The sequence below is a fragment of the Thermococcus sp. genome, from assembly GCF_027052235.1.
Classification (GTDB): Archaea; Methanobacteriota_B; Thermococci; order Thermococcales; family Thermococcaceae; genus Thermococcus.
Map to the genome: position 1 here is coordinate 1 of NZ_JALUFF010000064.1, position 56,041 is coordinate 56,041.

The 56,041-nt window shown below is 51.4% G+C and carries 59 protein-coding genes and 1 tRNA gene (1 of these 60 cut by a window edge); 24 read left to right on the plus strand and 36 right to left on the minus strand.

Features of this window, described 5'->3' with window-relative positions:
- From MVC73_RS08420 to MVC73_RS08430, 3 genes are all read left to right on the plus strand, one after another.
- On the plus strand, positions 1-436 hold a 436-nt coding region (locus MVC73_RS08420), incomplete at its 5' end, for a DUF2202 domain-containing protein (protein ID WP_297509640.1).
- A 71-nt stretch (positions 437-507) separates the two neighbouring features.
- Entirely contained in the window at positions 508-798 is a 291-nt protein-coding gene (locus tag MVC73_RS08425) for a winged helix-turn-helix domain-containing protein (protein WP_297509860.1), read from the plus strand.
- Between the two features lie 23 nt (positions 799-821).
- Positions 822-1,010 (plus strand): hypothetical protein, encoded by a 189-nt coding sequence (locus MVC73_RS08430; protein ID WP_297509644.1) that lies wholly within the window; start codon positions 822-824, stop codon positions 1,008-1,010.
- 4 nt (positions 1,011-1,014) lie between these two features.
- Here the strand turns inward: MVC73_RS08430 and MVC73_RS08435 are convergent, their stop codons facing one another.
- Complete coding sequence (locus tag MVC73_RS08435; protein WP_297509646.1) at positions 1,015-1,515, minus strand: HIT domain-containing protein; 501 nt, start codon at positions 1,513-1,515, stop codon at positions 1,015-1,017.
- A 41-nt stretch (positions 1,516-1,556) separates the two neighbouring features.
- Positions 1,557-2,489, minus strand: a complete 933-nt coding sequence (locus MVC73_RS08440) for a calcium/sodium antiporter (protein WP_297509649.1) — start codon at positions 2,487-2,489, stop codon at positions 1,557-1,559.
- Positions 2,490-2,580: 91 nt separating this feature from the next.
- Here MVC73_RS08440 and MVC73_RS08445 point away from each other — a divergent pair, with 91 nt between their 5' ends.
- From MVC73_RS08445 to MVC73_RS08460, 4 genes are all read left to right on the plus strand, one after another.
- A complete protein-coding gene (locus MVC73_RS08445) occupies positions 2,581-3,816 on the plus strand; it encodes a 2,3-bisphosphoglycerate-independent phosphoglycerate mutase (protein ID WP_297509652.1) in 1,236 nt (411 codons plus the stop codon).
- 30 nt (positions 3,817-3,846) lie between these two features.
- Positions 3,847-4,863 carry a radical SAM protein gene (locus MVC73_RS08450; protein WP_297509655.1) on the plus strand — a complete coding sequence of 339 codons (1,017 nt, stop codon included), beginning with the start codon at positions 3,847-3,849 and terminating at the stop codon, positions 4,861-4,863.
- Between the two features lie 90 nt (positions 4,864-4,953).
- Positions 4,954-5,781: an aldo/keto reductase gene (locus MVC73_RS08455; protein WP_297509863.1), complete on the plus strand. Its 828-nt coding sequence runs from the start codon at positions 4,954-4,956 to the stop codon at positions 5,779-5,781.
- The gene (locus tag MVC73_RS08460; RefSeq protein ID WP_297509658.1) at positions 5,781-7,646 is read left to right on the plus strand and encodes an aldehyde ferredoxin oxidoreductase family protein; all 1,866 of its coding nucleotides are present in this window, start codon (positions 5,781-5,783) and stop codon (positions 7,644-7,646) included. The genes MVC73_RS08455 and MVC73_RS08460 overlap by 1 nt, the downstream gene beginning before the upstream one ends.
- Here MVC73_RS08460 and MVC73_RS08465 read toward each other — a convergent pair.
- The 11 genes from MVC73_RS08465 to MVC73_RS08515 all read right to left on the minus strand — a co-directional run bounded on the left by MVC73_RS08465 (position 7,633) and on the right by MVC73_RS08515 (position 14,541).
- Positions 7,633-8,013 carry a hypothetical protein gene (locus tag MVC73_RS08465; protein ID WP_297509661.1) on the minus strand — a complete coding sequence of 127 codons (381 nt, stop codon included), beginning with the start codon at positions 8,011-8,013 and terminating at the stop codon, positions 7,633-7,635. The genes MVC73_RS08460 and MVC73_RS08465 overlap by 14 nt on opposite strands.
- Before the next feature lie 12 nt (positions 8,014-8,025).
- Positions 8,026-8,889: a hypothetical protein gene (locus tag MVC73_RS08470; RefSeq protein WP_297509666.1), complete on the minus strand. Its 864-nt coding sequence runs from the start codon at positions 8,887-8,889 to the stop codon at positions 8,026-8,028.
- A 257-nt stretch (positions 8,890-9,146) separates the two neighbouring features.
- Positions 9,147-9,380, minus strand: a complete 234-nt coding sequence (locus MVC73_RS08475; RefSeq protein WP_297509669.1) for a hypothetical protein — start codon at positions 9,378-9,380, stop codon at positions 9,147-9,149.
- A 116-nt stretch (positions 9,381-9,496) separates the two neighbouring features.
- Positions 9,497-9,778: a hypothetical protein gene (locus tag MVC73_RS08480; RefSeq protein ID WP_297509672.1), complete on the minus strand. Its 282-nt coding sequence runs from the start codon at positions 9,776-9,778 to the stop codon at positions 9,497-9,499.
- Positions 9,759-10,541 (minus strand): hypothetical protein, encoded by a 783-nt coding sequence (locus MVC73_RS08485; protein WP_297509675.1) that lies wholly within the window; start codon positions 10,539-10,541, stop codon positions 9,759-9,761. Before MVC73_RS08485 ends, MVC73_RS08480 begins: the two co-directional genes overlap by 20 nt.
- A gap of 196 nt (positions 10,542-10,737) precedes the next feature.
- A complete protein-coding gene (locus MVC73_RS08490; protein ID WP_297509866.1) occupies positions 10,738-11,430 on the minus strand; it encodes a tRNA-binding protein in 693 nt (230 codons plus the stop codon).
- Positions 11,321-12,514 (minus strand): tetratricopeptide repeat protein, encoded by a 1,194-nt coding sequence (locus tag MVC73_RS08495; RefSeq protein ID WP_297509678.1) that lies wholly within the window; start codon positions 12,512-12,514, stop codon positions 11,321-11,323. Before MVC73_RS08495 ends, MVC73_RS08490 begins: the two co-directional genes overlap by 110 nt.
- 32 nt (positions 12,515-12,546) lie before the next feature.
- A complete protein-coding gene (locus tag MVC73_RS08500; RefSeq protein WP_297509681.1) occupies positions 12,547-12,873 on the minus strand; it encodes a hypothetical protein in 327 nt (108 codons plus the stop codon).
- The gene (locus tag MVC73_RS08505; RefSeq protein ID WP_297509683.1) at positions 12,873-13,856 is read right to left on the minus strand and encodes a bifunctional oligoribonuclease/PAP phosphatase NrnA; all 984 of its coding nucleotides are present in this window, start codon (positions 13,854-13,856) and stop codon (positions 12,873-12,875) included. The genes MVC73_RS08500 and MVC73_RS08505 overlap by 1 nt, the downstream gene beginning before the upstream one ends.
- Positions 13,822-14,160 carry a DUF3194 domain-containing protein gene (locus tag MVC73_RS08510; RefSeq protein WP_297509686.1) on the minus strand — a complete coding sequence of 113 codons (339 nt, stop codon included), beginning with the start codon at positions 14,158-14,160 and terminating at the stop codon, positions 13,822-13,824. The genes MVC73_RS08505 and MVC73_RS08510 overlap by 35 nt, the downstream gene beginning before the upstream one ends.
- A gap of 27 nt (positions 14,161-14,187) precedes the next feature.
- Positions 14,188-14,541: a prefoldin subunit beta gene (locus tag MVC73_RS08515; RefSeq protein WP_297509689.1), complete on the minus strand. Its 354-nt coding sequence runs from the start codon at positions 14,539-14,541 to the stop codon at positions 14,188-14,190.
- A gap of 168 nt (positions 14,542-14,709) precedes the next feature.
- Between MVC73_RS08515 and MVC73_RS08520 the strand changes: the two genes are divergently transcribed.
- Positions 14,710-15,471, plus strand: a complete 762-nt coding sequence (locus MVC73_RS08520) for a hypothetical protein (RefSeq protein ID WP_297509692.1) — start codon at positions 14,710-14,712, stop codon at positions 15,469-15,471.
- Complete coding sequence (locus MVC73_RS08525) at positions 15,449-16,849, plus strand: hypothetical protein (protein WP_297509695.1); 1,401 nt, start codon at positions 15,449-15,451, stop codon at positions 16,847-16,849. The genes MVC73_RS08520 and MVC73_RS08525 overlap by 23 nt, the downstream gene beginning before the upstream one ends.
- On the opposite strand, the gene MVC73_RS08530 is transcribed toward MVC73_RS08525, so the two are convergent.
- The 10 genes from MVC73_RS08530 to MVC73_RS08575 form a co-directional block, all read right to left on the minus strand.
- Positions 16,850-17,119 (minus strand): KEOPS complex subunit Pcc1, encoded by a 270-nt coding sequence (locus MVC73_RS08530; RefSeq protein WP_297509698.1) that lies wholly within the window; start codon positions 17,117-17,119, stop codon positions 16,850-16,852.
- Positions 17,071-17,703, minus strand: a complete 633-nt coding sequence (locus tag MVC73_RS08535; protein WP_297509868.1) for a ribosomal biogenesis protein — start codon at positions 17,701-17,703, stop codon at positions 17,071-17,073. Before MVC73_RS08535 ends, MVC73_RS08530 begins: the two co-directional genes overlap by 49 nt.
- 51 nt (positions 17,704-17,754) lie before the next feature.
- Positions 17,755-17,904 (minus strand): DNA-directed RNA polymerase subunit P, encoded by a 150-nt coding sequence (locus tag MVC73_RS08540; protein WP_297509701.1) that lies wholly within the window; start codon positions 17,902-17,904, stop codon positions 17,755-17,757.
- 25 nt (positions 17,905-17,929) lie between these two features.
- Positions 17,930-18,190 (minus strand): 50S ribosomal protein L37ae, encoded by a 261-nt coding sequence (locus MVC73_RS08545; protein WP_297500049.1) that lies wholly within the window; start codon positions 18,188-18,190, stop codon positions 17,930-17,932.
- A 119-nt stretch (positions 18,191-18,309) separates the two neighbouring features.
- Positions 18,310-18,386: transfer RNA gene (locus tag MVC73_RS08550), tRNA-Arg, on the minus strand.
- A 53-nt stretch (positions 18,387-18,439) separates the two neighbouring features.
- Positions 18,440-19,594: a thiamine ABC transporter substrate binding subunit gene (locus tag MVC73_RS08555; RefSeq protein ID WP_297509704.1), complete on the minus strand. Its 1,155-nt coding sequence runs from the start codon at positions 19,592-19,594 to the stop codon at positions 18,440-18,442.
- Between the two features lie 84 nt (positions 19,595-19,678).
- A complete protein-coding gene (locus tag MVC73_RS08560; protein ID WP_297509707.1) occupies positions 19,679-20,170 on the minus strand; it encodes a TIGR00288 family NYN domain-containing protein in 492 nt (163 codons plus the stop codon).
- On the minus strand, positions 20,167-20,679 hold the full coding sequence (locus MVC73_RS08565; protein ID WP_297509710.1) for a TIGR00288 family NYN domain-containing protein: 513 nt from the start codon (positions 20,677-20,679) through the stop codon (positions 20,167-20,169). The genes MVC73_RS08560 and MVC73_RS08565 overlap by 4 nt, the downstream gene beginning before the upstream one ends.
- Before the next feature lie 95 nt (positions 20,680-20,774).
- On the minus strand, positions 20,775-23,207 hold the full coding sequence (locus MVC73_RS08570; RefSeq protein ID WP_297509713.1) for a tRNA(Met) cytidine acetyltransferase TmcA: 2,433 nt from the start codon (positions 23,205-23,207) through the stop codon (positions 20,775-20,777).
- Positions 23,208-23,317: 110 nt separating this feature from the next.
- Positions 23,318-25,138: a DUF5591 domain-containing protein gene (locus MVC73_RS08575; RefSeq protein WP_297509717.1), complete on the minus strand. Its 1,821-nt coding sequence runs from the start codon at positions 25,136-25,138 to the stop codon at positions 23,318-23,320.
- Between the two features lie 80 nt (positions 25,139-25,218).
- On the opposite strand from MVC73_RS08575, the gene MVC73_RS08580 reads away from it, so the two are divergent.
- The 4 genes from MVC73_RS08580 to MVC73_RS08595 all read left to right on the plus strand — a co-directional run bounded on the left by MVC73_RS08580 (position 25,219) and on the right by MVC73_RS08595 (position 32,385).
- Complete coding sequence (locus MVC73_RS08580) at positions 25,219-29,796, plus strand: AAA domain-containing protein (protein ID WP_297509720.1); 4,578 nt, start codon at positions 25,219-25,221, stop codon at positions 29,794-29,796.
- A gap of 66 nt (positions 29,797-29,862) precedes the next feature.
- On the plus strand, positions 29,863-31,761 hold the full coding sequence (locus tag MVC73_RS08585; protein ID WP_297509723.1) for a S9 family peptidase: 1,899 nt from the start codon (positions 29,863-29,865) through the stop codon (positions 31,759-31,761).
- A gap of 58 nt (positions 31,762-31,819) precedes the next feature.
- Entirely contained in the window at positions 31,820-32,092 is a 273-nt protein-coding gene (locus tag MVC73_RS08590) for a hypothetical protein (protein ID WP_297509725.1), read from the plus strand.
- Positions 32,059-32,385, plus strand: a complete 327-nt coding sequence (locus MVC73_RS08595; RefSeq protein ID WP_297509728.1) for a PIN domain-containing protein — start codon at positions 32,059-32,061, stop codon at positions 32,383-32,385. The genes MVC73_RS08590 and MVC73_RS08595 overlap by 34 nt, the downstream gene beginning before the upstream one ends.
- Before the next feature lie 37 nt (positions 32,386-32,422).
- Here MVC73_RS08595 and MVC73_RS08600 read toward each other — a convergent pair whose 3' ends face one another.
- Together MVC73_RS08600 and MVC73_RS08605 are read right to left on the minus strand one after the other, a co-directional pair.
- Positions 32,423-33,577, minus strand: coding sequence for a hypothetical protein (locus MVC73_RS08600; RefSeq protein WP_297509731.1), 1,155 nt, complete (start codon positions 33,575-33,577; stop codon positions 32,423-32,425).
- Entirely contained in the window at positions 33,574-34,776 is a 1,203-nt protein-coding gene (locus MVC73_RS08605) for a hypothetical protein (protein ID WP_297509734.1), read from the minus strand. Before MVC73_RS08605 ends, MVC73_RS08600 begins: the two co-directional genes overlap by 4 nt.
- Before the next feature lie 60 nt (positions 34,777-34,836).
- Here MVC73_RS08605 and MVC73_RS08610 point away from each other — a divergent pair, with 60 nt between their 5' ends.
- Positions 34,837-35,994: a hypothetical protein gene (locus tag MVC73_RS08610; protein ID WP_297509737.1), complete on the plus strand. Its 1,158-nt coding sequence runs from the start codon at positions 34,837-34,839 to the stop codon at positions 35,992-35,994.
- Here MVC73_RS08610 and MVC73_RS08615 read toward each other — a convergent pair.
- Complete coding sequence (locus MVC73_RS08615) at positions 35,982-36,443, minus strand: DUF1931 family protein (RefSeq protein ID WP_297509870.1); 462 nt, start codon at positions 36,441-36,443, stop codon at positions 35,982-35,984. The genes MVC73_RS08610 and MVC73_RS08615 overlap by 13 nt on opposite strands.
- 94 nt (positions 36,444-36,537) lie before the next feature.
- Between MVC73_RS08615 and MVC73_RS08620 the strand changes: the two genes are divergently transcribed.
- Entirely contained in the window at positions 36,538-37,131 is a 594-nt protein-coding gene (locus MVC73_RS08620) for a molybdenum cofactor guanylyltransferase (RefSeq protein WP_297509740.1), read from the plus strand.
- On the opposite strand, the gene MVC73_RS08625 is transcribed toward MVC73_RS08620, so the two are convergent.
- On the minus strand, positions 37,112-37,753 hold the full coding sequence (locus MVC73_RS08625; RefSeq protein WP_297509743.1) for a hypothetical protein: 642 nt from the start codon (positions 37,751-37,753) through the stop codon (positions 37,112-37,114). The genes MVC73_RS08620 and MVC73_RS08625 overlap by 20 nt on opposite strands.
- A 38-nt stretch (positions 37,754-37,791) precedes the next feature.
- Positions 37,792-37,983 carry a hypothetical protein gene (locus tag MVC73_RS08630; RefSeq protein WP_297509745.1) on the minus strand — a complete coding sequence of 64 codons (192 nt, stop codon included), beginning with the start codon at positions 37,981-37,983 and terminating at the stop codon, positions 37,792-37,794.
- Between the two features lie 280 nt (positions 37,984-38,263).
- Between MVC73_RS08630 and MVC73_RS08635 the strand changes: the two genes are divergently transcribed.
- A complete protein-coding gene (locus MVC73_RS08635) occupies positions 38,264-39,058 on the plus strand; it encodes a DUF63 family protein (RefSeq protein WP_297509747.1) in 795 nt (264 codons plus the stop codon).
- On the opposite strand, the gene MVC73_RS08640 is transcribed toward MVC73_RS08635, so the two are convergent.
- The 4 genes from MVC73_RS08640 to MVC73_RS08655 all read right to left on the minus strand — a co-directional run bounded on the left by MVC73_RS08640 (position 39,055) and on the right by MVC73_RS08655 (position 44,016).
- The gene (locus MVC73_RS08640; RefSeq protein ID WP_297509750.1) at positions 39,055-39,738 is read right to left on the minus strand and encodes a DUF257 family protein; all 684 of its coding nucleotides are present in this window, start codon (positions 39,736-39,738) and stop codon (positions 39,055-39,057) included. The genes MVC73_RS08635 and MVC73_RS08640 overlap by 4 nt on opposite strands.
- A gap of 88 nt (positions 39,739-39,826) precedes the next feature.
- Positions 39,827-42,352 (minus strand): DEAD/DEAH box helicase, encoded by a 2,526-nt coding sequence (locus MVC73_RS08645; protein ID WP_297509873.1) that lies wholly within the window; start codon positions 42,350-42,352, stop codon positions 39,827-39,829.
- Positions 42,353-42,388: 36 nt separating this feature from the next.
- Positions 42,389-42,865 carry an Lrp/AsnC family transcriptional regulator gene (locus MVC73_RS08650; RefSeq protein WP_297509753.1) on the minus strand — a complete coding sequence of 159 codons (477 nt, stop codon included), beginning with the start codon at positions 42,863-42,865 and terminating at the stop codon, positions 42,389-42,391.
- A gap of 23 nt (positions 42,866-42,888) precedes the next feature.
- Positions 42,889-44,016, minus strand: coding sequence for a tyrosine--tRNA ligase (locus MVC73_RS08655; RefSeq protein WP_297509875.1), 1,128 nt, complete (start codon positions 44,014-44,016; stop codon positions 42,889-42,891).
- Between the two features lie 122 nt (positions 44,017-44,138).
- On the opposite strand from MVC73_RS08655, the gene MVC73_RS08660 reads away from it, so the two are divergent.
- From MVC73_RS08660 to MVC73_RS08690, 7 genes are all read left to right on the plus strand, one after another.
- Entirely contained in the window at positions 44,139-45,245 is a 1,107-nt protein-coding gene (locus MVC73_RS08660; protein ID WP_297509755.1) for a CGP-CTERM sorting domain-containing protein, read from the plus strand.
- A 70-nt stretch (positions 45,246-45,315) separates the two neighbouring features.
- A complete protein-coding gene (locus tag MVC73_RS08665; protein WP_297509758.1) occupies positions 45,316-46,785 on the plus strand; it encodes an ABC transporter substrate-binding protein in 1,470 nt (489 codons plus the stop codon).
- Between the two features lie 131 nt (positions 46,786-46,916).
- Positions 46,917-48,764, plus strand: coding sequence for an iron ABC transporter permease (locus tag MVC73_RS08670; protein ID WP_297509761.1), 1,848 nt, complete (start codon positions 46,917-46,919; stop codon positions 48,762-48,764).
- Positions 48,765-48,774: 10 nt separating this feature from the next.
- Positions 48,775-49,839 carry an ABC transporter ATP-binding protein gene (locus MVC73_RS08675; protein ID WP_297509877.1) on the plus strand — a complete coding sequence of 355 codons (1,065 nt, stop codon included), beginning with the start codon at positions 48,775-48,777 and terminating at the stop codon, positions 49,837-49,839.
- Between the two features lie 14 nt (positions 49,840-49,853).
- Positions 49,854-50,420: a DUF447 domain-containing protein gene (locus MVC73_RS08680; RefSeq protein ID WP_297509766.1), complete on the plus strand. Its 567-nt coding sequence runs from the start codon at positions 49,854-49,856 to the stop codon at positions 50,418-50,420.
- Positions 50,421-50,488: 68 nt separating this feature from the next.
- Complete coding sequence (locus MVC73_RS08685) at positions 50,489-52,525, plus strand: CGP-CTERM sorting domain-containing protein (RefSeq protein WP_297509769.1); 2,037 nt, start codon at positions 50,489-50,491, stop codon at positions 52,523-52,525.
- 69 nt (positions 52,526-52,594) lie between these two features.
- Positions 52,595-53,236, plus strand: coding sequence for an alanyl-tRNA editing protein (locus MVC73_RS08690; protein ID WP_297509882.1), 642 nt, complete (start codon positions 52,595-52,597; stop codon positions 53,234-53,236).
- 2 nt (positions 53,237-53,238) lie between these two features.
- On the opposite strand, the gene MVC73_RS08695 is transcribed toward MVC73_RS08690, so the two are convergent.
- The 3 genes from MVC73_RS08695 to MVC73_RS08705 all read right to left on the minus strand — a co-directional run bounded on the left by MVC73_RS08695 (position 53,239) and on the right by MVC73_RS08705 (position 55,487).
- Positions 53,239-53,895 (minus strand): DUF257 family protein, encoded by a 657-nt coding sequence (locus MVC73_RS08695; RefSeq protein WP_297509772.1) that lies wholly within the window; start codon positions 53,893-53,895, stop codon positions 53,239-53,241.
- A 64-nt stretch (positions 53,896-53,959) separates the two neighbouring features.
- Complete coding sequence (locus MVC73_RS08700) at positions 53,960-54,955, minus strand: TIGR01177 family methyltransferase (protein WP_297509777.1); 996 nt, start codon at positions 54,953-54,955, stop codon at positions 53,960-53,962.
- Complete coding sequence (locus tag MVC73_RS08705) at positions 54,942-55,487, minus strand: GNAT family N-acetyltransferase (protein ID WP_297509780.1); 546 nt, start codon at positions 55,485-55,487, stop codon at positions 54,942-54,944. The genes MVC73_RS08700 and MVC73_RS08705 overlap by 14 nt, the downstream gene beginning before the upstream one ends.
- A gap of 55 nt (positions 55,488-55,542) precedes the next feature.
- On the opposite strand from MVC73_RS08705, the gene MVC73_RS08710 reads away from it, so the two are divergent.
- On the plus strand, positions 55,543-56,019 hold the full coding sequence (locus tag MVC73_RS08710; protein WP_297509885.1) for a ferritin family protein: 477 nt from the start codon (positions 55,543-55,545) through the stop codon (positions 56,017-56,019).
- A 1-nt stretch (position 56,020) separates the two neighbouring features.
- Here MVC73_RS08710 and MVC73_RS08715 read toward each other — a convergent pair whose 3' ends face one another.
- Positions 56,021-56,041 carry the final stretch of a Fur family transcriptional regulator gene (locus MVC73_RS08715; RefSeq protein WP_297509783.1) on the minus strand. The gene runs 357 nt beyond the window's last position, so only the last 21 of its 378 coding nucleotides appear in the window; its start codon lies off the right edge, out of view — the gene reads right to left on this strand; the stop codon is at positions 56,021-56,023.

Here is a 56,041-nt window from a genome sequence, read left to right on the forward strand (position 1 = left end):
CTACTTGACGCTGTACAACGAGACTGGCCTTGAAGTTTTCGAGAAGATTGCACAAAGCGAGCAGAGGCACATGAATGCGGTACTAGGCCTTATCGAGAAGTACAACCTGACCGATCCGGCGGAGGATAAAGGAATAGGAGAATTCACAAACCCTGAGATACAAGCCCTCTACGACCAGCTCGTTTCCAGGGACGAGACGAGTGACATTGAGGCCCTCAAGGTTGGGGCACTAATAGAGGAGGTTGATATAAAAGACCTCGAGGAGTGGCTCTCAAGGACAGACAACGAAGACATAAAGCTCGTGTTCGAGAGCCTGATTGCTGGCAGCAAGAACCATCTGAAAGCATTCACGAGGGTGCTGGCTAACAGCTACGGTGTCGAGTACTCGCCCCGGGTGCTGAGTGAGGAGGAGTACCGCTCCATAGTCGGGAGCTGACGGAAAGCTTTTATTCTCCCTTACCTTTCTCATTTTAGAGCTTTGCTTAGGCGTGCATCAGCGTGGTGACAATGGTTACCTTGGAAGAGCTTGTGGCAATCGGGGAGGCCCTCTCAAACCCGATAAGGGTCAGGGTACTCAAGATGCTCTGCGAAAAAGAGTGGTACGTCTATGAGCTGGCAAAGGAGCTCGGCATATCGAGGCAGCTCCTCTACCTCCACCTCAAGAAACTTGAGAAGGCGGGGCTGGTTGAGAGTGAACTCCGACTTGAACCCGGCGACTCGAGGGCCAAGAAGTACTATAGAGCAAGGCAGTTCCGGATAATCATTGACAATGAGATGATAATGAGATTGGAGGGATGAAGATGCCTTGGGGAGGTGAACATATGCAAACTCCAAGCGGGTGGATAAGCATAATCCTCGGGTTGATAATCCTTGTGGTGCTTATCTTCGCTTTCTATCAGGTGAACAAGGCCTTAAACGACTTCAGGGTCGAGGTCGAGAGACTTAAGAGTGCCCTTGAGGAAACGCGGAGGAACACCGAGGAAATAAGGAAGAAGCTCGAAGAGGTTTGACCCTTCACTCTTTTTTCCTGTTATCAACCTCTTCTATCGCCCTCTTCAGCTCGTCGTAGGCTTCCTGAAGGGACTCGGGGATTACTTTGGTGTCGGCTATTACCGGCATGAAGTTCGTATCCCCGTTCCAGCGCGGGACAATGTGGAGGTGGACGTGGTCGTCTATTCCAGCCCCGGCAACCCTGCCAAGGTTAACTCCGAGGTTAAAGCCGTCCGGGTTCATGGCCTTCTTTATGGCCCTTATCATGAGCTGTGAGAGCTTCATTATCTCAAGGAGCTCCTCGTCTGTGAGGTCTTCCCACTTCCCCACGTGCCGGTAAGGGGCTATCATGACGTGGCCCGGGTTGTAGGGGTAGTTGTTCATTATCACGAAGCTGTATTTTCCGCGGTGGAGGATTAACCTCTCCCTGTCGCGGTTCTCCTTCGGAAAGTCGCAGAATATGCATCCGTCGTGCTTGGGTGAGCGTATGTACTCAATCCTCCACGGTGCCCAGAGGACTTTCAAGCTCTCACCTCCGGCGGGGGAAGGAAGAGGGGCTTAAAAACTTATAGCTTTGCCCCCGAGAAGAGCAGGTAGAGGTAGAGGGCATAGAGCAGGAGGAAGTAACCCCCGATATCCTTTCCAAGCCCCTGGCTCCTCTTGAGCGAGACTATCATCGGTATCATGGCAAGTAGAACCAAAAGCACGGTGAGTGTTGAGGCCTCGGTAGGGAGGGGCCTTATGAGGGAAGCTATCCCCAGAACGACGAGGGCGTTCATTATGTTGGCCCCTATTATGTTGCCGACGCTGATGCTCCCGCGCTCCCTCACGGCCCCGTAGAGGGCGTTCGTCATCTCTGGAAGGGAGGTTCCGATGGCAACTATCGTCGCCCCTATAACGTATTCCGGAACTCCAAGGACCTCGGCGATGTTCTTGCCCCCGAAAACTACCATCCTGGCCCCAACGACCATTAAACCGCCGTAGATCAACAACAGCGCGTAGTCCAGCGGGGTTGCCCTCTCCCTTCTCCTGGCCCTCTCCCTTCCGGGTCTGAAGTGTCTCCTGTAGAGCCACCTGAGGTAAACTCCGTAAGCTATCAGCAGGATTGCCCCGTCGAGGCGTGAGAGAACCCCGTCAACCGAGAGGAGCATCGCAAGTCCAAGGGAGAGGAGCATAACCAGGGAGTTCTCGTAGGCTCCTTCACCAGCTTTGAGGGGCCTTACGAGAGAGGCCAAGCCGAGAATGAGGGCGATGTTGGCGAAAATACTTCCAAGGGCGTTTCCAAGGGCTATTCCCTCGGCCCCCTCAAAACTCGCCAGGGCGCTCGTCGTTATCTCCGGCAAAGTTGTGGCGAAGCTTATTATGACGAGGCTTATAACCAATGGGGAAACGCCAGCTTTTCTGGCCACATCGATGATTTTATCCGACAGCTTGTCACCGAATATTACGAGGAGTATTATTCCAACCGCTATTGCAGAGCCCCAGATTATAATTCCCACTTCCCTCCCCACCCGAAGTTTGCCCGCCCATTGATAAGCTTTCCGCCGGCAAAGCTTTTAACCCGCTTAACTAACCACCCTCGGTGATATCATGAAGAAAAGGAAGGGACTGCTCATAATCCTCGACGGCCTCGGCGACAGGCCAATCAAGGAATTCGGCGGAAAGACCCCCCTTGAGCACGCTGAAACGCCGAACATGGACAGGCTCGCGAAAATCGGCATTCTCGGTCAGCAGGACCCGATAAAGCCCGGGCAACCGGCGGGAAGCGACACCGCTCATCTCAGCATATTCGGCTACGACCCCTACAAGGTCTACCGCGGGAGGGGCTTCCTTGAGGCCCTCGGCGTTGGTCTCGACCTCGAGGAGGACGACCTTGCCTTCCGCGTCAACTTCGCCACCATTGAGAACGGGATAATAGTTGACAGGAGAGCGGGGAGGATAAGCACGGAGGAGGCCCACGAACTGGCGAAGGCCATTCAGGAGAACGTTAAGCTCCCGGTTCCGTTCATCTTCGTTGGGGCAACCGGCCACAGGGCCGTTTTAGTCCTCAAGGGCATGGCCAAAGGCTACCGCGTTGGAGAGAACGACCCACACGAGGCTGGAAAGCCACCACATCCCTTTACCTGGGAGGACGAGGAGAGCAAGCGCGTTGCCGAAATCCTTGAGGAGTTTGTGAGGCAGGCTCATGAAATCCTTGAGAAGCACCCAATCAACGAGAAGCGCAGGAAAGAGGGCAAGCCGGTTGCCAACTACCTCCTCATCCGCGGTGCAGGAACATATCCCAACATCCCGATGAAGTTCACCGAGCAGTGGAAGGTGAAGGCCGGAGCGGTTATAGCGGTCTCGCTCGTCAAGGGCGTCGCGAGGGCGATAGGATTCGATGTCTACACCCCTGAAGGAGCCACCGGCGAATACAACACCGACGAGATGGCAAAGGCCAAAAAGACAGTTGAACTGCTCAAAGATTATGACTTCGTCTTCCTGCACTTCAAGCCGACAGATGCAGCTGGCCACGACAACAACCCCAAGCTCAAGGCGGAGATGATAGAGAAGGCCGACAGGATGATAGGCTACATACTCGACCACATCGACCTTGAAGAGACTGTCATAGCGATAACAGGCGACCACTCAACGCCATGCGAAGTGATGAACCACAGCGGCGACCCGGTTCCGCTCCTCATTGCCGGCGGTGGAGTTAGACCAGACCACACTGAGAGCTTCGGCGAGCGGGAGTGCATGAGGGGAGGCCTCGGCAGGATAAAGGGACACGACATCGTTCCGATAATGATGGATTTAATGAACAGGAGCGAGAAGTTCGGGGCTTAGGCTTTTAACTTTTCTTTCCAAATTCTAATGATGGAGGGCGCTAGGAGGGCACTCCCAAGGTACCTCTCGATTCTCGCCGGGGAAGAGGAGCCAGCCTTCCTGCAGGCCAGCAAAGTTCCCGTGAGCTTCCGCGGGGATGAGCCTCTAGAAGAGCTGTGGGAGCTCCACGATGAGGGCATGGAAAAGCTGAGGGAGAACGACCTCCGGGAAAAGCCCGGAAAGAGCCTCCTCGACCTTAAGGCCACCATAGCCGACAGAATACTCGACTCCTGCACCCTCTGCGAGGTTAGATGCCGTGTGAACAGGAAAGAAAGCGTGGGCTACTGCCGCGTAAGGGAAACCCTCGTTGCGAGCTACTTCCTCCACTACGGAGAGGAGCCGGAGCTCGTTCCTTCCTACACGGTCTTCTTCTCTGGATGCAACTTCCGCTGTGTGTTCTGCCAGAACTGGGACATAAGCCAGTTCCGCGTTGGGGTTGAGCTTTCTCCGGAGTTCATGGCCCTTAAGATGGAGAGGGCCTTCAGGATGGGGGCTAAAAACGTGAACTTCGTCGGGGGCGAGCCCACACCGAACCTGCCCTTCGTTCTCGAAACGCTGAGGCACGTTAAAGTCCCGATTCCTGTCGTGTGGAACTCCAACATGTACATGAGGGAAGATGCCATGGCGCTCCTCGACGGGGTTGTCGACCTTTACCTCGGCGACTTCAAGTGGGGCAACGACGCCTGTGCCAGAAAGTACTCCAAGGTTCCCCGCTACTGGGAGGTCGTCACCAGGAACTTTCTTCTGGCTAAAAACCACTACGGTGCGGAGTTCTTCATAAGGCATCTCGTCGTTCCGGGACACCTTGATTGTTGCACGGAGCCAATACTAAAGTGGATAGCCGAAAACCTTGGGAGGAATATCAGGCTCAACGTGATGTTCCAGTACCGGCCCGAGTACAGGGCGATGGAGTACCGGGAGATAGCCAGAACCCTCACGCTGGAGGAGATGGAGGAAGCGAGGAGACTTGTGAGGGATTTTGGTTTCAAAAACGCACTCGTCGGTTGAGCCATTCGTTACCCACATTTGCTCTTTTATCTTAGCGTTCAGACGGAAACCTTAATTAAGTTCGAATTCCTAATTCTACCGGTGGTGAAAATGGCAAGGGTTTTGGACCTTAAGCGGATAGGCGATGACAAAGTTACCGCCATAGGAATGGGCACGTGGGGGATAGGCGGGAAGGAGAGTCCCGACTACTCTAGGGATAGGGAGAGCGTTGAAGTTCTTAAATATGGTCTTGAGCTCGGAATAAACCTCATCGATACGGCCGAGTTCTACGGTGCCGGGCACAGTGAAGAGCTCGTTGGAGAGGCGATAAGGGACTTCGAGCGCGAGGAGATATTCATCATAAGCAAGGTCTGGCCGACTCACTTCGGCTACACCGAGGCCAAGAAAGCCGCAAGGGCGAGCGCTAAGAGGCTGGGAACCTACATAGACCTCTACCTCCTCCACTGGCCCGGGGACAGCTGGAAAAAGATAGAGGAGACGCTTCACGCACTGGAGGAACTCGTTGACGAGGGGCTGATAAGGTACATAGGCGTCAGCAACTTTGACCTTGAGCTTCTCAAGCGCTCGCAGGAAGCGATGAGGAAGTACGAGATTGTAGCGAACGAGGTCAAGTATTCCATCAAAGACCGCTGGCCCGAGACGAGTGGCCTCCTCGACTACATGAAGAGGGAGAAGATTGCCCTGATAGCCTACACGCCACTCGAAAAGGGGACGCTGGCGAGGAATGAATGCCTCGCCGGGATAGGGAAGAAGTACGGGAAGACCTCTGCTCAGGTCGCTTTGAACTACCTCATCTGGGAGGAGAACGTTATAGCCATTCCAAAGGCCGGCAGAAAGGAGCATGTGGAGGAGAACTTTGGAACCATGGGCTGGCGCCTGTCGAAGGAGGATAGGGAAAAAGCCAGGAGGTGCGTCTGATGTACGGCTACCACAACAGAATAGCCCGCGTCAACCTGACCGAGGGGAAGGTTACCTACGAAGAACTGCCGGACGATGTCATAAGGAGGTTCATAGGCGGAAAGGGCCTCGGCTACTACTTGATCTACCGCGAGGTTCCGCCGGGAACCGATCCGCTCAGCCCTGCCAACAAGTTCGTCTTTGCACCTGGTGGAATGACCGGCTTAGTTCCGGGTTCAAGCAAGGTAATAGCGGTAAGCAAGAGCCCGGAGACGAGGCTCATCAGTGACTCCAGCGGAGGAGACGCCTTCGGGCCGAAGCTGAAGGGGCACTTTGACGCGTTAATAATCGAGGGCAGGGCCGAGGAGCCTGTCTATCTATACATCCACGATGGAAGGGTTGAGATTCTCCCGGCTGGGCACCTATGGGGCAGGGGCAACTATGAGGTTGCCCGGGAGATATGGAAGGAGCACCCGAAGGCGAGCATCGCTTTAATCGGCCCGGCGGGAGAGAAGCTCAGCAGGATTGCCAACGTTGTTTATGACACCGAGAGGGCGAGCGGCAGAGGTGGGTTGGGAGCGGTCTTAGGGAGCAAGAGGGTTAAAGCCATCGTCGTCGAGCCCGGCCAGAGGCCAAAGGTTGCCAATCCAGAGGAGTTCCAGAGGCTGTGGCAGGAGTACTACAACGAGTTCGCGACCAACCCGAAGTACGAGCACACGAGGAACTACGGAACGAGCGACGCCCTGAGAAGTGCCGCTTCCCTCGGCATGAGTCCGGCCTACAACTTCTCAAGGCCCTACATTCCCGACGAGTTGGCTTCAAAGCTCGCCGGAGATGAGGTTAAGAAATACGAAGTAACTCCCGAGTGGTTCGTCCACGGCAAGAGCTGTCCCATAAAGTGCGCCCGCTATGTTGAGGTGGAATACAGGGGCAGGAAATTCCGCATAAAGCCCGAGTACGAGAGCATAGCGATGCTCGGCGCTGCCACCGGCGTTTTCAACTTCCCGGCGGTGGCCTACTTCAACTGGCTCGTCAACAACCTTGGATTGGACAGCATAGCGACTGGAAACACGATAGCCTGGCTCTTCGAGATGGTCGAGCGCGGTCTTATTGGTGAAGACGAGATAGGCTTCCCCGTTAAGGGCTTCGGCGACGAGGAAGCTGAAGAGAAGCTCATCAAGCTAATGGCCGAGAGGAAGGGCTTTGGGGCAATCTTAGCCGATGGCGTGAAGAGGGCCTGCGAGAGGCTCGGCAGGGGATGCCATTTAGCTGTCCACGTCAAGGGGATGGAGGCACCAGCATGGGATCCGCGCGGGAGGAGGACGTACGCGCTGAGCTACGCGACGGCCGACGTTGGCGCTTCCCACCTCCGCGGCTGGCCGAGACCGCACCAGCTGCCAAACCAGGGGCCAGCTAAAGAGCTGGTTCCCTCGATGATAGAGGGCAGGGACGAGAGCTACATCACGGATATGCTCGGGACGTGTAAGTTCGTGCCCTACAAGATGGAAGACCTTGCGAGGCTTTACTCCCTAGTTACGGGTGAGGAGTGGACGGTGGAGGAGTTGCGGAGAAGGGCCTGGGGCGTTGAGAGCATCGCGCGCATACATAACGCCCTCGACTGGGTTACGCCGCCGCTCGACGACACGATTCCGCCGCGCTGGTGGGAGCCAGAGCCGGATGGGCCGGCAAAGGGCAACGCGGCATTCATAGACTACAACGACTTCCTTGAGGCGAGAAGGGAGTTCTACCGGCTGAGGGGCTGGGACGAAGAGCTTGGCGTCCCACTGCCGGAGACGATGGAGAAGCTCGGCCTCCCTGAGTTCAGGGAAGACGCGGAGAGGGCTCTGGAGGTCGTTAGGAAGAGGATGGAGTTCAGGAGCCAATAGAGCCAAAGAGAAGCAGGACAACCAAGTCGAGGAAAAGGTAAGCTGCGAAAATCCCGGCAACTGGCCTCATTATTCCCCTTTTCTTCCTTATCAGTAGGAGCGGAATGGACGCTATGGCAGTGGCCATCGTTGACGCGAAGAGGAGTATCGCAAGCAGGTCTAGGGGCGCAGGGAGGTGTGCGTCGATTCCGAAGGTGTCGATCATCGCCGCACTTACGAAGGTGAAGTAGAAAGAAGACGGAAGCAGGACGATGGCGTACAGAATGGCCGCTATGAGGTCGGCCTTTTCGCGGGGCATCTCATCGTATACCGCCGGGAGCACGAAGAGCAGGGCGTAGGCCACAAGAGGGGTTAAGACGATTCCCATCATCCCCAACACTCACCCGTCAGAGTTCCGGTGAAACGTCAGCGTCCCGTTGCAGTAGGTAGCATAGCCGTCGTACAGCCCGAAGGTCGCGCAGCCGTTCCCGTCAATCCTGCCCCAGCCGGAAACCACGTAGCAGAGACAGCTTGGGTCGTTCATCTGGAAGAGTCTGCTCCAAACTACTTTTGTTCCGTTCAGAATCATGACGTAGCCGGATTGAGGCGAGCCATCGAGCTGGGGTTGCTCAAGTCCCATGAGGACGTAGCTACCGTTGGAAACCAAAAACGCGTTCCTGATGGGGACGTAACCCCCGCCAAGGTCAAACTTTCTAACCGTTCCGTTTTTGCCGAAAACGTAGAAGTAATCCTCCGGTGCATACCTCCTGAGGTCCGAGAACTGTCTTGGGGAGGTCTGATAAACGAGGACGTAGAGGTAGTCGCTCGTATTTGTTGCAAGGACTACTGGAGCCACTGTTCCGTTTGCTTCAATGCCGTATTCCCTATCATCGTAGGCCCAAGCGTAGCCGGAAAGGGTGAGGTTCCAGAGGGGCTTTCCATCGTAACTGCAGGCCATTAAAACCACGAGGGGGACGTTTGCCGTCACGTTGCCAGTGCTCACGTTCGTTTTGCCGTACTGGCCAACGCTGAACTTTACGAGGGGAACGGTACTAACTTTGCTCTCGTTTCTAAGGACAACGAAGCCCCAGCTGAGGGAGAATCTCTGTCCGCTGAAAGCTGTTGAAGGGCACTTCAGAGAACTGTCGTTTTGTGAGGGTGGTAAGTTTGGGCTGTTCTCCCCTCTAGAACCCGGATAATAGACCGCGAGCACTCCTATGATAACGGCGAGCAGGAAAACCAGAGCGACATGGGAGCGCCTCACTGGATCCCTCCTCCGGACACAGTTATCTTAGCTATCCTTAGTCTCAATTTAGTCTCAATAATGAAAATTATAAGGTTTCTGCTTTGCTTTATACTTACCAACTAGCTTGTATGTTACTGCCCCAACCAAAAAGCCCAAGCTGACCAGTGTCGTCGGGATGAACCATGCACTCTCATCGTCGCAGGTTGTGGGAGTGCAGTTTCTCATGATGATGGGGTATATAACAATAGACATTAACATCACAATGGCCGTGGAGACTACCCAAAAAACCCTGGAGACATTTTCTTTTTCCTTAAGAAGATGAATGAGGAGATTGCAGGCACGAAGATGCCGAGAGCAACCGGTAAAAGGTCGATGGTTAAGCTGGGTTCGTCACCTAAGATGGAAAGATGGGTAAGTGCAAATATAAGGGATAAGTACAGAGAATACATGGATAGAGCGAAGAAAGGAGTTGAAAAGAAAAATCTAAACCGCACTTCCATCACCTCCATATCACACTCGCATACCCTTTTTCATATTGAATTGTCTTAAGCATAATGCGATCTTTATAGTACGCCAAAGACAAAATCAGTCTTCAAAAAAGCACAGCAAAAAGTAAAAATGTTAACTATGGAATACCGTCATATACGGAAATCTCTATGTCCTTGGGTGGTTTTGTTACTGCTGGTACTACTCCTACTGGCATTTGGAAATAAAACTTGGCACTTGCTTTATATTTAAAGACACCGAAATAACAGGCATCTCCCGGTGATATAGATTTCATTGTTAGAGCAGTATTGAAGTAGAATGACCTGCCCCACGCAGGATAGTCCTTTAGCCAGGATTTTCTATTGAAGTCATAGGCATAAAAGTCAACGTACTTGTTTGGATTAAATGTGTGGGCGTCCATCCTGAAATAGAGTATTTGTGGTATATCCTGCGCTTGCACTTATCTGTGCAACTTTGTTGGAGTGGAGTTCTACCATGACCGACTGGGAGTAACTTGTAACGGGTCCAATGTGTCCGTCGGGAAGGAAATCATCTATCTTCTCGTAGTCTTTTGGTCCACTAACATGAAGGTGAATTTCTTTGAGTGCAGCTCTAGGAGAAACATCCCCGCGAACTTTTGTTTTTGCATAGTATTCGATGGTGTTCTCATTGATAATGCAATAGTAGTAAAACCCTTTGAGTTGGAGCATTCCTTTTTGGTCTAGGAACGATACAGCTGATGTTATATATTCAATACTCCCTGCATAGTTCCATTTTACACTAGGTTCAATGGATGAGGCTATTTTTATATTCGAGACCCTGGCCTTGAAATGGCTTTTTGCAACTTCAAGGAACTTCTCTTGAAGGGTGGGGTAGTCTTTTGGCTTTGCCCCTTGAACTATGTAATAGGCTGGGATGTAAACTCCGCTATCTGTGGGTCTTAGAGCTACTCCAAAGAAAGTTACATCGCTCAGTGAACTGAGGTTTAAAGTGAGCGTCACTGGAAGCTTTTTAAGAAAAGCTTGGGCTTGAACTAGTGCAGTGGATCCCGTAAAAACTTTTATCAATGTCTCGGGGGAGTGAATGGGAGAGCCAGGTTTTTGGGGTAACGCATAGGAATTTCCGGCCATCACTCCAACCATCAGCAGTCCTAAAAGGACTGCGAACAGTGGCTTCCATCTCAAGTTGTTCACCTCCCGAGAGTTTTCATAACGCTTATGAATGTTAGCATATAAATCTTTCCTTTTATTTTAAGTAAAAATTCCTCCCTTTTTTTCGAGTACGAATTTATTCAGAGGTGGGTTTTACGAGGGGAATGCGCTAAAAGAAAGAAGAGTAATCGAGTAAGCTAGCGGATACATTGAAACAAAAAGCGAAAAGTCAACTCTTCAGAAACGCCTCAACTAAATTCCTCGTCTCGTTGAGAGCCTCAAGGGGAATCCCCTTCGGAAGCCCTCCGATTTCTCCTTTAACGTCCTTTAGAATGCCTTCTCCAGCTCCAAGGAACATGCCCTCGCTGACTATTCCCCTGAAGTTTGCCGGCGGGAGAAGTGCAACGGCCACGCGGTTTCCTTCCTTAACGCTTAAATCGTTCGTCACGACGGTAACAGCTCTGTCGCCGATGTTGACGTTTGTAACCAAAAGCCTGTCGGCGTTTGGATGCTTAGCGACGCTCATAACCTCGCCGACCTTTATGTCCACCGCTATGACCGGGTCGTTTATCTTACCTAGGGCTAAGCGTTTGTCGAGACCGAGAATCGTGTTGAGGAAGAACTTTATCTTTGCAACCTGCTCCTCAACTTTCTCCCGCTCATCCTTTAAGGCGTTGCTGAGGAACTTGTGGTGCCAGTCTTCTCCGCCCAAGGCCTCAATTATGGCCAGGGCCTTCTCTTTTAGTGCTTTCATCTGGGGGGTCTCTATGAGCTCCTTTGGCTCTATGTAGCTGTAGCGCATCGCCTGTATCTCAGGGAGCATCTCCTTCGCCAGCTGAATCGCCCTCTTCTTGTCCCAGTGTCCCTTGAACTTCGCCCCTTCTATCGTCTTCAGGAAGAGCTCTATCGCCTTCTCCGCCACCAGTAAGCGGTAATCCTTGCTCGTGTCCCACACCTTTACCACCCTGAAGGGCTTTCAAAACGCGGTTCTTAATGCTTTCGTCACTTATCCCCTCCGCGATGGCCCGCGCCCTGTTCTCTTCACCGGCGCGTGCGTAGGCGACCGCTATCTCCCCCAGAAGTTCTGAGGCAAGCTTTCTATCCCTCACGAGGCCAGCCAGGACGAGGGGTTCCTCAAGACGGCCTATCCTGAGGAGGGAACGCGCTATTCCAGCAATCTCAACGTCTCTGGGTGTAAACTTCCCGACGAGTATGAGGTCGAGGGCGTCGCCGAGCACTTCCTTCGCGAGCCTCTCCCTCCCGTGGAGGAACAGCCAGTAGGCGAGCTTCAGCAGTTCCACAGCCCTCTCCTCCGGTTCGAGGAAGCGCATAAGCTCCACAGCCCTTGAGGCCTCTCCCTTCTCTATCAGCTCGTCTATCACCCGTCTGCCCCTCTTCCTGAGGTCTTCTATGAGGGCTATCTTCTCCTCAAGATACCTCGCCTGTAGCTGAAAGTGGGCGGACTCGTAAACATCCCGGGCGAGGCGGTAGAGGCTGAGGGCCATCTCGCTACCTGTCTCGTCGGCACTCTTCTCTATGAGCCTCGCGAGCTTGAGGAGGGAGGAGATGACGCCCGAAGAAAGGCCCCTCGATGAGTTCAGGGTCTCAACGGCCTCCCAGAAGAGGAGGTACGCGTCGGTGTACCTGTCGGAGCAGGCGAGGTTCCTCGCTATTCCTCCGAGAACTTCGCCTCTGAGCTTGGGGGAGCGTATCCTTCTCGCCAGCTGTATGGAGCGCTCAAAGTAGTTCTCGGCGTCTATTTCTCTGTCCATGATGTAGAGGGCCCTTCCGACTATCGAAAGTCCCAGGGCCTTTCCTGGGGTGTCCTCTACTTTCTCCAGGGTTTCGAGCATGTGGTAGAGAACTTCCTCCCTGGGGAACTCCTCCAGAACCCTTAGAAGGGCCACGAGTTTCCTTAGGGGGTCTTCAACGGTGAGGGCCTCCCTGAGGGAGCCCCTGTAATCGCCAACTCGGAGCCTTTCGGCTACCTTCTCCACGCCCTTCACCTGAGGGGTTTAGGGCGGGAACACTAAAAAGCCTACCCCTTCACCTTCCTGTCCCACTGTTCAAGCATCGTGTCCAGTGCCAGAAGACTGTTCAGCCTCAGGCGAACCTTCTTCCTCTCCCAATCTATCGAGCCTTTAAACTCGTTGAGGAGCTCAAAGACCTTCTCGACCTCCTCCCTCGGGAGGTATCTGCCATAGAACTCCTCACCGCAGTGAGGGCACTTGAAGACAAATTCCTCAAGGGTTTCGATGAAGAGCTCCCTGTCCTTCATAACCTCCCTCGCGTTTTCTAGGGCCAGCATCTGTTCCACCAGCTGCCCCCAGTCGAGGGGCTTACCACAAACCGGACAGCGCGCCATCACTCCACCTCCTTCAAAAACTTCTCAATCTCCTTAAGGATGAGCTTCACGGCCTCGTCGAGGTTCTTCCTGCCGTTGGCACCAGCGGCCCCGGCGTGACCACCTCCAGAGCCCTCTATAATCGGTCCGACCCTCTCCATTATCCTCCCGAGGTGGAGGCCTTTCTTGACGAGGCTCTCCCTGGCCCTCGCCGAAATCCTCACTCCCTTCTTTTCGCTCCCGACTATCGCTATATCCGCCCCGAGCTGGAGAAAGACCTTGCAGGCGTAGGACTCGTAGGCAGAAACCCTTGAGATGGCTATAACGTACCTCCTGAACTTCCTTATCTCAAGCCTCTGACAGGCCTTCAGGATTGCCATCCTCTTCGCTTGGTCGGTGTTCTCATCGCTAACGGGAGCCACCAGCTGGAAAATCTCGCCCATCTGAACTGGAAAGCGTCCCAACATCTCCGAGACTGCTTTGAACGTCCTCGCGTTGGCAAAGCGGAAATTCGCCGTGTCGGTGACTATTCCCGCTAGCAGGGCCTTCACGCTCTCCTCATCAGCGAAGCGGAAGTACTTGAAAAGCTCCCATACAATTTCAGCGGTCGAGGTCTTGGAGGAGTCAACAACAGCTATGTCCGCTTTAATCGGCTTCTCCTTCTCAACGTGGTGGTCTATAAGGACAACGAACCTCCCAGGGGGAATCTCGATCGGCTCAAGTTGCTCCAGCGACGAGGTGTCGAAGATTACAACAACGTTCTCACTCACCTTGGGGTTTTTCTCTACCGGAACGGGGGAGAGAGATAGGAGCTTTTTCGCGTAGGAGGAGACGCTCTGGGCGACGCCTATCTTAACCCTCTCGTAACCCCGGGACTTCAGAAACCTGGCGAAGGCTATGGCCGAGCCCAGAGAGTCCGGGTCAGCATTGTGGTGGCAGAGGAGGAGGAAGGACTTATCCCCCGGGCTCTCAAGGAGGCGTTTGAGTTTTATCTTTCCTTTCATTGGATATCTCCCTCAGCTTCCTCTCAACGGCCTCATAGGCCTTTTCTATTGCCTCCTCAACGAGGGCATCAACGTCAACCTTTACAAAGATTGGAACCTCCAGGTAGACCTCAATCTCAAGGTCGAGGGTTTCCCCCCTGTTTATCCTTGCCGTGACCTCTATGTCCTTGACCTCGCTCCTCGCTAGCTCGTCGAATACCCTCTTCAGGATGACCTTCTGGGCCAGCTCGCCGAGGGCTATGACCTCATCCTCGCTCAACTCAGGGAGGCCTATGTGGATTACCCTCGTGCTCCCCCCGCTCATCGGAAGGCCCTCCAAAGAAAGAAGAGGTCAGCCCGCCACGGGCGGTTTGAGGGAGGCCTGTATCTTGGCCGTCAGCTCCTTGAGCTTTTCGTTGAGCTTCTTCTCCTGCCTCTCAAGGGCGTTCAGGCGGACTTCGAGGGTTTCGACCTTCTCCCTGAGCTCCTCCAGGGCCTTCTCCTTCGTGGTCTTCACTATCAGCGTTCCGACTGTCTTGTAGATTACCGAATCTTCGGGGAGCTTCTCGATTTCCTCAAGGGCCTTCTTTGCCTCCGTCAGCTCTGCCTGAACCTTTCCCTTCTGCTGGATGACGAGCTGGAGCTGCTGCTGGTAGCTCTCAAGCTGGGCCAGCATGTTTTGAACCTGGGGCGGGATGTTCTGCATGTTCGCACCTCCGTAATCGTAATACCGGGTTAGAATAAGGGCCGAGCTTTAAATACTTTGGGATACACCCGGCCTTTGCCGGCCTCATACTCCGGTGTATAACCTGATGACCCCCAATGGAAAACACTTTAATACTTTGAGGGCTGAGAAAGGTGATGGGTGCACACCGTGGGGGAAGAGGACATTGAGTTTATTACAGGACAGCTTCAGACCACTGTTCTAAAACTGACCAAGATGCAGAGGAGCATCGAAGAGGTTCTCTCCGAGCTTAAGAACGTTGATGAGCACGTTAGGGCCCTTGAAGAGAACCAGAACGCAATACTAACTTCTATCTCCGCCCTCGGCAAGAGGATTGAGACCGGGAACTCTGAAATTTCCAAGGAGATTGGGGCCAACAGGAAGGCCATAGTGGCCATTGGGGAGGCCCTAAACTCCTCAGAAGGCAGAATCTCGGAGAACATCTCACGCCTCGGGGAGCGCATATCGATTTCCGAACAGGAACTCAGGAAAGCCATCAAGGAGGCCTCCGATACCCTCACCGGCCAGATAGTTGACCTTGAGTACAGGATAAGCGCTCTGGACGAGTCCATAGCTATGATAAAGACCCTGAACACCGAGCTGAAGGCCAACATCAGGGCGATGACATACGAGCTCAAGAAGCTCCTCTCAGAGCTCTCCTCGGCCGAGGAGGAACGCTACCAGAGTTTCATGGAAGAACTTAGGGACTTTGAGGAAGCACTCACCAAGCAGATAGAGCTCCAGGAGAGGCTTCTCGACATACAGGGTGAGAAGCTTGAGGCCCTTAGGGGCGAGCTGTTCGAGCTCAGGGAGTCCACCCTCGTCAACTTCGGGCTTCTCTCCTCAAAGTTTGACGCGGTTGAGGGCCTTAAGGCAATTGAAAGGGGTGTTGAGGATGTCCGAAAGCCTTGAGTTTAAGACTCTCGAAGGATATCGGAAGTACTCCCCGGATGCGGCCAAGATTCTCGCCAAGGTCGAGAGAGGCAAGGGTCTTTCGAAGGAGGAGCTTACCCTGGTTCTCGCGACGGTTCTCCTTGAGGAGCAGAGGGCCAGCCTCAAGGAATACGCCCGGCTAGTTGAGAAAATCGGGGAAGTGCTCTCGGAGCTCAGAGGGACAAACGAAACCGCCGGAAAAGTCTTTGATGACCTCAAATCCCTACTTGAAAGGCTGGAGGAAGAGGGGAAACGTTACGAAAAACTGCTTGAAGACCTGAAGCTCATCTCGGAGGAACTGCCAGACTCGATAAGAGGACTGGACGATGCAATCAAACTCCTCAGGAGTTCCTCCAGAAGCCTGGAAGAGGAGAGGGAGAAGCTTGAAGATGTCAGAAAGTACGTACTGGAGAGGATTTCACAGCTGGAGGATCTTGAAAGGAGGAAAACCCAGCTGGAGGAAGAACTCAGCGAACTCTCTGAGAAGGTCTCCTCCCTGAGGGTGGAGAAGGAGGCCCTCCTTGCCGAGCTGGGGGAACTTGAGAAGAGGAAGGAGGAAATAGCCTCCCGGGAAAAGCACGTCTCCGAAATTGAGAAATCCCTCGATGAAAAGCTAGCAAATGTTCTCTCAAAGATTGAGGAGCTCGAAAAGAGGGAATCCGAACTCCTTGAGAGGGAGAGGAGGCTCAAGGACATCGAGGCCGAGCTCAAGAGGAGGGAGGAGGAAGTCGCGTCGGCTGAGGAACTCAAAGCGGAGCTCGATGAGAAGCTTAAAGAGATTGCCGAGAGAGAAAAAACGCTCGATGAAAGCCTTCGGAGGATAACCGAGCTCATAGAACTGCTGAAAGAGAAGGAGAGCGAACTAAAGGAAAGGTCCGAGGAGCTCGATGAAAGGGAGCTCTCAATAAAGGAGGAGGAGAAGAAGCTGTCAGCGCTCAGGGAGGAGCTTGAGTCCTACGAGAGGGAGCTTAACTCCCGGGAGGAGAGGCTTGAGGCACTGGAAAAGGCCCTTGAGTCCCGGAGAAAGGAGCTTGAGGAGGAGAAGAGGAAGCTCTTCGAGGAGTACTCCAAGCTTGAGGGGGAGAGGGCAGAGGTATCCAAGAAGTTGCTTGACCTGACGAGCCAGGAGAGGGCGCTTTCAGCCCTTATGAGGGAGTATTCAGAGAAGATGGCGGAGCTGAAGGAGAAGGAGCTCTCGCTAAAGGAAAAAGAGTCCGAGCTCACCCGTCTGGAGGCCTTCGTTAAGAACAGGGAGAAGGAGCTTACGGAGGTCATCGAGAATCTCAGGAAAGAGAACGAGGCGTTGAGGAAGAGCCTTGAGGAGTGCAGGAACCGTTTGAAGGAGTTGAGCTCTTGATCAGACCTCAAGGGAATCAATGGCCACCTTAATCCATCTCAGGTAGGAGTTCAGAGTTCCCCGCAGGGCAGAGCTGTCACGGGCGAGAACTTTTATTATTATCCTGTTTTCCCTTCTCAAAAACTCAATCCTGCTCCTCCTGTAGGGCACGCTCTCGTGCTCGTATCGGACGCTCTCGTAAACAACCCTGGCGGTTTCCTCGTTTGGAAGGGCTATCTCTATCAGCCCCTCGATTGGCCACTCTTTGCTAGGGCCTCTTTGTAGTCCCATCTCCGGCCGTCCTCCATTATCCATATCTTGACGAGGATGAGCGGGCCAACGGCCCTGTCCTTCGTAACGTCGAGGCGGTAGAAGTTGACCGCCATTCCCCGCGGGTAGTTCTCTATGACCCCTATGACGTCTGTATTGTATCTGTCCGCTATTGCTGTCAGGCTCTTGTTGCCCCTCGGGACGAACTTTCCGCCGGTCAGCTCGGCGAAGGCCTGGGCAAAGGCCGTGTGGTCTATCCCGACGCGCTTGGCCGTTGTCACAATGAAGGGCATCTCCTCCCGGATGGGCCTCAGGTTCCTGAAACCTATCTCCCGCTGGAGCTTTATGCCGTGAAGGTAGAGGTATCCGAGGTAGCCCCAGTCGTTGGGGTCGACCTTGATAAAGGTCATCTTGAGGGGGTTTCCCTTCCAGACGTTGATTATCAAAAGCCTCTCGTAGTTTCTCTCGTAGGCCTCCATCAGCAAATCCTGGATGGTCTTCTTCCCCCTGGTTAAGTAGAGGGAGTTGGGGAAGACTCTCTCCAGGTCGTGGCCGAAGCTCCTCGTCCTCCTCGTCGGTCTGTGGGAAGTCGTTATCAGCATCATGGCTATCACTCAGAAGGAAGTTGAGGCTAAAAGGCTTTCGAAACGAAAGAATCAGATGGCCTTAACACGCCTTGCAACCCTAGGCCTGGGCTTGTAGAGAATTTTACTGCCACAGTAGGGACAACGAACCTCTCTCGTAGTCGCGAGGTCGAGCTCAACTTCTCTTCCGCACTTCGCACAGCGATAAAGAGCCTTTACCATGGTAACCACCTCAAATTAGAAAGGATCAGGCCTTGGAGGCCACAACGCGCTTGGCGACCTTCCCGGCCGGGGTGGTCGGGAGGTATGCTCCGCCGGCGAAGGTTGCACCGCACTTCTGGCACTGCCAGATACCGGTGCTTATTCTCCTGACGGCCCTCCTTCCGCAGACGGGACAGACGTGCTTCTGTCTCATCTTGGCCTCAACGGCGGCTACTCTTCTCCTAATCTTCAGACCGTACCTGGGCCCAAACCTTCCAGCTGAACCGACCTTAACAGTCCTTCCCATGAGCATCACCTCTTATTGACCTCATTTTCGCGACTGAAGGGGTTTCCCGGAGACGTTTTATAAACCTTTGCATGTTGGCCTTTCCATGGGATGTGTTGAGGCTTGGAAGAATAGTTGCATGGCGGGCCCGGCGGGATTCGAACCCGCGACCTCCGGCTTAGAAGGCCGGCGCCCTATCCTGCTAGGCTACGGGCCCTCGCCAGAAGGTTTTAAAGCGGTCTTATAAAATTTGTGGTAAAAAGGAAAGGTTCACTTTCTCTTCCTTAGGAGGAGTGGTAGGACTGCCAGTGCCACCACGAGGGCTGGCCCGCAGACCTTGTTGGTGGTGGAAGTTGAACTTGCCTTGGAGCTCTGTGAGGGAGTTGGCGATATCTCCTCGGGACTCTTACCCTCGACCATTACGGCCGTCCACTCCTTGAGCCACTTGTCAGTGTTCTTGGCGAGCTCCTCGCTCGGTATCGAGACGATCTTTGCCTTGCTGACATCGAGGGCATAGCCGAAGCAGGCCGGGGGCTTTACCTCCTCGTTCACGGGATACATCCACTGGTTCAGCGGGAGCTTCTCCTGGGCTTCCTTGCTTATGAGGAAGTTTATGAACTTCTTCGCCAGCTCGATGTGCTTGGAGCCTTTGACTATGCCTGCCCCTTCAATCTGGAGGTAGGCGGTGTTGTTGAGGAATATCGCCCCGATGTTGGTGCTGTTCTCCTCGCAAGCGGCGTACGCTGGGTCAGTGGCATAGCTCACGAATAGTGGGGCCTGTCCCTTGTCCCACATCTCCCAGCCAGCCGACCAGCCCTTGACTATTATAACACCATTGTCCCTGAGCTTGGCCCAGTAGTAGGGCCACCTGTCGCCGTAAACCGCTATCGTCCACAGGAGGAAGGCCATACCAGTCGAGCTCGTCCTCGGGTCTTCGACTATGAGCTTCCCCTTCCACTCGGGCTTGAGGAGCTCTTCAAAGGTCTTCGGCGGGTTCTTCAGCTCGTCCTTCTTGTAAACGATTGCTATGGCACCGTAGTCGTATGGGGTCAGGTAGAAGTTGGGGTCGAAGTTCTTGATTATCCAGTCCGGGATGTACTTGGCGTTTTCGGGCTTGTAGGGGACGAGAACGCCCTCGTTTATTGCCTTCTGAAGGTAGCTGTTGTCTATTCCGACGACGACGTCGGCCTGGGGGTTGTCCTTCTCCATTATGAGCCTGCTGAGAACCTGCCCCGCATCACCGAGGAGAACGAGCTTTACCTTAACACCGTACTCCTTCTCAAAGATAGGGACTATCTGCTTCATCCACGGCTCTATGCTGTCGTAGGAGTACACCGTCAGCGTCTCCTCGGCCTTGGCTGGAACGGCGCTCCAGCCGAGCGAGAGGAGGAGCACCGCGAGGAACAGCGCGAGTATTCTCTTCACGATACCACCTCCATTATCAGGTTGTTGTCTCCAATAACTCGATAATAGAAGGTGCTAAAAAGTTTGCGTCCCAGCTTTGGGAACTTACTCGGACTTCCGGCGCTCCATCTTTATAACGTAGTCAGCAGCGTTCTGGAGAGCCACCGAGAAACCGGGCTCGGTCCCTATGACTATGGTCTCCTTTCCGCGCCTTTTGGCCTCCTGTATTATGGGCAGGAAGTCGGCATCCCTCGTTGCGAGGGCTATGACATCGACGTCCGAGTTGTAAATCAGCTCCATCGCCTCTATCGCTATCCTGACGTCGGTGTCGCCGGCCACGATGACCGGTTCCAGTCCCTGGTTCACAACGGCCTCTATCAACCCCTGAGGCGCGTACTGGTTCAGAACGACCTTCGCGACCCTTATCTTGCCTATTCTTTCAAGGGCCTCCACTATGTCCTCAAGCTTTATCCCGAACTCCTTACGGAGTATGTTGGGCCCGTCTATTATCAAGCCTATGGTTCTCGTCTTTTCTTCTTTTTTCTCTTCCTTCTCGCCCCGTTCCCTCTTAAGAACCTTGTACAGGGTTTCCCTCACTCCTCCTCCCTCCTTGGGGTGAGGACTATGGTGTAGTCCGCCGCGTGCTTGAGCGCAACTGAAAAGCCGGGTTCAACGCCTATCACTATCGTCTCCTTCCCCTTCTCCTTGGCTTTCAGAATTACGGGCAGAAATTCCGCGTTCCTTGTTGCGAGGGCTATTATGTCTATGTTTGGATTGTAGATTTCCCTCATGGCCTCAACCGCGAGCTTCACGCCCGTCTCGCCCGATACTATTATGGCCTCAAACCCCTGGTTTGAGACCGCCTCTATCAATCCCTGGGGGGCGTACTGGTTGAGGATTACCTTCGCGACCCTTATGTCCCCGAAGCCTTCAAGGGCCTCCACTATATCCTCAAGCTTGACACCGAGGTCTTTGCGGAGCATGTTGGGACCGTCGATGAGAAGGGCTATCCTCTTCCCCCTCTTCACTTTCCTCTTCATCATCCCGATGCTTTTGATGCCGTCCTTTGTTATTGAGACTATCCTTTCCCAGCTACCCCCGGGCATGGATGTCACCGATGATATTTTGACATGAACTAAGCGGTACTATCGCCGTTTCTACGGCTAATCCCTATAAAAATGTGTTGTTCAGGGAGGAGACCTCAGAGAAGTCTCTTGTAGTAATACCAGAGTCCCCTGATGATGTCCCTGAGTTCTATCATCGTGAAGGTTTCCGTCCTGTCTATGAGCTTTGCGGTTTCTTCCCAGCTATGAGCTTGTAAAACGCGGTAGATGAGGAGCTTTATCTGCCTCTCGTCGAGGTAGGGCTTCATCCAGCCGTCGAGGAAGTAGAGCTTCACTATCGGCTTTACGGCATCAACCACCGTGTCGTAGGTTAAAACCTTGCCCGTGAAAGCATCCAACCTCTTCCTCTGTATCTCCGTGAGGTGAATCGGGTAATCAACGGCCTCGCCAAAGGGCGTCTCGAAGAGCCAGCGCGCTATCTCGGGTTCGAGCTCGCGGTGGGTATCGCCCAGCCACTCTGTGAACCTTATCCTGAACTCGTCGTTGGCTTTCTTGATGAGCTTTCTTGCCTTCTCGCTTATCGGTTTGAGGACTATCGTGGTGAACTCACCGCTGACCGGGTTTCTCGCTGGACTGAGATGCACAACGGCAAAGCCGTTCCTTATCCAGAAGCGGACGAGCTCTTCACTTGCCCCAAAGCCCGAGCCGATCCAATCGAGGCCCTTCTCTCTGGCCTCTTTCTCAAGAAGCTCTAAAGCTTTGCTTCCCAGTCCCATGTCCATGGCATCCGGGTGGGTCGCTATTCTAACTATGCGGTATCCCTTAAGCCTTGCGAACTCCTTCAAATAGTGGTGCTTGACCATCATATCCGGGATTATGTTTCCCCTCGGCTTGTAGCCCTTGGCCATCTTCTCTATGACGTTCTTCGGTATGTTGCCTTCTTTAGCTATCTGGATTGCCGTCACTATCTTGCCGTTCTTGAGCCTCAAAACTCTCGCCTCGTGGTGGGGGGCATCTGCCAGAAGAGCGACATCACTCGGCCTGTTGCGGTAGTGGGCTAAAATGTAGATTCCGACGAAGTGCCTCAGTTCTGGCCTGTCGTTCTCGAACCAGTCGTCGAGGTCAGGTTTTTCGAGGTAGACCTCCTTTCTCTTTATCAGCTCATAGTCTTCATCGGTGAGCTCGACGGGTTCCGCATCGAGGAGGAGGACGTCAAAGAGCCACTTCTCTATCGGGTCGCCGTAGGCGTATCTAATCGGCTCGTCCATGTGGAGCTCCTTAAACTCTCTCTTCTCCCTTGCCTTCTTGAGGAACTTGACGGAGAAGCCTCTGCCAGCACCTTCGTAGCCGTGGATTGTCGAGGAGTAAACGACGCGCTCCTTGTTGAGGTACTTGTGAAGTATTGGCACGTGGATTCCCGCCGCTTCATCGAGGATGTAGAGGTCTGCGCTCTTTCTGTAGCCCTCGGCTGGAGGGTAATACCTCAGACCTATCTTCCTTGCATAGAGCTCCTTTATGAGGCCCTTCTCCTCCACAACGTAGGGCTTGAAGCCGAGCTTTTCAAGGGCCCTCTTGGCGAAGCGGAAAAGCGATTGAACGTTTTCGGGCTCGGGAGCGGTCACCACTATTCTGGTGCGCTTTCCAAGGGCCAGTGCAAGGCCTATGGCGGCTATTCCAACGGAGACGCTCTTACCCCTTCCCCTGTCGGCCGTGAGAACGAGCATTCCCTCCCTTTCAGCCAACTCCTCAAAGGCCTTGAGAACTTCAACCTGCCCCTCTGTGAGGGCCATCTTATAGAGTTCTCTGGGAAAGAGAGTCTCCTCCGGAATGGGGACGCCTTTCCTTCCCTTTATCCTCGCCTGGCTTTTGCTCCTCTTCGGCTTCTTCTTTATCTTCCCGTTCTCGGTTATGATGTAGATCCCCTCGTGCTCCGTGAACTTCCTGATGAGCCTTCTGTTGAAGCGCTTCTTTACGTCGTCTATGGTGTAAGGTGGCGTAACCAGGCTCTTGTGGAAGCCCGTCCACATATCCTTCCACTTCTTGAAGGGGTGAGCGAGGATGAATATCAGCCCGCCGCCCCTCACCGTCTCGATGATCCTGCCGAGGTCGTTAGGTGAATAATCGTAGCTCATGTCCAGAATTAGAAGGTCATAAGTCCTCCCGAGTATGTCGCGGGTGTGCTTGAAGGTGACAGCCTGAACGTTAACCTCAGAACCCGCCAAAACGTCAAAGTGCTTTCTAAACGCTTCATAACGCTTCCTTCCGAAGGTCTCCTCGCCGAGGGCATCAGTTGCGTAAAGAACCTCGATTTTATCCTCGCTTTCATCGCGGAGGCGCTTCTTAATCAGCTCGTCAAGGATATCGCTTAAAACCCTCGCAGAAGCACCAGCTAGGATCCCCGCCACTTCGGCTTTCCTCTCGGTGTCCCCTTCGATGACTATCATTCTCCTGTGAAACTTCTCAAGGGCTTGAGCGAGGGCAGTCTCGGTGAGCTTCAAAACCTCGTCCTTGACCTTCTCACTTTTAGCGTAGTCTCTCACTTCCCTGTCAAAGCGAACCTTAACCGTCATCTCTCCTCCCCCGATAAAGGGGAGAGGGGGGATTTAAAAAGATGGTGATCAGTTTCTATAAATCCTTGATGTTACCACAATACTCTCTAGCGTCAACTTCTGTCTTTGTGTTACTCATCTAACAACTTCTTTAATGTCGCGGTGAGTGCTCTCAAATGAACTTTCTTCCTGATTTCTGAATTAACTCTCCTTCTTAACTGAGTTTCATCTGGAAGGAGGATTATGGAGACTTTTCCATTTAGCTCTCTTTGGACTCTTTTGACAATTTCCCTGTATGATTTACTACCAATATATGCAACAACCCACCTATTTTTTGCATAGGTTTCTAGAAACTCTTTAAGTCTGGTGGATACTAGGTTCACTTGTTTCTCAGGGGTACGAGAGGATAATATGAAGTCATATTCCAAGATTGGGGGCTCCGTTTCAAAATTCTGCGGAACTGGACCATACATGCCAGAGAGAGTGACTTTTTCGATCTTCCTTAAGTTAATGCCCTGCTCCTGAAGATATCTAAAAATAACTTTGTGGGTTGTAGATTTTGAGTAAGGTTTCTTAGGAGTACATGATAATAGTAGAATAACTTTCTTCTCGGGAGAGACATAATAAGAGGTTTTTGTTATGTCAAACTTGGTGGGGTCACGCTTTAAGGATATTTTTCTAGTGTAGAACTGCTCTCTAGAGATTTTTGGAAGTTTCAGCCCCAATTCATTGATAATCTCAATAAAATCATCATCAATTGTGGACAATTTGGCAATTATTTTTAAAAGCTTACTATCATTGCGAGAATAATTAACAAGCCACTCCTTAAATTCACGGGAATTTGGATAGTATGCAGTTATTTCATCAACAAGTTTTAGTTGCATAGAGAGGTTATGCAGGGCGATTATGCCATAAATGTCTGACTTGATTATTTTTTGACCATTAAGATGGTAATGAGAATAACTCTTGCTTCTTAAGATTTTTTTGACCATTCGAAGATTTTGACCTCCAATCCGAGCACAGAAAGGACATGAGTCTAGGTCTTTGTTTGTGATTTCATGAAATCTCTTTTTTCGGTTATACGAAACAAAAAACTGGAGATTCTGAGCTGCTTTGACATACGTATTACTGTCAAAACTATTCACACCAAGATAATACATAAAAGGCACAATCTTTCCTGAAATACCAAAAATATGTACAGGCACATCTTCCAAAGTATGGGACATCTCCCGCAATGTATCCCTAACGGCCTTTATTATCTCAACAATAAGCTCATAATGATTCTTTATTGGAACCATTGAACCTATCGCCAGTCCAAACGGGTAATTAGAATACCTGTTGAATCCTGCTTCTTCAAGTGCACCCACCAATGAGTTGAGATAATATTGAATCTCCTTGTAGGATCTGCCGTGAACGGCAAGATACGGAAAAACTAGTGCTTTGTATGTGTCATACACTAACTCCATTAGACGTACTGCGTTTAGGATACTTTTCCCCATTCTCTCCTTAGTTTCTTTTTCATTTAAACCAGGAGGTATTGGATAATCCAAAGAGGCAACATAGTCTGCACCAAGTTTAAGTTGCAAATCTAAGATGCTCTCAGGTGTCGCCTTGAGCTTGTATTTTGATAAATCGTACTCCTTATTGTACAGGAGTTTGAAACCACCGCTATCTGCAAATAACGTTGGAGAATACTCAGGATTTTCTTGTGCAATCCAGTCTTTTAATGTTCGCCCTCCTTCAAACCACTCATTAAAACTCTTTTCACTGAGATCAAAATCCACAAAATGGAGAACTTGAGTCATAATTGCAGGCAATTTCAACTCCCGTATAATTCCCCGTTTAATAGATTTCCAGATACCACCATTTCGAAGAACTCCTGGGGGACCTGTCATGAAATTAACGACAGGGAAAAATGTGAATTCTTGTAATGGCTTTGGACGGGCCGACATATTTAATCCCTACTCTCAAAGCCTCACGTTAGATTTAAAAATGTTTAGTGCTCTGCTATAGAAATGAAGGTGTAGTCATTATGAGTAAGGCAGGCTTAACGTTACATCCAAGCGAGATTGCTAGATATTTTGAGCTTGATAAATGTCCAAAATATGTCTTCTGGCTAAGTAGAAAGAACGAGCTTGAAAAAAGTTCAGAGAATCTAGATGAGAAAATAAAAAAACGCTTGAAAGGTGAAATTGATAAAGTGCTAAGGAAACATGGTAAAAATTTCGAAAAAGCTCAGCAAAGAATATTGGCTAGGATAAGCCAAATCTCTGAAGTACGAGACAATAGCAGTTTTGATGAACTAGTAGATTACATCATCAACAAACGAGGATGCAATAAAGAAGCGTGCATCTTTACCCAACCTTCTTTAGAAGGTACAATTGGGATTTATGTTATTGAAGGCAGGGCTGATATTGTCTTGGTAAGACACTCAGGACAAAAAACCGAGATATGGGTTTTTGAAGCAAAGTTCACTAATCAAGAGAAGTTCCATCACAGACTCCAAGCTATAATATACGCGAAGTTGATTTACGATGCTGTCCACAAGCAAATCCAAGAGCAAGGACGTTCGCTTGAGATTTATGTTTCGGTTCTAACAAAAAAGAACAATCTAGAATTGGGATTAGATAAAATAAAAAAACTCAGATTTCCCGACGAAACAAGAACATATGTTGAAATTTTAGAAAGTACTTTGAAAAAAGATGGAATTTTTGATAAGATACTAACAGGGGAGGAGACTCCCAGATTCTGGATTAGCAAAAGATGTCAAGGGTGCCCCTACGAAGCATTTTGCATTAAAGAGGCTGTGGAGAAAAAAGGTCTGGAATTGTTAGGCATTCGACCTGGTGATCAAGAAATTCTAGAAGAGATAGGTATTCGCTCGTTAGAAGATTTGGCAGATTTATATGAGTATCCTGAAAAGTTTTATCCTGCAGGACGTGAGGGATTTAAACATTTCAGACCAAAGCCCGGTAAAGAGGATATTATAAATACTGTATTAAATAAGCTCAATATATCCAATCTCCAAAAACTTGCCCAAGGTGCATATCGGCTCGTAAGGGAGTTAAATTGTAATCCAGATAATTTCTCTGATTGGATACAAGGCTCTGGATATAATCTACCAAGGGACATCTACGATGAAACTCAACTCAGGAGGAAGGGCATATCCCCACCAGGATATCCTTCGGGTTCGCTAATCCGAGTTTATATCTTTGTCCAACATGATCCTATCCATGATAGAGTGGTATTGTTGAGTGCAACTGTAGATAATACTTTAACTGGCAAGTCTAGGAATATCTCTGAGCTAATACACATACCAATCGAAAAATTAAGTAACTCTCAATACAGGGATTTTGAAGATAAGATACTAGACTTTTTTGAGAAGGAACTTTTAGAGAATTTCTTTAAAAAGCTAATCTGGGCAATTAATGATATCAAACCACAATTACCTGGGGATCAATGTTATATTCACCTATACTTTTACAGCAAGTTCCAGCGCTTTAAATTTATGGATGCAATAAGAAGACATAAAAAACTCTATGGATACAAACCCATAAGATGGCTACTTGGGCTAAGAAAAGAGATTGATCAAGAGATGGTGTCTATTCTCAAAGACGAAATAACTAAAAGACATGCCTTAAGATTTCCTGGACTTGGAATTATCCCAGTTGTAGCCCACTATTATTGGAATGGAAATGATTATTATTGGAATAACGAGTATAATGGATGGTTTAGGTGGGACCCGGACATAAAATCAGAGTTTGAAGAACTTTTTAGAATTGGAGCAGCAAAAAAGTGCTCAGATAATAATGACGACAATGATATACATCTAGACCTGGCCAGAGTTGAAGATATATTTCCCAATGGTACTGCGAGAATCCCCTCTTGGATATATCCCGTAATAAACAGAGAGATTGAACAGATTCCCCTTGAGTACATCTGGAAGTTAACTACTTCAAAGTCTGGAAGAATAAAACTTGAGAAACTCGCAATTAATCTTGCACTTGCAATAAGGCATATAGAACGGAGTATACCTGAATGGTCCAAAGACGTAACAATCCCAAAAGAACCTATTCCCGCAGATGCATTAGAAACACTAGGATTTGAAAACATTTCACTAGCAGAGGTCTTAATTGAGTATCAGAAACTAGAATATCAAGCAAAGAAAGAGCAACTCTTTGAGCATTACCGGCTAAGCACTCTCGAACGGACAAATACCGACAAATCTGTCCGACTTAAAGTAGTTGAGATTAAGACTGATGAAACTTCCAATATCATAATATCTGGGAAAATTGTGTCTCCTGAGGGAGACTTATACAATCTGGATTCTGGGTCTCCACTTTCTCTTTCGGAGGGATCATGGGTAGTGATAACACCTATTGATCGCTCTGGAAGAGAAATTTGGCCATACTCCTTCCCAGAGTCAAAAAGAATGTCAATATTGTCGTCCATACTTAGAATAAGAGAAACCTATGATTCAGTAACTATGGATCTCTTGGTATACAAAATTTCGAAGACCCCTTGGAATAGAGATTCATTATATTTCGTTGAGAAGCATCCGCAGTCATTTAAAGTAAGAGGCAATTCTATAATAATCACGGATACCTACCATCCTCTTTACGGTACCCAGATTAGCAAAGAGCAAGATATTATTATTGACGAAGCGTTGGATAATATTGTTATGTCATATTCCCACAAATACCTTTTGAATATTCTCCGTTTAGAACAAACACCTGAACAATTAGCTCACTTCAATCCAATATATTATGTATTAGCTAATATTTACACTAACTCGAGTAAAATCACAAAGAGTTTTATGAATTCGATATTATTGCCATCCAAATGGAATCCAAAGGATGTTGTTGAATTCGTCAAAAAACTTGAACGCTCTGGAAAACACCCCAACAGAAGTCAGAAGCGATTTATTCATGATATTTCCAGAAAAATAGTCCTTTTACAAGGACCTCCTGGAACCGGGAAAACTTCATCTGCAATAGCCCCTGCAGTTCTTAGTAGGGCATATTCTGCAATAAAAAACAAGAAGAAGCAGATGTTTTTTGTCACGGCAATCTCTCATACTGCCATTAACGAAGCTCTTAAAAAAATAATTAGTTTAAAAAAGGAACTGGCCAATCCAAACTTAGACAAGAACTTCACAACAGCGTTAAACAACATTCATATATATAGGCTTGTAAACAGCGAGTATCAAAGAAACATTCTAATTGAAAGAGAGCTACGAGGATATGAAGACTACATTGAATTCATCAACTACAAATCTGAAAGAGATGTAGACAAAATTTTACACAAATATCTTGTGGCTGGGAAGAAAAGACGTAAAAAATCAAAATCTAAGTATCATGATTTAGAGTCATTTATAACCGGATTTTCTGAAATTCCCATATTCTTTGGAACCCCCGGAGCAATGAAAAAGTTCTTTGAAGAACTCTCCGAGAAATTACCTAAAGAGGACTCTTTCTTAAAGGATTCCAAAGAATTTGTAGACTTATTAGTTATTGATGAAGCTAGCATGATGGACTTACCAACGTTTTTCTTAGTAACTTCCTTTCTCAAAGAAAATGGGCAAATCCTACTAGTCGGGGACCATAGACAAATGCAACCGATTCAACAACATGACTGGGAACATGAAGATCGTGAAACAATTGAACAACATACACCATTCCTGTCTGCTATCAATTTTATAAGATTCCTACGTGGAGAACTCTCCGGATTGGAAAGAGAAGAGTTCAAAAAAGTCCTCTATAGAGACCCCCCATCTTGGGAATGCGATAAGCTGAAAGACGTAATCTTACCCTTCCATCGGCTTGATGAAACATATAGGTTGCCCCAGGTCTCTGCAGATATGCATACTGATTTATTTTATAAATACGATGGTATTAGATTAAAGAGCAAGAAAGAGGACTCACCAAGATTTAGGGAGATGCTATCAGAACACATCAATTCTGAACTAAAAGGTAGACCATGTGCTAATGCTCTCTTTCCGGAATATCCTATAACACTGATACTCCATAATGAAAACAAATCCACAAAGATTAATGAAGTTGAAAAGCTAATTATTGCAGAGTTAATTAGAAACCTCCCAGAAGAATACACTGCCCAAGACAAGCTTGGGATTGTTGTACCATTCAAGGCACAGCGCGCTCAGATTAAAAGTCTCCTCAGAGGGCTGGGGCTAGAACATGTTCAAGTTGATACTGTTGAAAGATTCCAAGGTGGAGAAAAAGACATTATAATCATCTCTCTAACGGCAAGTGATCCCTCCTATATAAGTGCAGTCTTAGAGTTTCTGTTTAACCCCAATAGACTTAATGTTGCCATGAGCAGAATGAAAGAAAAGCTCATATTGATAGGATCGCAAGAAGTATTTAATGCAACAACAACAGATGTCCAGAAGTTTGAAGAACTAATAGAACCTTGGAGAGCCCTGTTTAGAAAGATACGGACTTATGGGGAAGAATTGTGGCGTGGGACTCTGGAGGATTTTGTTAGAGAGATGGACACCGATAATAATGGATATCAAAAAACACTAGAAAAATACAAGGAGACTAACATAGAAATCTTCGGAATAAACAAATGGCCTAAGCGTCCATAATTTTAGATACCCATCGAAACGCTAAGCTTTTATACGAAAAGAGCCGAGTTAATTTGGTGGTTCTAAATGGTGAAAGGCCTTACCGAGAAAGACCTCGGAAAGTTCAAGCTCGTGGGAAACATCGACGCCTTCAAGAGAAGGCTCGTTTTCCAGGTGACGGAGATAAACCTCGAAAAGGATGACTACTTCTCAAGGCTCTACCTCTACGACGGGAGAAAGGTTAAACCCTTTACCTCAGGCAAGAAGGACTCCAATCCGAGATTTTCGCCGGACGGGAGGCTCGTGGCCTTCACCTCGAAGCGTGACAAGGAAAGTAAAGAGGCCGAGCTCTACGTCATCCTGACCGACGGCGGCGAGGCGAGGCTCTTAGCAAAGTTCAAATATGGGATAAGAAACCTCCGCTTTACCGAGGACGGGAAGAGCATAGCGGTCGTTACGCCGATAGACGTCGAGAAGAAGCCGAAGGATGACGTCCACATCATCAAGGAAATACCCTTCTGGTTCAACGGCGTTGGCTGGGTTTACGGGAAGAGGAGCGTTGTCTATCTGGTGGACGTCGAAACCGGGAAGAAGAAGCGCCTGACGCCAAAGAACCTCGACGTCTCTCAAATCCGCTTCCACAACAGCAAGCTCTACTTTATTGCCCAAGAGGACCGCGAGAAGAAGCCGATGGTCAGCGACCTCTACGTCCTTGAGGGGAGGAAAGCAAAGCGCCTAACCCCCGGGAAGTGGAGCATTAGCGACTTCATCCCGCTTGAAGATGGAACCTTCATTCTCAAGGCTAACACTAGGGAAAGGGGAATTCCAACGAACACGCACATCTACCACTACAACCCCGAGACCGGCGAGATGAGAAAGCTTACTGCGGAACTCGATCGCTCCGCTTACAACTCGCTCAACTGCGACGTTCGCGGTTCTCAGAGGGCGGAGTTAGCTTTTAAGGATGGCTGGGTTTACTACGTCGCCACCGACGGCCCGAGGGCGAACCTCTTCAGGGTAAACCTCGACGGAAAGATAGAGCGCGTTGTCGGCGGAGACAGAAGCGTCGAGAGCTTTGCGATAGGAGATTACATAGCCTTCACCGCTCAGGACGCGGTCACTCCAACGGAGCTTTACATCCTGAGGGACGGGAAAGAAAAGAGGGTTACGGACTTCAACGGCTGGATAAAGGAGTACACTCTCTCACAGCCCGAGCACTTTAAGGTCAAGGCGAGCGATGGGGTTGAGATAGACGCGTGGGTAATGAAGCCCGTTGGCTTCGAGCCGGGCAAGAAGTATCCCGCGGTTCTTGAGATCCACGGCGGGCCTAAAACCACTTACGGCTACTCCTTCATGCACGAGTTCCATGTTTTGACGGCCAAGGGCTTCGTGGTCATCTTCTCCAATCCGCGCGGAAGCGATGGCTACGGTGAGGAGTTCGCCGATATAAGGGAGCACTACGGGGAGAGGGATTATCAGGACCTGATGGAGGTCGTTGATGAAGCCGTTAAGCGCTTCGACTTCATTGATCCGGAGAGAATAGGTGTCACCGGGGGTTCATACGGCGGCTTCATGACGAACTGGATAGTGGGCCACACGAACCGCTTTAAGGCCGCGGTAACTCAGCGTTCCATCTCGAACTGGACGAGCTTCTTTGGGACGACGGATATAGGATACTACTTTGCCCCGGACCAGATAGGCTCTGATCCGTGGAGCAACACCGAGGGCTACTGGGAGAAGAGCCCGCTGAAGTACGCGCCGAACGTTGAAACGCCCTTGCTGATAATCCACTCGATGGAGGACTACCGGTGCTGGCTTCCGGAGGCACTCCAGTTCTTTACAGCTCTCAAATATCTCGGAAAGACGGTCGAGCTTGCACTCTTCCCGGGCGAGAACCACGACCTATCCCGCTCTGGCAAGCCGAAGCACAGGGTTAAGAGACTTGAGCTTATTGCCGGGTGGATGGAGAGGTGGCTGAAGGAGTGAGTTTCCCTTTTCGCAATCTTTAAATACGTGAATACACATAATTACGTGCGGTGATCCCATGCCCAACATAACCCTCTCCGTCCCCCCGGAGCTTTACAGGAAGATGAAGGAGCATCCGGAGATAAAGTGGAGCGAAGTGGCGAGAAGGGCCATAGCCGAATACCTCGCGAAAATCGAGGTGGAAGAGCTTGAATCGGAGGAACTGCTCTCCCTCCTCGGTGAAGACTTCAGGAAGGAGCTTGAGGAAACTCCCGTTGAGAAGTACGAGGAAGCGCTCAAAGAAACGAGGGATGCGGAATGGAAGAGGCTCTCTACGACACCAACGTCCTGATTGATGCCCTCAAATCCGGGGAGAAGCTCAATGGCTACACAACGGTTCTCAACATCGTCGAGTTCCCGAAAGGTCTTGAGCTTGGCTTGACCGTGATAACCCCAACTCTGGAGGATTACCTCCTGGCAATTAAAATTTCGCAGGCGATGGTGAAAAAAGGAACCTCGGTTCCGGCCGTTGATGCACTCGTAGCGGCCGTGGCCATCAACAGGGATTTAAAGCTCGTAACGAAAGACAGGCACTTCGGGTGGATAAAGGAGGAGTTTGGGGGGTTAAAACTCATCGAACGGTGATTCCCAATGGTTAAGCCTCCAATTTTTAACTCTCATCTCAAAGGCCTCGTTTCGTAGCTCTCTCGAGAGCTCGTTTGATTTTAACATACTGGGCTTCCTCTTCCGAGGAACTCTCTGGGATTTCATCAGCTCTGGAAACCCGAATCCAGATATAAAGAGGAAACAGCATGGCTATACTGGCGAAATAAATCGTAAATACTGAGTCTGCTCTAATAGACTTGAGGATGTAGAATACCCATCCGACGGAGGCAGGAAGAGCAATTACCCTTAGGACTCTGTTCAGGAGCTCATACCTGTTGATGAACAAAGCTACATAAAAAGCCAAGATACCGAGCCAAGCAGTATGCTCACCGTAGGTTATGAGCGATATGGGTACAATCTCAACTCCCGTTAAAGCGGGTTTTTTGAGAGTGTAGCCTTTTCCAACCTCTTCAAGTGTGTTAGCCTCTTCTCTGAACAGGAGAAGGAGGAAAGTGGCAATCAGCGAGGGAATGAGGATAGAAAAGTCCCCCTCCATGTTCTCAGGACTTCCGAGGAAGTAGAGTATGACAAGCGAAGTATAGAGAGAAATCACAAGAATGGCGTACAATGTGAGCCCATAGAGCCATCTGCTTGGACCTTTTGGCGTTTCTTTTTTCTCAGGTTTGGTCCTGGGAGCCTTTCCAGTTGCTAGCCTTGCAATTTCAAGCAGGTCTTTGTAAAAAGCAACAATGATGGCGATAAAGATAAGTGGAAGAACGGGTTTTATTGAGTTCCATATGGTTGAAAGAACGTCCCCGTCTATGAACACTTTGGCAGTTACCCTTTCCTCTTTTCCATCCTTAATAACAAAAGTTAGAGTATGCCACTTGTCGTAGAAGACCCACTTTTCACAGCAGTAGTCCGAGCCCCGATACACAAAGGAAATCACTTCTCCAGAGGGGATTTCAACCGTGAAGGAGCCCTTTCCTGTGTAAAAGCCGTCGCTATTGGGGTACAACATCTCCCCACTTTGGTAGGATATGAGAAAGGAACCACTAACTTTATACCCGTCAATTGAGAGGAGTTTAATCGAAACGTTTCCTTCTCCATAAACGGTACAGGTTATAATGTCTCCTATGTGAACTTTCTCTATGCAGTCTATTTTGGCCCCAGAAACCGGGTTGAGAGCCATCAAGAGTAACAGAACCAAAACCAAAAAGCTCTTTCTCATGCACTTCCCTCCCTCTTCATCTCCCTTATCACTCTATCGAACTTTTCGAGAAGTTCTCTCACTTCAGGGCTCCTCTGGATTATGGGCAGTTGTTCAATCGTTGGAGCGCTCTTGACTTTCGAGACGACGTAATGGGGATGGAGAAAGGCTAGAGCCAAAAACGCAATGATAAAGAGGAGGTCCGCGTTCGTGATGAAGACAAGGGTAAAGGCCACAGCCAGGGAAACCGGGAGGGCGAGCCTTCTCATTTTCCTGTTTAACTCATGGTCTTGGTTGAGGAGGAAGGGAACAAAGAAGAGAAACGAACCCAGAGCTGTAGGCCATCCACCAAATGGTATCATCACCGAGGGTGTCCATTCAAGGCCCGTAATAGGAGCCTCTCTGATTACGTAGGGATGTCCGCTTTTTTCTGCTTCCCTGACGAACACCAGCCACTCGAGGGTTAATCCTATCAGCACGGTTGTGGGAAGGTACAGCCTGAAATCGTTCGGGATTCTCTCTGGGGTGGCCAGTAGGTAGAAAATCCACGGCGCTGCAAGTATCCCAAGGAAAAGGAAGAGAAAGGCCGAACTTATGAAGGAAGACCTCGACGGTTCGGGTGGTTTTGGCCTGTTCTCTTCTTCCCGGTTCTCCGCCCGTTTGACCTTCAAAAGCTCCACCAGTTTTGAGAGAAATATTATCGCCAGGGCAATACCAAGAGCAACTCCAATCACGTAAAGAAAACGAACGATCTCCTTATCCTCCCATGGATAAGGAATTCTGCCGGAGATGTAGACTGTGACGTTCTCTTCTTCAACCGTTCCGTTTCTATGGATCACGGCAAACGTCACGGTGTTTTTCTTGTTGTAGAAGACCCAGTAATGCTCCGGCTCCAGCCACGCTTTATCCGCGACAACCCTCATAGCGTCCTTTAAGTCAGCTGAGAAGTTGAAAGGAACCCTGAAATAATGCCTTCGTGCGTTTCCGGTTATCATTCCGTTCCAGTCGATTGAATGGCCGGTTGCCCAGACATCTGAGTCAATCTGAATCCCGTCAAACGCCTTCAGATAGACCTTAACGCTCTCATTGTTCTCCCCAAGAAGGGTGCACCTTAAGGTGAGGTTTGGAGCACTGACGTGGTCATCGCAGGAAAGACTAACCCCCGCAACAGAAGGAATGAAGAGGAGTGTGATCAGGATCGGTACTATTAGCCTCCTCATTTTAAACTCCCGCGTAGTTGTGGTGTAAAACTTTTTAAAGTTATCTCCATATTTAGTACCATGAGAAGAGTGGCAGTCTTTGGAATCCTAGTTTTAATGATGGTTATATCCACCCCATGGAAAGTTAGCGCTGGGAATATTTTAGATAATGGAAATCTCTCACTTAACTGCGGTCATTTCACGGTAAAAGGGATATGGACACCATATTCGGGTCCAGATGTGATTGTTGAAGGTAGGTGTGCCGTTGCTTTCTTTAATCCCACCAACACCACCGTTAGGTATTCTCTCACCTACTGGAAAAAGGTGAAGATAACCCCTGAGGGAGTTTACTTCGGCTACCCCTTCCTCAAACTGCCGAAAAGGTGGATAAAACCCGGCGAGATTGTTGTGTACAACCTCTCCATGAAGGGCGAAGTTAAAGGAATAACCGACGTTCTCAAACTAATCGCAGACGGCAGAATCTCAATAGTCGGCACGGGCGAATTGTGGATGGAAACGAAAGAAAAGACGTCAAAGCACATTCCCTTCAGTGCTAAAACTACTATCCCAGTTAGAGCCGAATGGTACAGCGTTTTACTCGCGGTTTCGGCTATTGTTATGCCTCTCATGTGGTTGATTTTTACCTTCTCCATAGCGATTGGGAACAGGGAAGATAAGCCAAAAGCCTGGGGATGGGCCATTCTCGCATCGCTCGGACCTGTTGCAGTACCATTTTTCGGGATTTTGACAACTCTCAACTTAAAAGCCCAGCTGTTCGCCCTTCTCTCACTCGAACTTGTATGGCTGGCAATGTGGCTATCCCTAGTAAACAGGACAACGCCTGAGAAGCCCGAGAAGATTACAAAGCTCCTAGGCAACGCGGTTCTCTTCTTTCTTGGACTTTCGATTTTTACAGCAGTCCTTGGAGGCTACGTTGAGAGCAGTTCAGCCCTTGCAGGCGGGATAATTTTCCTGGTAGTTCTTCTAGTGGGGGCCGTTCAGTATTTTATGGAGGAGAGTGTGGGTGAAGAGGAAAGACTGGGCAGAATACCGAGAATAGATCCGTCCCCCTTTGGTTTTGCGCTCTTGTTCCTTTCATATCCTGCTTTGGCTGATTCACTTCTCGCAGGATGGAAAGAGGGCTTCATGCTAATGTCCTTTGCGACACTCCTCCTATTTGTCCTGGGGATATTGCTCGTAAGAAAAGCAAAAAGCGGAAGGGAGCTTCAAAGCGTGTAATCCAGCACCTTCCCCGCTTCCTCAATGTGCTCGGGATAGACGTTCTTGATCTCCGGGTGGAGGGCCTTGATGACCCTGCCGACGAGCACGAAGAGGGTTCCCGCTATAATCGGAAGCTCGTTAACGACTTCCTCCTCAAGGGGTATGTCACCGGGTATCTTCTTGAGGACGTACTTCCTGATGGGCTCAATCTCAACGCCCTCGTCCTCTATGACGGCCCTGAAGAGGTTCATGCTGTTCCTGAAGCCCTTGGTTATTGGTATGTGCCTGAGCTTTATCGTCTCTGACCGCTCGGTCTTTGCATTGTCATAGGCGACCTCAAAGAGGTCAGCCAGCTTCTTTTCAACGATGTCCATCATCTCCTCGGCACGGGGCTTTATCACGGCCAGCTCGCAGGTCCTCTCCAGTATCTTCTGGAGCTGCGGGTAGGGTATTATCATCTCCGCCATTGCCACCACCTCCTCTTTTTGCCGGAAGATTTTAGTAACTCAGGGTATATAAAACTTTCGAACCCTTTTTAAAAGCCGTTTTTTATTGGCCCCCATGCTCGGCGTAATCCTAGCCTTCCCCGAAAAGAGGTGGGAGAACTACACTATTCCAGTCAACGGCGAGCCTGCGGTAAAACTCACCGAAAAAAGACTGCTGATGAGCAAGAGGATTGACGAGGTTCTCACCATCGTCAGAAAGGACAAGCTGAAAACCTACTCGCTCCACGTTTCAAACCCCGTTCCTGTCTCGGCGAGGAGCAAGATGGAGGCCCTCCTCAGGGCCCTTTTTGATGAGCCATTCTTTCTGGTTGAAGGCAACATGCCCCTTCTCATGCCCTTCCTCGTGAACTACCTGATTGGTCTCTACTATGAAAACGAGCCCGAGGCTGTAATTCCCGTCTGGAGAGATGGCAGCGCGGAGGTCTTCCACGCAGTTTACGAGCCAGATGCACTTGAGAACGCGATAAGATCAGCAACTGCAGAGGGCTACACAAGCTTTTCGAAGGTTGTGGAGTTCCTCGACTACGAGCCGGTATCTATCGAAGAACTTGCCAAGAGAAACCCGAAGGTGACGATGAGCTTTTTCAGGATTAAAAACTCGCCGGACGTTCGTTTTGCCGAGGAGTTTCTCAGGGAGAACCCGTTATGAGTTTGACGAGGTTAGTTACCGGTATCGAGTGCTCGCCAACGGCGGAGACCTTTTCAGGGGGTGCCCTAAGAACAGTTATATTCATCCGGTAGTGGCCCCTATAGGAGCTCGTTCTCAGGACGAGGAGCGAATCGAAGAGCTCCGGCAGTTTGAAGAGCCTTGAGAACTCGCCCGGAATGTCGAGTTCGTTGAAAATAACAGCATCGTGATGAAGCACGATAACCAGTGACCGCTCATCGGCAACCCGCCTGAGGCCAAGAACCGTCTCGGCACTTATGCCGGCGAGGAGGGGAAACCTTGAGACGAGGACGAAGGAACCCGGCTCGACGTAGTTGAGGGCCTCAAGTAGCTCTCCGGCGGAATAAACGTTCCCCGTGAGGAAGCTGTCGGTCTCAACGTCGAACCGTGACAGGAGCGCCGGCGAGGGAGCTTTTCCCGGGCCGACGTGGTAAGCTTTTCCACCCCTGAGGGCGCTGGCTATGCTGGAGCTGAGGAAAAGGGAAGACGCGAGGTTGTCGGTCGAGACCACTGCCGATAGTGTCCCCTGGGGGAACGACAGGGGAAAGCCCTCGAAGGGCACTATGCCTTCATCCTCTTCCGGTGGGTGGAAGAACGCCGGCATCTCTGAAAACTACATCCTCAAGGGTTATATCGTTTTCGTCAAACCAGTGAGTGGAGGGCAACGAGACCTACCGCGCTCAGGAGGAAGAGTATTATTACCTCGATAACCATCGCAAGTAGCCACGCAATAAACGCCCGAAGCCAGTTTGTGTGGAAGACGGCCTTGATGACCCAAACGTAGGTTATCTGAAAGGCAAGTCCGGCGAGGGAACGTTTGCGGGGGTCATCCACACGAAGATGAGCACCAACAACTCCGAACGATGCACCGAGGATGGCAGCAATCGCCCCAATTACTGGGGCGTTCTCTATCCCCCACGAGCTCGGCTCTGAAGGCCGGAATCAGCCCGCTATGAAGGGACCAATGAGAGGCCACAGGAGGGTGCCCAGTCCGGTCAGAAAGACGTGCCCCGGGGGATCGTACATCTTATCACCACTCATCTTTGTGTCTTAAACCTCAAAGGTCTTCCAAAAGCTCTTTAAGGTCGTAGCCCGAGGATGGGCGGGTGGTAGAATGGGCCTTGAGACGGAGCTCTGGCAGTTCTTCTACAACTACTTCTGGGAGCCGATGTTCACTAGGAGTGGCTACAACGCCGTAAACACCTTCGTTTACGCCCTGCTCTTCGGTTTCGGCGTCATCTACAGTTACCGCTACATAATAAAACCCCTCAGGATACCGGTTGATGAAAGGCTCTTCTGGGCCGTCACCCCGATGGTGATCTTCGGGGCAACTGTGAGGGCCCTCGTTGACGGGGGAGTGCTCCCCCAGAATCCGCTGATTCTGACCCCGGGGATATTCTTTACCGCCTTCGCGCTCATAGTCCCTGCGATAGCCCTCGATGCAAAGGCCGGGACTTACCCGAAGATAACAGTCGCCTGGGGAAGCGTTCTTGCCCTGTGGGCCACATACCTCCTGATTGTAAACGCGAAAAACTGGAGGCCCTACGGCCTTACACTTCTCCACACGGCCATCAGCTGGGCGGTCGTTCTGGCCTACTACCGCTGGAGGCCCTTCGACAGGCTCTACCTCTACCCCGTTCTGGCGCACTACTTCGACGTCGCCTCAACGGTGGTTGCAATCCACTTCTACGGCTACCGTGAGGTTCACTGGGTGGAGAGCTACCTGGTCAACTGGTTCGGGGCCTACGTCTATTACCCATGGATAACGCTCATCCTCCTGGTGGTTTACTACGGCCTAAAATACCTCGTCCTTGACGAGGAGGAGAGGCGCTTCTGGTACCTTGCAATCTATATCCTCGGTCTTGGGCCGGCAATCAGGGACCCGAGCCAGATGATCCTTCAGGTTTAGTCCAGATCATGCATTACCTCTATGGCCGCGTTCTCTAAATCTTTCCCCACAGAAAAGCCTTCGAGACTGAAATTCAGTGCCTTAACAATCCGCACACCCTGTCTTCTGGGCCTTTTCACGACTTCAACAACCGTTGTGCAGATTGAGTTCATCATCGGGAGAACCATTGGGGCAGCGCTCTTCATAAGATCAACGTTAACAAAGTAAAACGTTTTTCCATTTTCGTTCCCGGCAAAGCCCAGGAAGTAGTCCACGAGGGAAATGGCATCCTTTGGGGAGTAAAGCGCGAAGACCTTCGAGATCCCTAATATAACTACGACTGTTTTCGTTGAGTACTCTTCCACCAGGATGGGGGTTAGTTCCCTCTCAATCTTTGCTTCCTCGATTCTTGATATCTTCTTGATTATTTTGCCAACCTCATAGCGTCCGCCGACCTTTATCACCTTCACATTGTCGTACCTATCCCTTGGTATTCCAAGGAGCGAAAGGTGCGATTGGTATTCCCTGAATGTGTCGAGGACGTCAATGACGACGATGTTGTAACCGTTCTTCCGTGCCCAGTTTACGCAGGTCAGAAAAACGAGGCTCGGAAAGGCCGTGCTATCAAACGCTATCAGACCGAGTTCGCCCCAGTAAGTCCCTTCCCAGACTCTGTACATCGGCAGAGAAGTGTCCTCCATATTGGAACACCCCTCTAATCTGAGGTTTTAGAACTTAAATAAGTTCCTGTAACGGATCTTTGAATGGGTCGATGGCAATATGATTGTTTCAGCCGGTGACGTTTCGTTTTCTCCGGGCTTTCAGTTCCCTACCCTCCTCAATCTCCCTCTTCAGGATTTTAGCCTCTTCCTCCGTGGTTCTAACCCTGAAGACCCTAGCTATTCTTTCTATTGCCTCAAGCTTCCTCACCACACCGTCGAGCCACGTGAAGACGTCGCCGGGATAGACTATCAGGCCATAGATCTTTCTGAAGTGCTCCGCTATCTGGCTCGGATGTTTTCCGCTCCGTCTAAGTTCGATTATTAGGTTGCTTGCCCTCTCCATCGCGTACTCGGTGCAATCCTCTTCACCGCACATGAAGAAGTCCTGGTAAATGGTGAAGAGCCTCTCAGCTGAATTTGGGTTTAACTCGGGAATAACCCTGTCGAGCTCCTCAAGGATAGCCGAAAAGCTCGAAGAGAAAACGTTGGCGCTTATCCTTCCCCTTACGGCACCTTCAAGCTCCCTCTGGAGGGTTCCGCTCAAATAGAGGTTCTCAAAGGGCAAAAGCTTAACCGCTATCCACCGGGCGGGCTTTTTCCCGAGGCTGGTTCTTATGAACTCGGCCTCCTTAGGCAGGAGAAAGCTCATGCTCACGGCCCTTCCGTAAGGTGTAACCTCGACGAAGGGCCTCTTCAGCCTTACAAGCCCGAACTCCTCAAGCTTTTCCAGAACTTTCTCGGCGCTCTGGTTCGCCCCAAGACATCTCGCCTGAACTTCCTCGATGACCTCAAGCCTGTTGAAGACGCAGGAATGAGCTAAGACGTTGTCCTGCTCAAGCTCATCGCTCCATTCGACCGTTACCGGCTCTATCGGAGCTGTCAGAAGCTTAAACGCCACTTCATCCTCAGTCCCCTCCATCCCGGCCGAATACTTCCTCCCGGGCTCGACTATGAGATAAACCTTCCCCTTCTCGTGGTAGAGAGGCCTTCCAGCCCTTCCGAGCATCTGGTGGAACTCCCTAACGCTGAGCCACTTGTTGCCCATCGCGAGGCTCTCAAAGATGACCTGAGATGCCGGAAAATCAACGCCAGCTCCGAGAGCCGCGGTCGTGACAACGACGTCGAGTCTCTGTGCCAGAAACTCCATCTCAGTTAGCTTCCTCTGCCTGTAGGGTAACCCGGAGTGATAGGGCTTCGCTTTGAGGCCTTTGCTCGTGAGATACGCTGAAAGCTCGTGGGTTCTCTTGCGCGAGAAGGTGAAGACTATCGTCTGGCCTCTGTAGCCCTGCCTCGACTTTCTCGTTGCCTCTGCTTTGCAGAGGTTAGCTATGTACCTCCACTTCTCGCTCTCGTTTCTCGCTATTATCACGTGCCTCTCAAGGTCAACGGGCCTCTCATCGTAGAGCACCAGCTTCAGCCCGAGTTCCTTTGCCAGCTCCTCAGGGTTTCCAACGGTCGCGCTCAGACCTATGAACTGGGCCTTCGGATAGAGTCTCCTCAACCTCGCGATAAGGCCGTCCAACCGGGGCCCGCGCTCCTCGTCGTCCAGCGTGTGGATTTCGTCTATAACTATCGTCCCGACGTTGCCTATCCTTCTTCCAGCCCTGAGAAGGTAGTCTATCCCCTCATAGGTTCCGACGATTATGTCCGCGTCAATGCCCGTATCGACAACGACTAGCTCGTCCCTCGTCTTTATCCTGCTCATGCCAACGCGGATGGCAACCCTAAGGCCGAGTTTGGAATACCTCCTTTTGAAGTCCTCGTACTTCTGGTTTGCGAGGGCCACCAGCGGCACCAGGAAGAGCATCTTTTTGCCTTCCATCGCCTTTGGAATTCCAGCTAGCTCACCGATTAGGGTTTTACCGCTCGCCGTTGCCGAAACGACGAGCAGGTTCTCTCCACTGAGGAGGCCGTTTTTCACGGCCAAACTCTGAACCGGGAGGAGCTCGTTTACGCCTTCCCCCTTCAGGACTTCCTTGAACTTCTCTGGCAGTGGGAGCTCATCGACCTTAATTCTCTCAACCTTAACGTGCTTTGCCTTGAGCTCGTCCCACTTGGTAATCTCTGGATGCCTCGTAGGGTCGAAGCGCGGGTCGAAGGCGTAGAGGACTTTGTCAAGGTCTCTAAATCTCTCCAGGAGCTTCTTCGCCTGGTCGAACATTGCCACGCTGTTGAAGCGGAAGCGGAGTTCCCTTTTAAGCTCGTCCTCGGCACAGCGCTCGCAGATGTACTCGTTGCGGTACTTTATCCTGTTGCCCTCAGTCAGGACGGTGATTCTGCCCTCAAGTAGGCAGAGACGACAGAGCTCGGCCTTCTCAACCCTCCTGTTCTGGAGCCTCCTTTTGAAGTAGTCCTCCCACTCATCGGCGTTTACAAGCACTATTCTGGCACTCCTGAGTAGCTTCTCTATCTCCTTCGGATTCCTGTACTGGCTCCCCTCAAGGACCTTGAAGAGCCTTCCCTCGCGCATTATGAAGCGGTAAACCCTGTCAGCCTTAAGCCCCTGCATCTGGGAGAGCTTTTCAGGTTCTTTCTCGATGAAGAAGGCCTCAAGTTCGTTCCTCTTCCTCCCGGGTCTCACAACGAAGAGCATCTTTACCGCCTCGGGGAGCCGTCCATTCATCACAGCTCAGTGTCGGGAGGCCTCCTCATAGGCAACCCAGCAGTCTTTGAGTTCCTCCTCGATGAGGTTGACCTCGATGAACTTTAAGTTTCTCCCGAACAAAGCCTTGAGCCTCTCGATGAAGCGCCTCAGAGCATCCATGTCTTCAAAAGTTGCCTTCATGATTACCTGGTAGTCCCCGGTCTTCACGTAGAGGAACTCGACGTTCTTGAGGGATGCAACCTTCCTGAGCTCAATGCGTAGCGCCTCGTCAAAGTGCTCGAAGCGCAGGCTCAGCAGGGCCGAGATGAACTCGTCTAGGAAGGCAGGATCAACAACCGCTGAGTAGCCCCTTATCGCACCTAGCCTTTCGAGCTTTTCCAGCCTGTTCTTCACGCTCGCGGGTGAAAGGTTGAGGAGCTTCCCAAGCTCGGTCAGGGTTATCCTCCCGTTTTCCCTGAGAATCCTCAGCAGTTCCCTGTCCTTGTCATCTACCCTCGGCATCTGCTCCACCAAAAATTTGGAAATCAGCGGGTTATCCTTACCTCCCTCATGAGCTCAAGCGGTTCTGGGTGCTTTTCAAAGTACTCCCTGACGGGCTTGAGTAGTTCGATGAGGTACTCAGCTACACCGTTCTTGAGGTCGAGCGGATGGAGCTTTCCTTCGGCGAAGTCCCTCTTGAGTTCCTCGAAGGTTGTGTATGTTACATCACCGCCGAACTTGGCCGGCCTGTGGATGGTGAACTCTGTCGGCTCTTCGCGGAAGATTATGTACTCGGCCCAGTCGAGGACGGGATTGTAGTTGACCTCTTTAGCGGGACAGAAGGCCTTCCTGAGCTTTTGCTTTATCTCCTCTGGGCTGTCGTGGATAAAGACGGCCGAGTAGGGCTTGCTCTTGCTCATCTTCATCTGGGTCTTCAGCTCTTTGAACTGCTCCTCGCTCTCTATCGGCCAGATCGGTGGCTCCTGCAGGCCGAGGAGGAGGTGGTGGTGCAGAGCGACCGGCTTGAGCTTCTCGCCCTTCCATTCGAGGGGGTGGTACCTGAGCTTCTGAGCCACCTCAATCGCTATGACGTGGGCCTTCCTCTGATCGAGGCCGGCGTGGGCTATGGTGACACCCTGGTAGAAGATGTCCGCCACCTGCATCATCGGGTATATCAGCTTGGCGAAGTCTATGGCCTCTCCCATCTGCCTTCCCATTATCGTTATCGACCTCATGACCCTGCTCAGAGTGACGTTCTTCGAGATGTCTATGACGGTCTGCCAGTAATCGCCCTTCTCAAGTATCTCACTCGCGAGCACGAACTCCACCTTATCCGGGTCGCCACCCATGACCTTTATGCTCTGCTTCATGCCCTCCTTGAAGTAGGTCAGTGCAACCTTCTGGATTGTCTCAAGGTCTCCACCGAGCTTGTCGTTTATCCAGCTGTGCCAGTCTGCGAGGAAAACCCTCGTTTTAACGCCAGCCTTCTGGAGGTCGGCTATCTTGGCTCCAGCCATCAGTCCGGTTCCGAGGTGAATGTAACCGCTTATCTCAAAGCCTATGTAGTGCTGGAGCGGTGCACCAACCTCAAGGAGAAGCCTCAGGTTTTCCTCCGTTAGGAGTTCCTCCGTGGGCTTTCTCTTGATGAGCTCAATCTTCTCCTCGATGTCCATCTCTATCACCTAAGCCGGAAAAGGCGAAAGCCTTTAAGGGCTTTGCGGAAGTTTTTCAAGCGAGTTAAACTTTCATTCATAAGATTTATAACTTCTTTTCCGTTAGATAACCCGGTGATACCATGAGGAAGGCTGCGATACTCATAGCGGCTTTCGTTTTGTTTGGTCTCTTTGGAACCGCAATGACCAGCGCCGCAGGGACAACACCGACCGTTGCAGTTGATCTGGCCCACGGTGAGAACCCGAAGGGCCTTCTGGACGTTACCTATAAGAACGAAACCCTGACGGCGGGAATACTCAGCACGATCAAGGACATGAAGTTCGTTTACTTTGGAGACCCCAAGTACGAGGAAGAGCTTGGAATCAAGGGGCTTGGTCAGAAGATAACCTACGATGCCCTCAAGGGCGTTGACATCCTCATCATAGGACAGCCAAGCAGCCCGTTCTACCCGGACGAGGTTCAGGCCATCAAGCAGTGGCTCGCCGAGGGCGGGCATGTCCTCTGGGTTGCCGGTGACAGCGATTACGGAAACGGTGTCAAGACCCAGCAGTTCGTTGACAGCCTCCTCGACCAGCTCGGAATTACCAACCTCCGCGTTGACCTCTGTTCCGTTGAGGACCCGGTCAGCAACGCCGGTGGAAAGTCCTACCGTGTAGTTGCCATCGTCAAGCCCAGTCCCGACACTCCGGAGAAGGACATGATAACCAAGGGCTTCAAGAACGGCGGTAAGATACTCGCCCACGGTCCGGGCGTCGTTGCTTGGGTTGATGACAACGGCAACTGGCACCCGCTTAACGACAGCAGCAGGCCAAAGAATGCCTATATTATCGTCAGAACTACCAAGAACGGTCAGATAGTCGAGAACAACGCTCCAGCGGCAAACGCCTATCAGGCCGGTGACCAGGGCGAGTTCCCGATAGTTGCCGTCCAGATCGTTAGCGAGGAGGGCAAGAAGCCAAACGTCATAATCGTCAGCGGTGAGACCCCCATCGGTGGCTACGAGCCTATGTGGGTCAGCAAGTACTACGATGTTCCGCTCGATGGTCCAACTTTCATAACTAACTTCCTCCACTGGAGCCTTGAGATGACCAAGGGTACCCCCACAAGCTCAAGCTCCAGCGCATCCCCACAGTCCAGTGCCAGCACTTCAAGCAAGGGCAAAGTCTGCGGGCCGGCTGCGATAGTCGGACTCGCGGTAGTTCCGCTCCTCCTCAGGAGGAGGAAGTGACCCCTCCTTTTTTATATTGTTGAACCAACACCTTTTTTAGGAAGGTTTCCAATAGGGGGTGGGGATCGCCATGAGGAAGCTGTTCGGTCTTCTCGTCATTCTGTTGCTCGGCCTTAGTGTGGTTGCCAGTGGGTGTATAAGCGGAGGAGGAACCTCCAGCGGAACGGGCACCGGCACCGCCGGCGGTAAGGGAATAACCCTCGTAATCGTTACCAGGCACGACACAACGATCCAGTACAAGGTCAAGCAACTCTTCCTTCAGAGCGACATAGCGAAGAAGTACCACATCACCAACCTCAAGTTCATCAACGTTCCAGAGGCCCTCTGGCCCCAGTACATCAAGCAAGGAGCGGACATTGGCTGGGGTGGAGGACCGACCCTCTTCGATGACATGTACAAGATGGGCTATCTCCAGCCGATAACCGACCAGAAGATACTCGACCTCCTCGGCAAGCAGATACCGACCGAGCTGGCCGGCATGGCAATGATAAGGAAGAACGGAACCAAGGTTTATTGGATAGCCGCGGCCCTCTCGTCCTTCGGTTTCACCGTCAACAAGCAGATTCTCCAGAAGCAGAACCTCCCGTTCCCCAAGAAGTGGGAGGACATTGCTTCAGTTGACTGGGCCCGTGACCCGCCGATGTACGGCATAGCCGACCCGACTAGGAGCACCTCCAACACGAGGATTTACCAGATCATCCTCCAGGCCTTTGGATGGGAGGAGGGCTGGCGCATAATGACGATAATAGCCGCTAACTCAAGGATATACGAGGCAAGTGACGCCGTCAGGGATGCCGTCATAAACGGTGAGATTGCGGCTGGAAACACCATTGACTTCTACGGCTACACCGCAATGAAGCAGAACCCGAATTGTATCTACGTCATCCCCGAGGGGGAGAGCATCATCAACGGAGACCCGATAGCCCTGCTCAAGTACAGCAAGCACCCCACCGAGGCCCAGGCCTTTATCTACTGGGTTCTTACCGAGGGACAGGCCGTCTGGATGAGCCCCGACATCAACAGGCTCCCGATAAACGAGGCGATATTCAACAAGACCATCACAGAGCAGGAGGCTAAGGTTCTCTTCAACGGCAAGTACGCAGGAAAGACCTACGCCGAGGCAAGGCCGGCGCTTCTCAAGGCCTACAAGCTCTCCATAACCAGCAAGGGAATACCCTTCGACGACGCGAGGGCCCTCAAGACAGTTAACTCCCTCCAGTACTACTTCAAGGCAACCCTCATCGACGCGAACGGCCCGCTCCACCAAGCATGGATGGCAATCGTAAAGGCTTACAAGGACGGAAAGATAACCAAGGATCAGTTCGAGAAGCTCAAGAAAGAGCTGACAGACCCGATACAGTTCAAAGACCCGCTGAGCGGACAGACGGTTACCTTCACCGAGGACTACGCAGCTAAAATAAACGACAAGATAGCCACCGATGCGGGCTTCCAGAGCCAGCTCATGCAGGAGTGGCGCCAGGCTGCAATCGACAAGTACAACAAGGTGCTGAGCGACCTCAAGAGCATGGAAGGTAGCTGATTTACAGGAAGCAGTCAAGACCTTCCTCTACTTTTCTCCCTCTTTCCACGCCCTTTTCAGAAACATTTAAATGTTTCTCGCCAATCCCCGCTTAGGTTGAGAGTGGCTATAAAAGGCGAGGTGATTCTGTCATGAAGGTTAGCAAGTGGAGCGAAAGACTCTTTGGAACGCCCCTTCCGGATGCCGTCGTCATGACGTCCTTCCTGTTTCCCCTGCTGTACCTCATAGCCTTTTTGGTGATACCCGTCCTCGTGATGCTGGCAACGGCCTTCGAGTACAACGGCCATATATCGCTCTACTGGTTCAAGAGCATCTTCGGGTCGAGCTATTACTTCAATCCGCTCCATCCAGGGGGATACCTTGTGACGACGAGACCCTACGGTGACCAGGAGGTTTACTACCTCCTTGGCAAGGATTTCGGAGTCGTCCTGAACTCGATAATAGTCTCGATAAGCGTCATGATACTGACGACAATACTCGGAACGAGCTTCGCATTCATAATGGCCCGCTACGACTTCCCGGGCAAGAACATAATGAGGGTTCTCCTCTTCATCCCGCTCCTCGTGACGCCCTTCGTCAACGTTGTCGTCGTCAAAAAGATGTTCCTGCCCGACGGGCTTATCAACTGGATATTCTACAAGCACCTCCACCTCTTCCCCAAACCGGTCTGGATCGATGGTCTGATAGGCGTCATCATAGCCCAGACAATAACTTACTACCCGATAGTCTACCTCAACGCTTACGCGAGCTTCATAAACATCGACCCCAGCCTTGAGGAGCAGGCCGAGAACCTTGGGAGCAGGGGCTTCCACCTCTTCAGGACTGTGACCTTCCCGCTCGCCCTGCCCGGTATAACCGCCGGTGCGATCCTCGTTGGAATCTTCAGCCTTGAAGACCTCGCCGCGCCAATCGTCTTTCAGGGCAGCAACATCGCGAAGAAGCTCATGTCATACCAGATTTACAGCTCCTTCGTCTCCGGCTTCGCCGTCGGGAATCCCCAGATGGCAGCTCTGGCACTCGTAATGCTCACGATAGCCCTCATAATGTTCCTTGCCGTCAGATGGTACGTCGGCCTGAGGCAGTACGCTATGCTGAGCAAGGGCGGCAGGTGGAAGCCGAGGGTTGCAAAGCCCAAGTGGTGGCAGGCGTTACTCATAGCATTTGTAGCAATCCCAACGCTCCTCCTGACGATATTCCCGCAGATAGGCGTTGTCCTTCTGGCCTTCTCGAAGAGCTGGTACGGAACGTGGCCGAGCGAGTTTACGCTGGAGAACATGAAGGCGATCCTCACCCAGCCTGATATAGTGAGGGTCATAGAGAACAGCCTTCTCTATTCGACCGTTGCCATCGTCATAATAATCCTCCTCTCGCTGACGGCCTCCTATGCCTCCGGAAGGTTCAAGAAGGCAAAGCTCTCCCCGATACTCGATAGCCTTGCGACGATACCGATAGCGGTGCCGGGAATAGTCATAGCGATGAGCTATTTCTTCTTCTTCTCAAGCGTGCCCCCATTTAAGGGCAGCATTCTCGACCCCACAAACCTGCTGTACTTCTTCCCGGGAGCGGCTCTCATCCTCGCCTACTCGATAAGGCGTCTTCCCTTTGCGGCACGCTCAATATCGGCTGGAATTCAGCAGGTTCACGTGTCCCTTGAGGAGGCAGCTATGAACCTCGGGGCTGGCAGGTGGAAGGCACTCACCAGCGTCCTTCTACCTCTGATATACCTCAACCTCCTCGGAGGTGCGATGCTCAGCTTCGTTTACTGTATGAGCGAGACCAGCGTCGGCATCACACTCGGTTCGATAAACTCCACATGGTACCCGATAACGGCGAAGATGAAGGAGCTGATCATAGGCGCTGTGGGTAGCGCCAACCTCGCCGCCGCGCTGGGTGTGTTCCTGATGGTCGTCCAGATAACGGCCATTGTGATAGCCAACGTGATAACCAAGCAGAGGTACTCCTTCATAGGTCTCACATGAGGTGATGGAGATGGTTGACGTTAAGCTTGAAAACATCGTCAAGACCTTTGATGGAACGACCGCCCTCAAGGGTATAAGCCTCAGCATAAAGCACAGGGAGCTCTTCACACTGCTCGGCCCGAGCGGGTGTGGAAAGTCGACGACACTGAGAATCATAGCGGGCCTCGATTATCCCGACACCGGGCACATCTACTTCGGCGATGAGGAGGTGACCTACCTCCCCTCCTACGAGAGGGGTGCCGTGCTTGTCTTCCAGAACTACGCCCTCTGGCCCCACATGACCGTCTTTGACAACGTCGCCTACGGCCTCAAGATAAGGAAGGTTCCCAAGGAAGAGATAAGGAAGAAGGTCGAGTGGGCCCTCGAACTGGTCAAGCTCAAGGGCTTCGAGAACCGCTATCCTACCCAGCTGAGCGGTGGACAGCAGCAGCGTGTCGCCATAGCCAGAGCTTTGGTCGTTGAGCCCAAGGTTCTGCTCCTCGACGAGCCGTTGAGCAACCTCGACGCGAAGCTCAGGCTTGAGATGCGCTCGGAGATAAGGCGCATACAGCGCGAGCTCGGAATAACGGTTATCTACGTCACCCACGACCAGGAGGAGGCAATGGCGATAAGTGACAGAATAGCCGTCATGAACGTCGGGACAATAGAGCAGATTGGAACACCGAGGGAAATCTACGAGAAGCCAAGGACGGAGTTCGTTGCGAGCTTCATGGGCAAGACCAACGTTATCCCGGCCAAGGTCGTTGAGAGGAACGGCGACCGCGTTACCGTTGAGTTCGGTAGCTTCCGCCTCGACGGTCTCCACTACACCGAGAAGAGCGACAACGTTGTGCTGGTCATCAGGCCGGAGAGGATAAAGCTCAAGCCCGGCGACAACACCGTCTCCCTCACTGGAACGGTTGACCTCATCGAGTACTATGGCTTCTTCACGGAGATAGTGGCCCTCTTCGAGGGCGAGCTGAGGATAATCGCCAGAACGATAAGCGACAAAGAGGTCGCCGGCCTGAGGCCGACTAACCCGGTGACATTCTACATAGACAGGGACGACATAATAGTCCTCCCCAAGCAGCTCTAATCCCTTTTCTTTTGGTGGTCGACTTGCTCGTGGAGAACCTCCTATACGAGATGCTCCTCGTTACGAGAACAAACGTTACCCCGGTCGGGGTTGTCCGGAGGGGAAATTCTCTGAACTTCAAGCTCTTCCCTGGAAAGAGCTTCAGAGAGCTTAAGGTTGACAGCCACGTGGCAATCCAGGCAACCAACGACCCCGAGCTACTCGTGAGAACCGCGTTGAACCTTCCCGTTGAGCTGGAGTTCGAGGAGCGGGAACCCTACCGCTGGATCAAAGGACTTCCGGGGTGGCTGGGAGAGGCCAGCTGTGCCGAGGAAACCTGGAGGGACGAGATTGGCGAGACCAAAGTTTTAAAGTGTAGCCTAAAGCCCGAGGAGGAAATCCCCGGCAGGCTCCCTCAGAGGCCCTTCACGAGGGCAGACTGCCTCCTCGTGGAGATGGCCGTTCTCTTTACGCGTTATCTTGTCTCCCCAAGAAAAGCCATCAGGGACGAGATACTCAGGCTTTACACTACCTACCGTCGCCTCGGCGGTTCCTCAGAGAGCGCCGAATACATAATCGGCCGTTTAGACCGAAGCCAGTAGGCAGTGTTACCCAAAGATGGGTAGGGAAATGTTTTAAGCAATTTTTCTCCCCTTTCTCAGGTGATACCATGAAGAGGCGCCTCTTGGCCCTGTTCGTTGTTCTGTTCAGTGCAATGGCCATCGCCAACGTGGGCACAGTTTCGGCAAGCGAGTACTCCTACACCTACAGCAAGTTCCTCTACCAGCCGGCCCCGGTAGTTCCCGCGATGGCAGTCCCGGGAGGGAACTTCACGCTCTACTTTAGGGGTGACATCAACAGCATAGACTCAATAACCGCCGTTTCGATACTCCACGGTCCCTACCAGCTCCACATTCTAGATGCGAGCTTCAGTAAAGGAGGAAAAAACTATGCGGTGGTAGCGGTTCCCGAGGACATAGTGCCCGACGACTACTTCCTGATAATCAAGACCAACAAGGGAACCCTTGTCCTCCCGAACGGCCTCAAGGTCTTCAAGGAGTGGCCGAAGACGCTTAAGCTCGCATGGGTGAGCGACACCCACGTGACCAGCGGTTCCAAGGTCGGCTTTGTCTGCGGGGAGTACTTCCAGAGGGACATCTACAAGCTCGAACAGATGTGCTCCAACCCGATACCGCTCCACAGTGTCGTTGCCACCGACAGCGCCTACACCTACTGGGCGATGAAGGGCGCGACGCTGTTGATAAACACGGGAGACGAGGTTGATACGAGCAGTGACCTCACCGGTTACAACATCATGTTCAACATCGTAAAGAAGGCCACCGCAGCTGGACTGCCCGTCGTCGGAATCAAGGGCAACCACGACGATCCGCCGACGGTCTACACCCAGCTCCTCGGGCCGAGGTACTTTTACATAACAATTGGGAAGTTCATAATAATCGGCCTCGACACCGGTGGCGATAGAGGTTACCCGACGATGGACGAAATCGAGTGGATGGAGAAGGTTCTCGACGAGCACAAGGGCTACACGCCGATAGTCCTCTACCACCACCCGTTCTTCTTTGCACCGCGCTGGAACTACCTGGGTGGAATTATCAAGGGCCTTGACCCAAGCACTGACTGGGATCAGATTAAGGACTACATCGGGCGCTACTGGGGTGCCAACCAGGAGGTCGCCAAGCGCTTCCTTGAGGACGTCGTCAAGTACAACATCCCGCTCACAATGAGTGGTCACATCCACCACGACATGTTCTGGCTCTACATCGACAAGAGCGGCAACAGGCATTACTTCGTGACCCTCACAAGCACCGGCGCGCCGGACAAGGAGACCAACCCGCAGACCATAAAGACCCACAGCCCGACTTGGTACGGTAGCAACCTCGTTGTTATAAGCGAGAACGGGAGCGTTTCGATGCCCTACGTTCACGTGAACATAAAGAACAACAAGGTTCAGAGCGATTTTATGAGCGTTCCTGTTCCGCAGGAGTTCATAGTCTTCAGGCATGAGAGCGAGCTTGGCTCGGCGGTAAAGTTCATCAACGAGCTCAACGAGAGCATCAGCGGGCCGATAGTGCTGGAGATACCCAAGGGCGCCAAAGTTGACCCGAGCGTGACCAACGTCACCTACAAGGTCATCGGCGAGAGGCAGATTGGCGACAGGTACTACATGCTCGTCAACCTCACCGTGCCAACTGGAGTGTCCCAGATAGTCGTTGACACCGCCAAGGACACCGAAAAGCCACAGGTTCAGATAGCCTATCTCCAGCCGAGTCGTCCGCGCCCGAAGTCCCCGTTCATGGCCTACATAGTGGCCAGCGACAACCTCGGCCTCAGGAACCTCTACGCGGTCGTATACGACTCCAACGGCAATCCAGTTAAGTTCGGAAAGGTTACCAAGTTCCCGGCCGAACCTGCCAGCGGAAAGCCCGGCGACAACTTCTACATCCTTGAGTTCCCAGCTCTTGAGAAGGGCAACTACAAGCTTGAAATCGTCGCAGAGGACTTCTACGGCAACAGGGCAACCATAACCAAGGAGCTCGCCATAGGCACCGAGACCACCAAGGCCACAACTTCATCACAGGCGTCCAAGACGAGTTCAACTTCAACTTCCACCACCAACAAGGTCTGCGGACCGGCCCTCGTGGTGGCACTGGCAGTCCTACCACTCCTCCTAAGGAAGAGAAAGTGAACTTTTTCCCTCTACTTTTCTTTCGATATCCATTTAAACGACTTCTCCAATTTATCTCCGGTGAAGGCCATGACAAGAAAGCTCTACTACGAAGACGCCTACCTTAAGGAGGCCAGAGCGAAGATTCTGGAGGTCAAGGGTAATGCCCTGCTCCTCGACCAGACGATTTTCTACCCGACAGGCGGTGGCCAGCCCCATGACAGGGGAACCATAAACGGTGTTGAGGTTCTCGACGTTTATAAGGATGAAAAAGGGAACGTCTGGCACGTCGTTGCCGAGCCGGAGAAGTTCAGGGTTGGGGATGAGGTCGAGCTCAAAATAGACTGGGACTACCGCTACAAGCTCATGAGAATCCACAGCGCAATGCATCTTTTAGAGCATGTCCTCAATGAGGTACTTCCCGGGAAGTGGGAGCTCTACGGGAGCGGGATGAGCGCGGAGAAGGGGCGCTACGACATAGTTTATCCCGAGAACGTCAACAAGTACAAGGAGAAAATCATCGAGACATTCAACCGCTACGTTGACGAGGGCGGTGAGATGAAGATATGGTGGGAAGGGGAAACGCGCTACACCCAGATAAGGGACTTCGAGGTCATCCCCTGTGGTGGAACCCACGTGAGGGATATAAAGGAGATAGGGCATCTAAAGAAGCTCAAGCGCTCCAGTCTCGGAAGGGGAAAGCAGAGGCTTGAGATATGGCTTGAGGACTGAGTTCATTCCCCGATCAAAACTCTGACCCTGTACCCGTAGTCCTCAGGGATAATGGACTTAACGACCCTCAGCTCAAAGCCCTTTCCCTCGAACCTGCTCTCAAGAACCCTGGTTGCATGCTCCCTCAGCTCTTTTAAGATTTTGTCGCTTATTAAGTCCTTGTTTATGATGTACAGGGTGATGCGGCTTTTGTCACCAAGATGGGGTCTGAGAAGGTACCCAAATATTCTCTCCCTTTCCTTTGGATCGTTCTCATGGCTTAAAAGAACCTTGTCAAAACCAACCACAACCCTGAACCTGTGCTTCCCTGTTAAGGGTTTTAGGATTTCTTCATAGTGCTTCTTCCGCACCGGAGGCTCCTCGTTCAGATCAACTTTTCCGAGTATGTTTCCCGTTGGGATTATGCCTCCCATCTTGATTACCGGAGAGCCGTCTATCAGAGAGGTATCCACGCCGGAGAGATGCAGGTGAGTCCTGAATACGTGGAGCTGGTCGAGTTCGTCAACTATTATAACTTTACCCCCGTTGGTAAGACCCTTCAAGATTTCGTAGAAGAGCATATGCACGGGTCCCTCTGGAGTATATTCAATTATTACATCCTCCCCAAGTTGAAGTTCCTGTATGAACTTTTCGAACGATACACTCTTCTCATCGACCATAATACTCACCTCATGTTGGAAAAAGATAAGGGCCGTAAAAACGTTTCGATATTAACGTCTCCTTTTATTTTTCGAACACGTAAAAGTACCTTTCAAGGCTTTTATGAACCCTCTGGTAATACTTTCCGACCAGCCTGAAGCCGAGCTTTCCGGCCTCTTCCTCCCCCCTGAAGTCCGCGGGAAAGGCTATGGCAAGCCTGCCTCCCGGCTGTAGAACGCTGTAGATGCTCCTTAAAACCGCCCTGTAGAGGTCGTTCCTTTTTCTTCCCGCGAGAGTTGCCGAGGTTCCGTAGGGGGGATCGGTCGCCACCGCCTCAAAGCGCTTTCCTGGAAAGAACTCCTCCAGTCTTGTGGCGTCCCCAAGTTTAAGCACGTAATCCCTTATCCCGTAGTGCCTAAGATTCTTCTCAGCTCCCTTAACCATCTCCGGCTTTATGTCGACACCGTAAACCTTAAGGCCGATGAGACCGGCCTCGATTAGTATCCCTCCTGCCCCCATCATCGGGTCGAGGAGCTCTTTTTTTGCCTTCGTGAGGTTTACGAGAGCCCGGGAAACCCTTGGGTGAAGGGATATCGGCCTGAAGAAGGGCCTGCGGTGGGCCTTTCTCATCTCGAATTCCTTCGGATCGAAGAAGCGGAGCCTTATTCCGGCGTAGAGTTTCTCACCGCAGTAAACCCTGACAACGGTGTCGGGCCTTGAGAGGTTCACCCTAAAACCCCGGGCGTGGATGACTGCCCCGAGCTTCCGCGGGAGGTCAGTAACGTTGTGCCTGCAGTTGGCCATTGTCTCGGTATCGACCTTGAAAGTCCCTCTGATTGGCCACTCCTCTCTCTCCGCCTTCCTGAGGAGCTCTTCAATGGAACCGGCCTCGACAATCAGCTCCCCGTACTCGTGGGCAAGGCCCAGCCTGTCGAGGTATGGAAAGGCTCTCCCGTCTCCCCTGACCTTCAGGAGAAGGTAGTCCCGGCCGAGGATCTCTCCTCCGGCCAGCTCAAGCATGGCCTTTACCTCGTCCTGTGCCATCTCCGGGAAGTTCCCGAGGATTTCAACGTAGAGCACCCTCTCCCCTCCCCGTGTACTTCAGGACGACGAAGTCTTTGTAGTCCATAACCTTTTCGAAGCCTTTCACGAGGTAGTAGGAGTAGGCTTTGAGGCTGGGGAATGTTACGACATAGGGAGTTTTTCCAAGGTCTTTCAGCCGCTGAATTGCAAAGGAGAGGAGCACCGAGCCGTAGCCCTTTCCCCTCACCTCAGGGGAGGTCATGAAAAACTCTATTAAACCGGTCTTTTCGTCCCTTATCTCCTCGGGAACCCACCAAACTCCTTTTCCGGAGAGGTCGTAGACGAGCGCCACCGTGCCCAGGATTTCCCCGTCTCTGAGGACGTAGAGCTCGTCGAACTCTTTACCAAGCCTGAACTCAAGGAAGGGCTCGTAGACTCGCTTAAAGCCCTCGAAGTCGTCAGTTGAGGGCTTCTCCTCGGCCCACTCAAGGGCCGGATACGCCCCGTTGGTGCTCTGATAAACTTCAAACACGAACCTGAGAAGCTCTTCCTTCACATCAAGTGGCCTCTCGACCCTTTCGATTCTCACAACTGCCCACCAAGTTTTATTAAGGGTGCGGGTTAAATATAATTTGGTGGGTCTTATGAACGAGCTTGAAGCCTTGGCTTTAGCCCTTGAAGTCGAAAAAGCCGAGCTTAAGTTCTATATCAGGCTCGCTAGGAAGGCGAAGGACGAGAGGGCCAGGAAGATGTTCCTGTTCCTGGCTAAGGAGGAGGCAGAGCACTGGGACGAGTTCGAGAAGACCTTCCTCGAGAGGGTCGCCGAGGAGTGCAAGCTCCCAGCGGTAAGTGAGGAGCTCCTTGGTAGCTTACTTGTCAAGGAACCAGAAAGTCTGAGTGAGGTCGATGCCGTAAAGGTGGGAATGGAGCAGGAAAAGTTAACCTGGGAGTTCTACGAGAAAGCCGCGAAGGAAGCGGAGCACGAGAGCGTCAGGAGAATCTTCGAGCAGCTGGCGAAGGTGGAGAAGGCTCACTACGAGCTCTTAAAGGCCCAGTACGATTCAATAATGAAGACGGGCATATGGATGGACTACCAGGACTTCAGCCTAGAGGTGGACTGAGCTATTCAACCAGAACGTTGAC

Bases quoted from the DNA above. Each gene is read 5' to 3' on its own strand.
- MVC73_RS08425 (WP_297509860.1), top strand. From the start codon at position 508: ATGGTTACCTTGGAAGAGCTTGTGGCAATCGGGGAGGCCCTCTCAAAC.
- MVC73_RS08430 (WP_297509644.1), top strand. From the start codon at position 822: ATGCAAACTCCAAGCGGGTGGATAAGCATAATCCTCGGGTTGATAATC.
- MVC73_RS08445 (WP_297509652.1), top strand. From the start codon at position 2,581: ATGAAGAAAAGGAAGGGACTGCTCATAATCCTCGACGGCCTCGGCGAC.
- MVC73_RS08450 (WP_297509655.1), top strand. From the start codon at position 3,847: ATGGAGGGCGCTAGGAGGGCACTCCCAAGGTACCTCTCGATTCTCGCC.
- MVC73_RS08455 (WP_297509863.1), top strand. From the start codon at position 4,954: ATGGCAAGGGTTTTGGACCTTAAGCGGATAGGCGATGACAAAGTTACC.
- MVC73_RS08460 (WP_297509658.1), top strand. From the start codon at position 5,781: ATGTACGGCTACCACAACAGAATAGCCCGCGTCAACCTGACCGAGGGG.
- MVC73_RS08465 (WP_297509661.1), bottom strand. From the start codon at position 8,013: ATGGGAATCGTCTTAACCCCTCTTGTGGCCTACGCCCTGCTCTTCGTG.
- MVC73_RS08475 (WP_297509669.1), bottom strand. From the start codon at position 9,380: ATGGAGGTGATGGAAGTGCGGTTTAGATTTTTCTTTTCAACTCCTTTC.
- MVC73_RS08480 (WP_297509672.1), bottom strand. From the start codon at position 9,778: ATGGACGCCCACACATTTAATCCAAACAAGTACGTTGACTTTTATGCC.
- MVC73_RS08500 (WP_297509681.1), bottom strand. From the start codon at position 12,873: ATGGCGCGCTGTCCGGTTTGTGGTAAGCCCCTCGACTGGGGGCAGCTG.
- MVC73_RS08505 (WP_297509683.1), bottom strand. From the start codon at position 13,856: ATGAAAGGAAAGATAAAACTCAAACGCCTCCTTGAGAGCCCGGGGGAT.
- MVC73_RS08510 (WP_297509686.1), bottom strand. From the start codon at position 14,160: ATGAGCGGGGGGAGCACGAGGGTAATCCACATAGGCCTCCCTGAGTTG.
- MVC73_RS08515 (WP_297509689.1), bottom strand. From the start codon at position 14,541: ATGCAGAACATCCCGCCCCAGGTTCAAAACATGCTGGCCCAGCTTGAG.
- MVC73_RS08530 (WP_297509698.1), bottom strand. From the start codon at position 17,119: ATGGGACTACAAAGAGGCCCTAGCAAAGAGTGGCCAATCGAGGGGCTG.
- MVC73_RS08535 (WP_297509868.1), bottom strand. From the start codon at position 17,703: ATGATGCTGATAACGACTTCCCACAGACCGACGAGGAGGACGAGGAGC.
- MVC73_RS08540 (WP_297509701.1), bottom strand. From the start codon at position 17,904: ATGGTAAAGGCTCTTTATCGCTGTGCGAAGTGCGGAAGAGAAGTTGAG.
- MVC73_RS08545 (WP_297500049.1), bottom strand. From the start codon at position 18,190: ATGGGAAGGACTGTTAAGGTCGGTTCAGCTGGAAGGTTTGGGCCCAGG.
- MVC73_RS08565 (WP_297509710.1), bottom strand. From the start codon at position 20,679: ATGCCCGGGGGTAGCTGGGAAAGGATAGTCTCAATAACAAAGGACGGC.
- MVC73_RS08570 (WP_297509713.1), bottom strand. From the start codon at position 23,207: ATGACGGTTAAGGTTCGCTTTGACAGGGAAGTGAGAGACTACGCTAAA.
- MVC73_RS08575 (WP_297509717.1), bottom strand. From the start codon at position 25,138: ATGTCGGCCCGTCCAAAGCCATTACAAGAATTCACATTTTTCCCTGTC.
- MVC73_RS08580 (WP_297509720.1), top strand. From the start codon at position 25,219: ATGAGTAAGGCAGGCTTAACGTTACATCCAAGCGAGATTGCTAGATAT.
- MVC73_RS08585 (WP_297509723.1), top strand. From the start codon at position 29,863: ATGGTGAAAGGCCTTACCGAGAAAGACCTCGGAAAGTTCAAGCTCGTG.
- MVC73_RS08590 (WP_297509725.1), top strand. From the start codon at position 31,820: ATGCCCAACATAACCCTCTCCGTCCCCCCGGAGCTTTACAGGAAGATG.
- MVC73_RS08595 (WP_297509728.1), top strand. From the start codon at position 32,059: ATGGAAGAGGCTCTCTACGACACCAACGTCCTGATTGATGCCCTCAAA.
- MVC73_RS08600 (WP_297509731.1), bottom strand. From the start codon at position 33,577: ATGAGAAAGAGCTTTTTGGTTTTGGTTCTGTTACTCTTGATGGCTCTC.
- MVC73_RS08605 (WP_297509734.1), bottom strand. From the start codon at position 34,776: ATGAGGAGGCTAATAGTACCGATCCTGATCACACTCCTCTTCATTCCT.
- MVC73_RS08610 (WP_297509737.1), top strand. From the start codon at position 34,837: ATGAGAAGAGTGGCAGTCTTTGGAATCCTAGTTTTAATGATGGTTATA.
- MVC73_RS08615 (WP_297509870.1), bottom strand. From the start codon at position 36,443: ATGGCGGAGATGATAATACCCTACCCGCAGCTCCAGAAGATACTGGAG.
- MVC73_RS08620 (WP_297509740.1), top strand. From the start codon at position 36,538: ATGCTCGGCGTAATCCTAGCCTTCCCCGAAAAGAGGTGGGAGAACTAC.
- MVC73_RS08625 (WP_297509743.1), bottom strand. From the start codon at position 37,753: ATGCCGGCGTTCTTCCACCCACCGGAAGAGGATGAAGGCATAGTGCCC.
- MVC73_RS08635 (WP_297509747.1), top strand. From the start codon at position 38,264: ATGGGCCTTGAGACGGAGCTCTGGCAGTTCTTCTACAACTACTTCTGG.
- MVC73_RS08640 (WP_297509750.1), bottom strand. From the start codon at position 39,738: ATGGAGGACACTTCTCTGCCGATGTACAGAGTCTGGGAAGGGACTTAC.
- MVC73_RS08645 (WP_297509873.1), bottom strand. From the start codon at position 42,352: ATGCTCTTCGTTGTGAGACCCGGGAGGAAGAGGAACGAACTTGAGGCC.
- MVC73_RS08650 (WP_297509753.1), bottom strand. From the start codon at position 42,865: ATGCCGAGGGTAGATGACAAGGACAGGGAACTGCTGAGGATTCTCAGG.
- MVC73_RS08655 (WP_297509875.1), bottom strand. From the start codon at position 44,016: ATGGACATCGAGGAGAAGATTGAGCTCATCAAGAGAAAGCCCACGGAG.
- MVC73_RS08660 (WP_297509755.1), top strand. From the start codon at position 44,139: ATGAGGAAGGCTGCGATACTCATAGCGGCTTTCGTTTTGTTTGGTCTC.
- MVC73_RS08665 (WP_297509758.1), top strand. From the start codon at position 45,316: ATGAGGAAGCTGTTCGGTCTTCTCGTCATTCTGTTGCTCGGCCTTAGT.
- MVC73_RS08670 (WP_297509761.1), top strand. From the start codon at position 46,917: ATGAAGGTTAGCAAGTGGAGCGAAAGACTCTTTGGAACGCCCCTTCCG.
- MVC73_RS08675 (WP_297509877.1), top strand. From the start codon at position 48,775: ATGGTTGACGTTAAGCTTGAAAACATCGTCAAGACCTTTGATGGAACG.
- MVC73_RS08685 (WP_297509769.1), top strand. From the start codon at position 50,489: ATGAAGAGGCGCCTCTTGGCCCTGTTCGTTGTTCTGTTCAGTGCAATG.
- MVC73_RS08690 (WP_297509882.1), top strand. From the start codon at position 52,595: ATGACAAGAAAGCTCTACTACGAAGACGCCTACCTTAAGGAGGCCAGA.
- MVC73_RS08695 (WP_297509772.1), bottom strand. From the start codon at position 53,895: ATGGTCGATGAGAAGAGTGTATCGTTCGAAAAGTTCATACAGGAACTT.
- MVC73_RS08710 (WP_297509885.1), top strand. From the start codon at position 55,543: ATGAACGAGCTTGAAGCCTTGGCTTTAGCCCTTGAAGTCGAAAAAGCC.